42 protein-coding genes and 4 tRNA genes (2 of these 46 only partly in view) are annotated in these 57,671 nt (G+C 40.4%); 33 read left to right on the top strand and 13 right to left on the bottom strand.

Annotated elements, in window-relative coordinates:
• The 17 genes from AB1Z56_RS19140 to AB1Z56_RS19060 form a co-directional block, all read left to right on the top strand.
• Nucleotides 1-151 carry the 3' portion of an exo-beta-N-acetylmuramidase NamZ family protein gene (locus AB1Z56_RS19140; RefSeq protein WP_426789879.1) on the top strand. 1,094 nt of this gene lie to the left of the window's left edge, so 151 of the gene's 1,245 nt are visible here — the last part of the coding sequence; its start codon lies off the left edge, out of view; it ends in the stop codon at nt 149-151.
• A gap of 220 nt (nt 152-371) precedes the next feature.
• The gene (locus AB1Z56_RS19135) at nt 372-3,530 is read left to right on the top strand and encodes a SusC/RagA family TonB-linked outer membrane protein (protein ID WP_426789878.1); all 3,159 of its coding nucleotides are present in this window, start codon (nt 372-374) and stop codon (nt 3,528-3,530) included.
• A 13-nt stretch (nt 3,531-3,543) separates the two neighbouring features.
• Nucleotides 3,544-5,421 (top strand): SusD/RagB family nutrient-binding outer membrane lipoprotein, encoded by a 1,878-nt coding sequence (locus tag AB1Z56_RS19130; RefSeq protein ID WP_426789877.1) that lies wholly within the window; start codon nt 3,544-3,546, stop codon nt 5,419-5,421.
• 32 nt (nt 5,422-5,453) lie between these two features.
• Complete coding sequence (locus tag AB1Z56_RS19125; protein ID WP_426789876.1) at nt 5,454-6,320, top strand: hypothetical protein; 867 nt, start codon at nt 5,454-5,456, stop codon at nt 6,318-6,320.
• 439 nt (nt 6,321-6,759) lie between these two features.
• Nucleotides 6,760-10,215 (top strand): SusC/RagA family TonB-linked outer membrane protein, encoded by a 3,456-nt coding sequence (locus AB1Z56_RS19120; protein WP_426789875.1) that lies wholly within the window; start codon nt 6,760-6,762, stop codon nt 10,213-10,215.
• Between the two features lie 11 nt (nt 10,216-10,226).
• Nucleotides 10,227-12,071: a RagB/SusD family nutrient uptake outer membrane protein gene (locus AB1Z56_RS19115; RefSeq protein ID WP_426789874.1), complete on the top strand. Its 1,845-nt coding sequence runs from the start codon at nt 10,227-10,229 to the stop codon at nt 12,069-12,071.
• A 173-nt stretch (nt 12,072-12,244) separates the two neighbouring features.
• On the top strand, nt 12,245-14,104 hold the full coding sequence (locus tag AB1Z56_RS19110; protein ID WP_426789873.1) for a PQQ-binding-like beta-propeller repeat protein: 1,860 nt from the start codon (nt 12,245-12,247) through the stop codon (nt 14,102-14,104).
• Nucleotides 14,105-14,146: 42 nt separating this feature from the next.
• The gene (locus AB1Z56_RS19105) at nt 14,147-15,973 is read left to right on the top strand and encodes a glycoside hydrolase family 9 protein (RefSeq protein WP_426789872.1); all 1,827 of its coding nucleotides are present in this window, start codon (nt 14,147-14,149) and stop codon (nt 15,971-15,973) included.
• A gap of 50 nt (nt 15,974-16,023) precedes the next feature.
• Nucleotides 16,024-16,668 carry a polysaccharide deacetylase family protein gene (locus AB1Z56_RS19100; protein WP_313267668.1) on the top strand — a complete coding sequence of 215 codons (645 nt, stop codon included), beginning with the start codon at nt 16,024-16,026 and terminating at the stop codon, nt 16,666-16,668.
• 22 nt (nt 16,669-16,690) lie between these two features.
• Nucleotides 16,691-17,503, top strand: coding sequence for an N-acetylmuramic acid 6-phosphate etherase (murQ, locus tag AB1Z56_RS19095; RefSeq protein ID WP_309365535.1), 813 nt, complete (start codon nt 16,691-16,693; stop codon nt 17,501-17,503).
• 40 nt (nt 17,504-17,543) lie between these two features.
• Nucleotides 17,544-19,034 (top strand): sodium:solute symporter, encoded by a 1,491-nt coding sequence (locus tag AB1Z56_RS19090; protein WP_313267666.1) that lies wholly within the window; start codon nt 17,544-17,546, stop codon nt 19,032-19,034.
• A gap of 118 nt (nt 19,035-19,152) precedes the next feature.
• Nucleotides 19,153-19,968: a purine-nucleoside phosphorylase gene (locus tag AB1Z56_RS19085; protein WP_309365539.1), complete on the top strand. Its 816-nt coding sequence runs from the start codon at nt 19,153-19,155 to the stop codon at nt 19,966-19,968.
• A 113-nt stretch (nt 19,969-20,081) separates the two neighbouring features.
• Complete coding sequence (locus tag AB1Z56_RS19080; RefSeq protein WP_426789871.1) at nt 20,082-22,151, top strand: putative porin; 2,070 nt, start codon at nt 20,082-20,084, stop codon at nt 22,149-22,151.
• Nucleotides 22,152-22,281: 130 nt separating this feature from the next.
• A tRNA-Val gene (locus AB1Z56_RS19075) sits at nt 22,282-22,359 on the top strand.
• Between the two features lie 9 nt (nt 22,360-22,368).
• Nucleotides 22,369-22,446 (top strand) — tRNA-Val (locus tag AB1Z56_RS19070).
• A gap of 9 nt (nt 22,447-22,455) precedes the next feature.
• Nucleotides 22,456-22,530 (top strand) — tRNA-Val (locus tag AB1Z56_RS19065).
• Between the two features lie 35 nt (nt 22,531-22,565).
• A tRNA-Val gene (locus AB1Z56_RS19060) sits at nt 22,566-22,640 on the top strand.
• A gap of 120 nt (nt 22,641-22,760) precedes the next feature.
• Here the strand turns inward: AB1Z56_RS19060 and AB1Z56_RS19055 are convergent.
• The gene (locus AB1Z56_RS19055; protein WP_426789870.1) at nt 22,761-23,942 is read right to left on the bottom strand and encodes an acyloxyacyl hydrolase; all 1,182 of its coding nucleotides are present in this window, start codon (nt 23,940-23,942) and stop codon (nt 22,761-22,763) included.
• Between the two features lie 259 nt (nt 23,943-24,201).
• On the opposite strand from AB1Z56_RS19055, the gene AB1Z56_RS19050 reads away from it, so the two are divergent.
• Nucleotides 24,202-27,147 carry an insulinase family protein gene (locus AB1Z56_RS19050; protein ID WP_426789869.1) on the top strand — a complete coding sequence of 982 codons (2,946 nt, stop codon included), beginning with the start codon at nt 24,202-24,204 and terminating at the stop codon, nt 27,145-27,147.
• 92 nt (nt 27,148-27,239) lie between these two features.
• On the opposite strand, the gene AB1Z56_RS19045 is transcribed toward AB1Z56_RS19050, so the two are convergent.
• Nucleotides 27,240-27,761: an NADPH-dependent FMN reductase gene (locus AB1Z56_RS19045; protein WP_309365547.1), complete on the bottom strand. Its 522-nt coding sequence runs from the start codon at nt 27,759-27,761 to the stop codon at nt 27,240-27,242.
• 227 nt (nt 27,762-27,988) lie between these two features.
• Here AB1Z56_RS19045 and AB1Z56_RS19040 point away from each other — a divergent pair, with 227 nt between their 5' ends.
• The 5 genes from AB1Z56_RS19040 to lepB all read left to right on the top strand — a co-directional run bounded on the left by AB1Z56_RS19040 (nt 27,989) and on the right by lepB (nt 32,961).
• Nucleotides 27,989-28,786, top strand: a complete 798-nt coding sequence (locus tag AB1Z56_RS19040; protein WP_070561294.1) for a ParA family protein — start codon at nt 27,989-27,991, stop codon at nt 28,784-28,786.
• 1 nt (nt 28,787) lies between these two features.
• On the top strand, nt 28,788-29,723 hold the full coding sequence (locus tag AB1Z56_RS19035) for a ParB/RepB/Spo0J family partition protein (RefSeq protein ID WP_309365552.1): 936 nt from the start codon (nt 28,788-28,790) through the stop codon (nt 29,721-29,723).
• A gap of 1 nt (nt 29,724) precedes the next feature.
• Nucleotides 29,725-30,447 (top strand): DUF5683 domain-containing protein, encoded by a 723-nt coding sequence (locus tag AB1Z56_RS19030; RefSeq protein WP_309365554.1) that lies wholly within the window; start codon nt 29,725-29,727, stop codon nt 30,445-30,447.
• A 185-nt stretch (nt 30,448-30,632) separates the two neighbouring features.
• Nucleotides 30,633-31,376 carry a 4-hydroxy-tetrahydrodipicolinate reductase gene (gene dapB / locus AB1Z56_RS19025; RefSeq protein WP_313267652.1) on the top strand — a complete coding sequence of 248 codons (744 nt, stop codon included), beginning with the start codon at nt 30,633-30,635 and terminating at the stop codon, nt 31,374-31,376.
• A gap of 16 nt (nt 31,377-31,392) precedes the next feature.
• The gene (gene lepB / locus AB1Z56_RS19020) at nt 31,393-32,961 is read left to right on the top strand and encodes a signal peptidase I (RefSeq protein WP_426789868.1); all 1,569 of its coding nucleotides are present in this window, start codon (nt 31,393-31,395) and stop codon (nt 32,959-32,961) included.
• 222 nt (nt 32,962-33,183) lie between these two features.
• Here the strand turns inward: lepB and AB1Z56_RS19015 are convergent, their stop codons facing one another.
• Nucleotides 33,184-33,900, bottom strand: coding sequence for a pyridoxine 5'-phosphate synthase (locus AB1Z56_RS19015; RefSeq protein WP_309365560.1), 717 nt, complete (start codon nt 33,898-33,900; stop codon nt 33,184-33,186).
• 60 nt (nt 33,901-33,960) lie between these two features.
• On the opposite strand from AB1Z56_RS19015, the gene cdaA reads away from it, so the two are divergent.
• Nucleotides 33,961-34,755 (top strand): diadenylate cyclase CdaA, encoded by a 795-nt coding sequence (gene cdaA / locus AB1Z56_RS19010; protein WP_046672648.1) that lies wholly within the window; start codon nt 33,961-33,963, stop codon nt 34,753-34,755.
• A gap of 88 nt (nt 34,756-34,843) precedes the next feature.
• Here the strand turns inward: cdaA and AB1Z56_RS19005 are convergent, their stop codons facing one another.
• From AB1Z56_RS19005 to AB1Z56_RS18985, 5 genes are all read right to left on the bottom strand, one after another.
• Nucleotides 34,844-35,689: a DUF2911 domain-containing protein gene (locus AB1Z56_RS19005; RefSeq protein WP_426789867.1), complete on the bottom strand. Its 846-nt coding sequence runs from the start codon at nt 35,687-35,689 to the stop codon at nt 34,844-34,846.
• Nucleotides 35,690-35,934: 245 nt separating this feature from the next.
• Nucleotides 35,935-37,227 (bottom strand): sugar MFS transporter, encoded by a 1,293-nt coding sequence (locus AB1Z56_RS19000; RefSeq protein ID WP_309365564.1) that lies wholly within the window; start codon nt 37,225-37,227, stop codon nt 35,935-35,937.
• A 302-nt stretch (nt 37,228-37,529) separates the two neighbouring features.
• Nucleotides 37,530-37,955 carry a hotdog fold thioesterase gene (locus AB1Z56_RS18995; protein ID WP_309365566.1) on the bottom strand — a complete coding sequence of 142 codons (426 nt, stop codon included), beginning with the start codon at nt 37,953-37,955 and terminating at the stop codon, nt 37,530-37,532.
• On the bottom strand, nt 37,921-38,469 hold the full coding sequence (locus AB1Z56_RS18990) for a DinB family protein (RefSeq protein WP_209578525.1): 549 nt from the start codon (nt 38,467-38,469) through the stop codon (nt 37,921-37,923). The genes AB1Z56_RS18995 and AB1Z56_RS18990 overlap by 35 nt, the downstream gene beginning before the upstream one ends.
• Nucleotides 38,450-39,679: a sensor histidine kinase gene (locus tag AB1Z56_RS18985; RefSeq protein ID WP_309365569.1), complete on the bottom strand. Its 1,230-nt coding sequence runs from the start codon at nt 39,677-39,679 to the stop codon at nt 38,450-38,452. The genes AB1Z56_RS18990 and AB1Z56_RS18985 overlap by 20 nt, the downstream gene beginning before the upstream one ends.
• Nucleotides 39,680-39,800: 121 nt before the next feature.
• Between AB1Z56_RS18985 and gltX the strand changes: the two genes are divergently transcribed.
• Nucleotides 39,801-41,321: a glutamate--tRNA ligase gene (gene gltX / locus AB1Z56_RS18980; protein ID WP_309365571.1), complete on the top strand. Its 1,521-nt coding sequence runs from the start codon at nt 39,801-39,803 to the stop codon at nt 41,319-41,321.
• A 247-nt stretch (nt 41,322-41,568) separates the two neighbouring features.
• Here gltX and AB1Z56_RS18975 read toward each other — a convergent pair whose 3' ends face one another.
• Nucleotides 41,569-43,146: a hypothetical protein gene (locus AB1Z56_RS18975; RefSeq protein ID WP_426789866.1), complete on the bottom strand. Its 1,578-nt coding sequence runs from the start codon at nt 43,144-43,146 to the stop codon at nt 41,569-41,571.
• Between the two features lie 5 nt (nt 43,147-43,151).
• Nucleotides 43,152-44,201: an HlyD family secretion protein gene (locus tag AB1Z56_RS18970; RefSeq protein WP_309365575.1), complete on the bottom strand. Its 1,050-nt coding sequence runs from the start codon at nt 44,199-44,201 to the stop codon at nt 43,152-43,154.
• 324 nt (nt 44,202-44,525) lie between these two features.
• Between AB1Z56_RS18970 and AB1Z56_RS18965 the strand changes: the two genes are divergently transcribed.
• Nucleotides 44,526-45,335, top strand: coding sequence for an AraC family transcriptional regulator (locus tag AB1Z56_RS18965; protein ID WP_309365577.1), 810 nt, complete (start codon nt 44,526-44,528; stop codon nt 45,333-45,335).
• A 9-nt stretch (nt 45,336-45,344) separates the two neighbouring features.
• On the opposite strand, the gene AB1Z56_RS18960 is transcribed toward AB1Z56_RS18965, so the two are convergent.
• Both AB1Z56_RS18960 and dapF read right to left on the bottom strand, forming a co-directional pair.
• Nucleotides 45,345-48,230, bottom strand: a complete 2,886-nt coding sequence (locus AB1Z56_RS18960; protein WP_426789865.1) for a DEAD/DEAH box helicase — start codon at nt 48,228-48,230, stop codon at nt 45,345-45,347.
• A gap of 253 nt (nt 48,231-48,483) precedes the next feature.
• Complete coding sequence (gene dapF, locus AB1Z56_RS18955; RefSeq protein WP_426789864.1) at nt 48,484-49,263, bottom strand: diaminopimelate epimerase; 780 nt, start codon at nt 49,261-49,263, stop codon at nt 48,484-48,486.
• 230 nt (nt 49,264-49,493) lie between these two features.
• Between dapF and AB1Z56_RS18950 the strand changes: the two genes are divergently transcribed.
• From AB1Z56_RS18950 to AB1Z56_RS18930, 5 genes are all read left to right on the top strand, one after another.
• Complete coding sequence (locus AB1Z56_RS18950; protein WP_309365583.1) at nt 49,494-51,047, top strand: Do family serine endopeptidase; 1,554 nt, start codon at nt 49,494-49,496, stop codon at nt 51,045-51,047.
• 423 nt (nt 51,048-51,470) lie between these two features.
• Nucleotides 51,471-51,917 (top strand): low molecular weight protein-tyrosine-phosphatase, encoded by a 447-nt coding sequence (locus tag AB1Z56_RS18945; protein WP_309365585.1) that lies wholly within the window; start codon nt 51,471-51,473, stop codon nt 51,915-51,917.
• Nucleotides 51,918-51,954: 37 nt separating this feature from the next.
• Nucleotides 51,955-52,302: a hypothetical protein gene (locus tag AB1Z56_RS18940; protein WP_293900934.1), complete on the top strand. Its 348-nt coding sequence runs from the start codon at nt 51,955-51,957 to the stop codon at nt 52,300-52,302.
• 56 nt (nt 52,303-52,358) lie between these two features.
• Nucleotides 52,359-53,117 carry a peptidylprolyl isomerase gene (locus tag AB1Z56_RS18935; RefSeq protein ID WP_309365588.1) on the top strand — a complete coding sequence of 253 codons (759 nt, stop codon included), beginning with the start codon at nt 52,359-52,361 and terminating at the stop codon, nt 53,115-53,117.
• 74 nt (nt 53,118-53,191) lie between these two features.
• Nucleotides 53,192-53,959: an exodeoxyribonuclease III gene (locus AB1Z56_RS18930; protein WP_309365590.1), complete on the top strand. Its 768-nt coding sequence runs from the start codon at nt 53,192-53,194 to the stop codon at nt 53,957-53,959.
• Nucleotides 53,960-54,042: 83 nt separating this feature from the next.
• Here the strand turns inward: AB1Z56_RS18930 and AB1Z56_RS18925 are convergent, their stop codons facing one another.
• Nucleotides 54,043-55,107 carry an Mrp/NBP35 family ATP-binding protein gene (locus tag AB1Z56_RS18925; protein WP_309365592.1) on the bottom strand — a complete coding sequence of 355 codons (1,065 nt, stop codon included), beginning with the start codon at nt 55,105-55,107 and terminating at the stop codon, nt 54,043-54,045.
• Between the two features lie 305 nt (nt 55,108-55,412).
• Between AB1Z56_RS18925 and AB1Z56_RS18920 the strand changes: the two genes are divergently transcribed.
• Nucleotides 55,413-57,587, top strand: a complete 2,175-nt coding sequence (locus AB1Z56_RS18920; protein WP_426789863.1) for a transglycosylase domain-containing protein — start codon at nt 55,413-55,415, stop codon at nt 57,585-57,587.
• Nucleotides 57,588-57,614: 27 nt separating this feature from the next.
• Nucleotides 57,615-57,671 carry the start of a hypoxanthine phosphoribosyltransferase gene (gene hpt, locus AB1Z56_RS18915; RefSeq protein WP_309365596.1) on the top strand. Its footprint extends 483 nt past the window's final position, so 57 of the gene's 540 nt are visible here — the first part of the coding sequence; the start codon lies at nt 57,615-57,617; its stop codon lies beyond the right edge, outside the window.

The raw sequence follows: 57,671 nt of genomic DNA, 5'->3' as shown, positions 1-57,671 counted from the left end.
ATTTTTTGATAAGCTGGCTGGAACAGATCAATTACGTAAGCAAATTCTTGCAGGAGAATCTGAAGCTCAGATCCGTACTTCCTGGGAAGCTGATTTAAAAGTATATAAGCAAATGCGTAAGAAATATCTGTTGTATACAGATTTTGAATAAATAGCAAACCAACAATATTAACATAATCATTTATTTTAAAACTTACAGTGACGCGTTAAGTTTTAATTATAAACTCTATTCCTGGATATTTTATACTGATGAAGTGGGAAATTCTCATTGAGGGATCCTATTACATGTGTTTTAATATCATTAAAAGCCGTTTTTGTTTCATTATGTTGAAACTAACGCGTCAATAGTAACCAACTAAATTAACCAAATAATGAGAAAATCATTGCTATTTTATGCAGTAGTGCTCTTCTCTTCTTCGCCTGGATTTTCCTATGGGAATTCTTTGGCGCGAAAGATAGAGGGCTCTTTGTCGGATGATAGGACGTCATCTGCTACAAAAGACATTCAACAATTAACGGTAAAAGGCTATGTGTCTGGGGTGTCGGGTGTGCTCAAGGGGGTGACGGTTACAGTAATTGGAAGTTCTGTAGCGACACAAACCGGTTCCGACGGCAGTTATTCGATTCGTGCTACGATGGGGGCTAAGTTGAGGTTTTCATCGATAGGGTATCAAAGTAAAGAAGTGATTGTTTCTTCCGGTTCTTTATCGGTCACCTTGGAGGAAGCGAGTCGTAGTATAGATGAGGTCATGGTGACGGCCGAGTTTGGTATGAAGCGTGTTGGCCGGGCTATTGGATCTTCTGTTCAGCAAATTGATGGGGCTACGATTAGTGAGTCCGGGCGTGAGAACTTTATCTCTGCGCTTGCGGGGCGTGTTCCTGGATTGAATATCACGTCAACCAGTGGAACACCCGGTGCGTCAAATACAGTTGTACTAAGGAATATCACCTCAATATCGGGCAATAACCAACCTTTGTATGTTGTGGACGGTGTTCCTATGAACAATTCAACCTATGACCCGTTGAAAATGGCCGGTGGCGGTGGGGATACCTATTCCGTGCGTAACTTGGACTTTTCTTCGAGAGGGGCAGATTTTAATCCGGAAGATGTAGAATCAATTACAGTACTAAAAGGTGCAGCAGCAGCGGCACTTTATGGGTCCGATGCGTCAAATGGGGCGATTATAATTACTACGAAAAAGGGTAAATCCGGTAGCGGAACAATAACTTATAGCAATTATTTTAAATGGGATAAAGCCTATGGGTATCCGAAAATGCAGACTAAATATGCCAACGGCAATTTCGGTACGACGAATTATTATAACACGGCACGCTGGGGCGGTCTTTATCCAGAAGGTATGACGCTTTATGATAATTTTGGGGCTGTATTGCAAACTGGCTATCAATCCAGGCATAATATTTCATTAGAGGCTGGTACGGATAAAGCAAGTATTCGTGGGGCTTTTTCGCAATTGGATCAGAAAGGTGTGATCAAGAATACCGATTATGACCGGACAAATTTGAGTATAGGCGGACGTGCAAAGGTTACGGATTATCTTAATTTTGAGGGTAATATACAATATACAAAAACGGGAAATAATAAAGCGCTACGGGGTACAGATGGTCCCCTGTATCGGGCGATGCGCTGGCCGATAGTTGATGATATGAGCGTGTATCTGGCCCCGGACGGAAGTCATATGAAGGTGCCAAGTTATTATGTGGATGAAGATCTTTTAAATCCACTCTTTGCGATCAATAAAAATAAATTTTATGATGCTTCGGATCGTTTTTTTAGCACCGTAGCATTAAACTTTACACCTATTGAGCATACTTTTTTGAGAGCGCAGCTAGGATGGGATGTAGGTATGCAAACTTTTACAACCTCGGCACATCCTTATTACGCCAATAAAAATGCTGGGGTGGGGCAATTTAATCGTGTTCAGGCTAATTTCTCAGATCCTACCGTCAATATTCTTGCTGGTTATAATAATAAATTTTTTAAAGACAAGTTTTCGTTCTCTGGACAGGTAGGGTATCATCAGCTGGAAAATGGAGTTGTGAGTACAGCTTCCAATGGGACCAAGTTTATTATACCCGACTTTCAGTCCATTAATAATACAGACCCTTTAACACAGGTGACTACACAACAAAATACCAAACGAAGAATTCAGGCAATATCTGCTCAATTTGAGTTTGGTTACAAAAATTTAGCCTTTATCACGCTTCGTGGGCGTAACGATTGGTCTTCCACATTGCCCGTAAAGAATAATAGTTATTTCTATCCCGCCATCGAGGGGTCATTTATTCTCTCTGACTTACCTTTTATGAAAGCGGTTCCGGCTATTAGTTATCTGAAATTGCGAGGTTCAATAGCGCGTGTGGGTAAAGATGCCGGACCTCTCGAGATCGATCCGCAACTCATGGCGACCGGTCTTACAGGTGGCGGATTTAAATATAATTTTACAGGGCCAAACCCTAATCTTCGTCCTGAAATGACGACTGCGCGTGAGATTGGTATGGATCTGCGCATGTTGCATGATCGGTTGAATGCAAGCTTTACCTATTTTGGGACTAAAAATGAGGATCAAATTGTCAAAGGGTTCCGTTTGAGTTATGCTACGGGCTTCGTGCTCAATACAATGAACGTCGGTTCATTTAAAACTTGGGGCTGGGAAGGATCTCTCGATGGCGATATTATCAAAAAAGCTAATGGGCTAACCTGGAATTTAGGTGTCAATGCTTCTCATGGCGGGTCTGAGGTTCTGTATTTACCTAAAAATGTGACAGAGTATTATAATGCTTATACCTGGAACTCTGGGAATATTCGTAATGGGATTATGGTTGGACAGCCCATTACGACATTGACGGGAAGGGCATATTTACGCAATGATAGGGGGGAGGTGCTGATTGACCCATCGACAGGAGCTCCATTGGTGGATGCGAATTGGTCGGTCATTGGAAATCGTGAGCCAAAAATACGTTTTGGTGTTACAACGGCGCTCTCTTATAAAAATTTCAGATTGTCAGGTCTGTTTGCGGGGCGTATAGGAGCAACTGTAGTGAATGGTACCAAGCGTGCTATGATGACAGATGGAACAAGTTGGGAATCTGTGGATCTGCGCGAAAGAGGTCCTTATATTTTCAAAGGCGTGTTGCGTGATGGAAATGAAAATACCGATAATCCGACATACAATAATATCGCATACGATTATCGGATATATGGCGCTACTACTTATGCCGGTGGTGATGAAGATTGGTTGGAGAAAAAAGTTAACTATTTGCGTCTTCAGGAGGCGCGCTTGTCGTATCGAGTGCCTAAAACGTTGTTGAGCCGGGCAAAACGGATTTCTGCTATGGATATCTATGTTGTGGGTAATGATCTGTTGACCTGGACGAATTATTCGGGTATTGATGCGGTAGGTAATACGGTATCAGCTGCAGCGGGCGGAACTGGTGGTGAGGGGTATGACATGTGGTCTATACCCAATCCGCGCGGATTTTCTGTTGGATTAAGTATCACATTCAATTAAAAAACTGAAAGAAATGACTAGAAGATTAATATTATTTGCCATGTTGCCGCTTTTATCTGTCATCAGCGGCTGCAAAAAATACCTAGATGTAAATCATAATGTTGATGCTCCCGCATATGTAGAGGGCTATTTATATCTTGCTGGTATAACACAGCAATATCAAGGGATCTATTGGGATGCTAGGGCTATCGGTCCATTGAGTCAGATGATGGGAACTACCAATGCGACCTTTACTCCGTTTGCCTCTCATTATTACCCTTCGGGAAATGATGCAGGCGGCGAGGTGTGGCGCATGACTTATTGGAACCAGGGGATGAATCTGGAGAATATGATTAATCAATCCATTGCGGCCGAGGATTGGAGTCTTGCTGGGATCGGATATGCTATTAAGGCATTTAGCTGGGATGCGATGACTAAAATACATGGTGAACTTCCGATGAAACAGGCTTTTCTACCAGGAGTGCTCACGCATGATTATGATTATCAAAAAGAAATCTATGCACAAGTGAGAGCTTGGGCTTATAAAGCGATCGAATTGCTGGAAAAAGAGGATAATCACAATTATGGAACAAAGATCAGTGGTAACGACTATATCTATAGTGGGGATAAAAGCAAATGGATTAAGTTTGCTTATGCCGTCATCGTAAGGAACCTTGCCTCCTTAACGAATAAAACTAATTTTAAGGATGAATATGCGCAAGAACTCCTGAAGGCTGCTGCAAAATCTTTTCAGGGTCCAGAGGACGATGCGACACTAAAAATTGCTGGCGGATCGCAGTCCGCTCCTTTCTCGGAGTATAATAATTTTTGGGGTACAGCTCGGAATGTCCTGTCCTATGATTATTTTCAGCACGAGTATGCTGTGCAGGTATTTACAGGTACTGTACCGGAATATAATGAATCTACAGGAGAGAAAGTTCGGGTGCCAAACAATGTCTATCGCCCGTTTAAACTTGCTTCTGAGCAGATTGTAACGGATACTATGGTGAATCTGCCCGGACATTTTGACCCTAGGGTTGCTGTCAAGCTGGGGACAACAAGTAATCCGAAATATCTGGATCTTGGAAAAGCGGATAATGTCAAGGCTTACAAATATTATGGTGGTGCATTTACTTCGAAAATTGGACCAATCGGGACAGCCCCTTCATTTTATGGGCGAAATATTGCTTCTACCTGGAGTGGGACGGAGCATGATGGTATGGGGCATTGGTTGTACCGCGATGATGCGCCTTATATTTTAACTACTTATGCCGAAATACAGTTCTGTTTAGCTGAAACATACTGGAAACTGGGCAACCGAAATGAAGCATTCAATGCATTTAAAAAGGCGGTAGCGGCTGATATTCAGACGACGGCGCGTTATGTTTATCCGGGTAAAGAAGGTGCCGCTACAGGTGGAGATAAAATTACGAAAGATCTGTTCAATACACTTGCTGCAGAGTATGTCAATGGGCCATTTGTTAATAACTTATCGACATTTACATTGTCACATATTATGATGCAAAAATGGGTTGCCCTTTATCCTTGGGGGGCCACGGAGGCCTGGGTAGATATGCGTAAATACCAGTATGATATTGCTTATACGGGAGAATATCCAAGTAAAGGTAATGGATGGACCCAAGCTTTGCTGGAGCAGAAATGGGACACAAATCCAACTAAAGTATACAAAGGTTTTTATCTTGCCCCGGCGCAGGTTGATAGTAGGAAAGGTTCATATGATGTGCGGAATGAAGGGGCACCTTGTTACCGCTTACGTCCGCGTTATAATTCGGAGTATATGTGGAACCTCCAATCTTTAGAAGCCTTGCAGCCAATTGCTGGAACTGCAGACAATTACCATACTTCTATCCCTTGGTTTGCATATCCGGGGGAAATGCCAGCGGCAAAGTAACGGCGGTTACTATAACTTTAAAATAACATAACATGAAAAATCTACATAAATTTTTGATAACGCTACTCAGTTTGCTGCTTTTTTCAGCCTGTAAGAAGAATGTGGTAGAGTATCAGGCAACGCCGATCGACGATGGGGCTACAGCGCAGTTTCAGCTGCACTATATGGTTCCTGTAGCAACAGGTGCTGCAAACAATATTAACAAGGTTGAGCTGAATGGAAAACTTCTGGTAAACCAGACAACGCCACTGGTGGTGTATAATTTTCTTCCAAGTGGTTCTGTAGGACGTTTCTTTGCTGCGGAGCCGGGGAAGGTAAATTTGAAGCTGTATAAAGGGGCTACAGATAACCTGGTATTGGTTTATGATCAAACATTTGATCTGCCAGCTGGAAAATCCAATGTTGTTGTGCATGATTTTAATAAACCTCCGGTTGTTATCGTAAACGAAGTGCCTTACCCTAAGACAACCACTGAAAATACAGGTACAACTGCTTGGGTTAAGTTTTATAATTTTCTTTACGAGAGTGCAAATACACCCACAAGTCTAAAATTACAGTATCAATATCAATATACTGTTAATAATGAAACGGGGCAAAAGAGTGAATGGGCGAATGTTGGGAAACCAGTTTCATTTGGTGAGGCAACGGGCTGGGAGCCAGTGACTGTTAATAAAACGGTGATTATATCGGCAGGAACTGCGCGTATTGATTACCGTGCCCGTTTGATCGGTGCGGATGGATCTGATCAGGGCAGTCTGGTTGTTCGAAATAGTACTGGAAGTATGGTGGATTACACAGATTGGTGGACGGCTCAGATTGGACGTGTTTATCACCATATGTTAGCCGGTTTCCGAACAGCGACACCGATTGCCGGTGTTAAGCAAGCTACAGCGTTGTAGTTGATGATATAGTATGCTTAATTTTTAATGGACCCCTGTTTACCCCCATCGTAAACAGGGGATTTTTTTGTTGTAATTTCTTTAAGCTCTGAAAGTACACTGACTAAAAGATAGGATTCGGGCGTATTGGAGTTGTTGGTGGATTTAATTGTATCTATATTGTTACTTTAATGTGTATTTAGTACACTTTGTTTTTTGTGTAAACAAGGCACATGCTCCATTTAACATTATTTAACGCCAATTTTTATTTTTTATTTAATTGCACGTATATTCTTTTTTATACTGATTTATGCGTTTTTTATATTCAATTTGATATGAATTCACTTATATTTTAGCTGTTTATGCTGTATTGTGCGGTATTTGTGCTAATTTTAGCCTGTTAAGCTAAAAATTACTGATAAACTAGCAAAAAATCATTTATTTTAAAACTCTATAATCAATGAGAAAATTTGTACTATTTTCTGTTGCTCTTGGATTGAGTTTTCCTTCTGAATCCTATTCTTTTACAAAAAAAGAAGGTTCTTTGAGGAGCGCTAATTCAACAAGCGTTCTTTCCAGTTCTTCTGCAAAAAGTGCGGTTCAAAATACGGTGCAAGGTACTGTAACGGATGGAAAAGGTCCAGTCTCTGAAGTGAGCGTGTCTGTAATTGGCGGTAATGCGTCAACTAAGACCGATGCACAGGGGCATTTTAAAATTACAGCTGCCGTGGGGAGCAAGTTGCGTTTTTCATCTGTAGGTTATATTACACGAGAGGTTCCTGTGACTTCGAATTCGCTAAATGTAACTTTGGTCGATGATAATCAAACATTGAATGAAGTCGTTGTTGTTGGATACGGTACACAGAAAAAAAGCAACTTAACAGGTGCTGTTGCGTCAGTTAACATCAAAGAGACAATGCAAGGACGTCCTATTGCTGATGCAGGACGTGCAATGCAAGGTACGACTCCGGGACTGAGTATCGTTATCCCGAGTGGAGAGGTAGGATCTGATCCAACGATCAAAATCCGTGGCCAGATTGGTTCAATAACTGGATCCAATAATCCATTGATATTACTGGATAATGTGGAGATTCCGAGTATCAATATTGTGAATCCCGATGATATTGAATCTATTTCAGTTTTAAAGGATGCGGCAGCATCATCTATTTACGGAGCTAAAGCAGCTTATGGCGTAATTTTGATTACAACAAAACAAGGAGCCAAAACTGATCAGGTTTCAGTAAATTATTCTAATAATTTCTCTTTTCAAAACCCGTTCAAGAAATATGAGATGGGCACGGTTGATGCGCTTCGGTACTCGTTGGATGCAGCTTTGCGTGTCGGGACCAACTTTACTGGGGCCTTTTACAAAGTAAACGAAGAGAGCTACCAAAAAGCTGTCGACTGGCAGAATAACTATGGTAGTTCTGTGGGTAAGAATGATCCGACATTATATGGACGTGACTGGTATTATGATCCTGCAACAGGGTATAAATATGGCGTACGTACGTATGATCCTTATGACTATATGGTTCGTGAATGGGCTCCTACACAGCAACATAATTTATCGCTATCGGGTAAATCGGGTAAAACTTCTTATAATGTGGGATTGGGGTTGCTTGATCAGTCGGGTATGTTGAAGACTAATACAGATAAGTTCGCGAGATATAATGCTTCAGTACGGGTTTCTCATGAGATTAACAAGTATATTACAGCAAGGGCGGGAGCTATTTATTCCCGTACGAATAAACAATATCCATATGCAACGAATTCAACTACAGCAGATCCATGGTTATATATGTACCGTTGGAGTTCGCTGTATCCGTTTGGAAATGATGGTGACGGGGATCCAATTCGTAGCCCAGCTTATGAGACTGGCGCAGCAAATGTGGCGAGCCAGCTAAAAAACTATATGAATTTCAATGGTGGTGCTACTGTAAATTTTACAAAGAACTGGAAATTGGATTTTGATTACACATTGACCAATCAGGAGATGATCTGGAATAAGCCGGGCACACGTTTTACAGCAGGCAATTCCTGGGGAAATCCTGTAGCGAAAAAGGATGCAAATGGAAACCAGATGTATGTCGATGCAAATGGAAACTATGTGGATGCATCTGCTGCGGGAGCGATGGCTGCATATGATCTGGATTATTTCCAATATACAGCTGCAGGCTCCAATCCTGACCATTACCGTAAGGAAGATGAGAATTTCTTGCGTCATACGATCAATGCCTTCTCTACTTATAATTTGAGTTTGGATGGTGGGCATGAGTTTAAATTTATGGCAGGTTTAAACCGTGTTGCGGAGCAAACTGAAAATTCTTGGACACAAATTACAAACCTGCTGGATATTAAGAATCCGCAATTAACGTTTGGATCGGGAACAGTTACTGGTTCTGGTTATAAAAAATGGGAGTCTCAGATTGGTTTTTTTGGCCGGGTGAACTATGCTTATAAGGATAAATATTTGTTTGAAGCAAATTTACGTCGTGATGGATCGTCTAAATTCCCGACAAGTTTGCGCTGGAAATGGTATCCGTCGTTCTCCGCAGGTTGGGTCGTATCGCAAGAATCTTTTATGGACTGGTCACGTGAGGTCGTAAATCAATTTAAAATCCGCGGTTCATGGGGGTCAATTGGTGATCAGGCTGTTCCGAACAATTTGTATACAAGTTATATGACTAATTCCCAGTCTAACTGGATTAACAGCTCAGGAAATAAGGATTGGTATGTAGGGTCTCCTGCTGCTGTTTTATCTCAAGTAGGCTGGCAAGATATCCAGACCTTGGATTTTGGACTTGACGCAAGATTCCTTAAGAATAAACTGGGGCTTGTGTTTGATTGGTATCAACGCGATACCAAAAATATGCTCGTGCCGATGGAAGGTGTTGCTGCGACTTTTGGTGCTGAGGCTCCTAAAGGTAATTTTGGTGCTTTACGTACGAGAGGTTGGGAGCTTGCTGTTGATTTTAACCACCGTTTCGAAAATGGTTTGGGAATTAATCTGCGTGCAAACGTATCGGATGCAAAATCTGTCATCACAGAATATGGTACAACAACTTTGGTGGATGGATACTATAACGGTAAGACATTCGGTGAAATTTGGGGTTATGAAACGGATCGTCTATATCAAAAAAGTGATTTCGTTTATGAAAACGGGAAACTAGTTACGACAACCGTCAATGGTAAGACAATGAACAAGTTGTCTGATCCAAATGGAGCTTACCAATCTTGGGTTCAAAATTCATCTACCTTCCTTTATGGTCCCGGTGATGTTAAGTTTAAGGATTTAAACGGAGATGGTGCAATAGATAATGGTAAGGGGACAATTTCAGATCATGGTGATTTGTCAGTGATCGGTAATTCGACGCCGAGATATGAATATGGGTTCCGCCTAGGAGCTGATTTCAAAGGTTTTGATCTTTCAGCATTCTTCCAAGGAGTGGGTAGTCGCCAGGTCTGGGGAAAAGGCTTTTTGGCACAAGCAGGCTTTAATGCGTCAGATGGTGCAATGCCTGCGGTCATGGCGTCAGATTATTGGACAGAAAACAATACAGGGGCATTCTATCCGGCGGCGTATAGTAATGCAGGAACAGACAATATCAATAATATGCAGGTTCAAAGTCGTTATTTATTGGATATGTCCTATTTACGGGTTAAAAACCTGACCTTGGGTTATACCATTCCTAAAGGGACGCTGAATCGTATTGGTGTAAGCAATTTACGTGTGTATGCAGCATTGGAAAATTTCTTTACATGGGATAAACTCAAAGGTTTGCCTATTGATCCTGAGGCTGTTGTTGGTGTAAATATGTTTGTTGATCAAAGCTTGAATAATTACAATAGTGGCCGTATTGGTGTTGGGACACCAACGTTCAAATCTGCTTCTTTTGGCGTTCAATTGACATTTTAATTGAAATTATCATGAAAATTAAAACAAAATTCTTATATATATTATTAGGTTCTTCAATGGTGTTATCAAGCTGTAACAGCTTGTTGGATCGCCCTTCTTTGGATCAGATTACAGATGGTTCGGGACTTTATTGGAGGGATGAAAATGACCTGAGGTTATTTGCGAATGGCTTTTACACGCAATATTTCAACGGCTATAATAGTTCCTTTACGACGGATTATACGCCAGTAAGGGGGTATACTTTTTCAGACGATTTGACTTTTAGTGGTCAGCAGGCTAACTTTGAAAATGCAGTGCCTGATACGCGGTCGTCAACTTCGGAGGTTGCGGCTTGGCTTGATACATATGCCGGTCCTACATGGAACTATTCTTGGGTGCGTAAGTCCAATATTTTCTTGAATAGAATAGAGACTATTGCTAAGCCGAACTTAACTACAGTTCAGTATAATCACTGGACTGCCGTTGCGAAATTCTTTAAAGCTTTTGAGTACTCTCGGTTGGTCTCTGTTTTTGGGGATGTACCATATTTTGAATCTGAAGTATCTGCTTCTGATTTTGATACACAGTATAAAGATCGGGATAATCGTGGTGTGGTGATGGATCATGTATACGATGACTTTGTATATGTATTGCAAAACATGAAAGCCGACGATGGTGCAAATGTGTTGAATAAATATATTGCAGCGTCGTTTATATCACGTTTGATGTTATTTGAAGGTTCATGGCAGAAATATCACGGCCTTGATCAGGCAAGAGCAAAGAAATATTTGGAGCTTGCGCAAAGTGCTGCGGAAGTTGTTATGAGCTCAGGGAAATATTCTTTTACTTCTGATTTCAAAAGTTTGTTTTCTTCTCAGGATTTAGCGGCAAACAAAGAAGTGATTATGTATCGCAAATATGATGCATCTGTCAGTGTGTTACATGCAATTGGATCGTATCAAAACGGTGTTGAGGCACAGGCTACAGCTCCAAATTTAAAATTGATCAAGGAGTTCATCTGTGTTGACGGTAAGCCTTATTCTTCGTCCTCACTTGCTAGTGCTGCTGATTTTTCATTAGCTAAGTTGGCGACATCACGTGACCCGCGTTTTGAGGCTTCCTTTGATACGGATTTGAATTCTAAGGCTTCAACATTTGTCTATGGTACAAAGTATGTTGCACGCAATGGCTATAAGATAACAAGTGCAAATCCAGATTATTCTAAATGGAATTCAAATACGAATACTTCCGATGCTCCCGTTATTCGTTATGCGGAGGTTGTATTAAACTGGATTGAAGCAAAGCAGATTTTAGCCGAGAACTTTGGTGGTGCAGCTGTTACACAAACAGATCTCGATAAGTCAATCAATGCAGTAAGAAATAGGCCGCTTGATGAGGCTGCTATAGCTAAAGGAGTGACAAAGACTGCGCCGTTACAGATTGGTTCAATTGCTAATGATCCCGCTAGAGATGCAGATGTAACGTCACTAATGTGGGAAATACGTCGTGAACGCCGGATGGAATTCGTGTTTGAATACTCGCGATTGCTGGATTTAAAGCGTTGGAAAAAGCTGGGTTATATGGACTTTTCAAAAAGTACGGATTATTTTACAGGAATTTGGGTTGATGTAGCAAAACAAGCTCCGGATTTCTTGAAATCTAACTATGTTGGTGTTACCAAAGTTAGGAAAACTGATGGAACTGTGGTGACTTATAACGGTTCTAATGCTGCCGATATGGTTGGTTTTATAGTGGTTCAAAATGCAGCAAATAGAAATGCCGTGGAGGATAAATTTTATTTAGCTCCAGTGGGTAAAGCGCAAATTGTTGACTATGAGCAAAGAGGCTATAAATTAACACAAACAAAAGGGTGGTAATTTAATCACATATTATGAGGCCTTGTCTAAGTTTTTAGACAAGGCTTTTTTATGTCTATAATGGCCAAAATCGTCAAAATACACCTAAATCGGTATCTAAAATACTTTGCATAAAAACGCATTTTTATTTTATTATTGCGCATAAAAACGCTATTTTTAAGAAAACATTACGCATGAGGTTTCCAATTATCACCTTTTTTATTGCATTATCCTGCGTTTTTAACGTTGCGATAGCACAGCAGTCCTTTAAATTTGCTCACGTAACAGACACACATGTTGGCGGTGCAACAGGAGAGGAAGATCTGCGACGTACTGTAAAGGATCTGAATACATTGAAAGATATTGATTTTGTTATCCTATCAGGTGATATCACCGAGTTTGGCGCGGATCATGAATTAAAGCTGGCGAAGCGGATCTTAGATAGCCTGCAGCTGCCCTGGTATGTTATCCCGGGAAATCACGATGGAAATTGGTCTGAAAATGGAGCCAATACTTTTCGCACGGTGTTTGGTGGCGAAACCTTTTTCTTTAAGCATAAAGGTTATGCATTTATTGGGACTAATTCAGGCCCGAATATGCGTATGAGCCCAGGTCAGATCCCACGTGAAAACTTGGTCTGGATGGATTCAATTTTTGCAGCGAATCCTGATAAGCAGCAGCCATTGATCTATATTAATCATTATCCGCAGGATTCATCTTTAAACAACTGGTTTGACGCCTTGAAAAGAGTCAAAACGCGGAATGTTCAGTTGGCACTTTGCGGACATGGCCATATCAATAAATTATACGATTGGGAAGGGATTCCGGGTGTTATGGGAAGGTCAAACTTGCGTGCGAATAAAGACGTCGGTGGTTATAATATCGTGACCATCGCCGATGGTAAAGCAACTTATCAAGAGCGTAATCCCGGAATGGGGACGCAAGAGAAATCTTGGGTCGTCGTCCCTTTATTTAATCATCATTATGAAAATGAAACGGCAAGCTACCCAAGGCCCAGTTATGCTGTGAATAAAAAATATGCAGATCAGGTTAAAGTTAATTGGACTTTTGAAGATGCTAGTGATATCGGGGCGGGGTTAGCTGTTTACAAAAATAGTGTCATTACATCAAACACAGCGGGGGAGATCTTTGCACTTGACCTGAAAACTGGCAAGAAGTTATGGGCATTCCGTACCGGTGGTAAGGTTTATTCTACTCCGGCTGTGTGGAAAGGGATTGTTGTGGTAGGTTCATCAGATCATGCAATCTATGCGGTAGACGCCCAGCATGGTAAGTTACTGTGGAAGGTGCAGACGGAGAAAGCGGTCTTAGGTTCACCGCTGCTGCATGAAGGTGTGGCTTTTATCGGTGGTTCGGATGGTAAGTTTAGGGCGCTGGATATCAAGACGGGAGCTGTAAAATGGAGTTTTGATCAGGTCAAAGGATTTGTGTCTACGCTGCCAACGTATTATTTAGGGAATGTAATTTTTGGTTCCTGGAGTAATGGATTCTATGCGTTAGATGTCAATACAGGTAAGCTTTCGTGGGAATGGAATAATGGACAGGCCAATCGGATGTTTTCTGCAGCAGCTTGCAATCCAGTGGGAGCAAATAATCGTGTCTTTGTGGTTGCGCCAGATCGTTTTATGACAGCGCTGGACGCGAAAACTGGAGCGGTCATCTGGCGGGAAAAGAAAGACACCATTCGGGTGCGTGAGTCTATGGGGTTGGCAGCAGATCATAAATTGGTCTATGTGAAGACGATGGATGGCGACCTCTTGGGTATTTCGGTTGCTGGTAACAATATGGATGTTGCCTGGAAGTCCAAGCTTAAATTGCCCTACGAATTGACACCTTCTGCTATTGTAGCCAATGGCAAATTGGTGTTTGTGCCGAGTCATTCGGGTTTGCTGTCCGGAGTTGACGCAAAAACAGGCGCGGTAGTATGGCAATATAAAATATCCAATGGAATGGTTAATCCGGTTGTGCTAAATGGTAGAAATACGGTGATAGCGAGTACGATGGATGGCAAAATAGTTTCATTACAGTTTTAAGCAATCGATTGAAATGATCTTTTTGAAAATAAATGCCTTGATATGATAAAAAAATGTCTAAACTTCTTAAATTTACGTCAAGCTTTTTTGCTTGTTTTTGCATGTTTTGTTTGTAACTTTGCGAAAGCACAGCAAAATGCTTGGATTAGAATAAACCAATTGGGCTATACTCCGGCGGGCAAGAAGGTCGCGGTATGGGGCGGGAAATCAATCAGGCAGCTTCGTTCTTTTGAAATTAAAAATGCACAAACGGGTAAAACAGTCTATGTGCATCCTGTAGGAAAAGATTATGGGGCGTATGGTCCTTTTGTTCAGAGCTTTCGTTTTGATTTCTCTTCAGTGCAGGATACAGGACGCTTTTTTGTTCAAGCTGGAGATGTAAAGTCTCCAACATTCCGCATTGCGCGGGACGTTTACAAAGGGGCGGCAGACTTTGTATTGCGTTATATGCGGCAACAACGGACATTGTTTAACCCTTTTCTGAAAGATAGTTGTCATACACATGATGGGTTTGCGCTTTATGCGGGAAAAGCCGGTATTCCGGATAGTTCGCATATCGATGCAGGCGGTGGCTGGCATGATGCTTCTGATTATTTGCAATATGCGACAACGTCGGCAAATGCCACATTTCATTTGTTAGCGGCTTATCGCGATTTTCCAAAGGTCTTCGGTGATCTAAAGCAAGCAAATGGTCTTGACGGAAAAAATGGTCGCGCCGATGTGTTAGATGAAGCAAAATGGGGATTGGACTGGCTGTTGAAGATGCATCCCAAAGCCAATCAAATGTACAATCAGATTGGTGATGACCGGGATCATGCAAGCATGCGGATGCCAAAGGAAGATCCCTATTATGGACGTGGATTTGAAAGACCGGTGTATTTTATTGATGGCGAGCCACAACAGCGTGGCAAGTTTATGAATAATACAACGGGTACAAGCTCTACTGCTGGTAAATTTAGTAGTGCTTTTCGCCTGGGCGCAGTGTTGTTTAACAAAGAAGATCGGAAGTATGCAAAGTTGCTGTCGAAGAAATCGGAAACGGCTTATGCCTATGCAATGATAAAACCTGGCGTGACACAGACGGTTTCTGTGAAATCACCCTATATTTATGCAGAGGATAATTGGGTCGATGATATGCAGTTAGCTGCAGCAATTGGTTTTTCGACGACAAAAAAGGAAAAATTTGCGCAAGAAGCCTTGCGATATGCCCGACAAGAAAAGATTACACCTTGGATGGTAACCGATACTGCTGCACATTATCAGTGGTACCCTTTTATCAATCTTGGACATTATGAGTTGGCAAAAGGATTAAAAGGACAAGATCGCGAGGAGATTGTTTCCTATTATAAGCAGGGGATCGAAGAGGTCAATCGGAGAGCCGAAAAAAATGCGTTTTTTCGGGGAGTTCCCTTTATCTGGTGCAGCAATAACTTAACTGTATCTTTTGCGATCCAATGCCTTTGGTATAAGGAACTGACAGGAGATACATATTTTGACGAGCTTGCTCAGGCTAATTTTGACTGGTTATTTGGGACGAACCCTTGGGGTACGAGTATGGTATATGGCCTTCCATCATGGGGCGATACACCTGTTGATCCGCATTCGGCGTTTACCTTTCTGGGGAAACATCCGATCGATGGTGGTTTGGTTGATGGGCCTATTATGGCATCCACGTATCGTAATCTGATCGGTATTAAGTTGAATAATCCGGATAGCTATGCAGCGTTTCAAAGTGATTTAGCGGTCTATCACGACGACTATGGGGACTATAGTACCAATGAGCCCACAATGGATGGAACCGCTTCTTTGATTTATTTGCTTGCGTCAAAAGAGGGTAAGGCCATGGAGGAGCCCGCTGAAAAAAAGTAACAAGGGATATTTTTGGGGCTATTGTCCGGGGCGACTCGACAAAGCGGAAGGTGGCTTTGATATTTACAGGTCATGATTTATCGGAGGGTACAGTAGAAGTATTAGCGAGTCTAAAAAATAATCGAGTTAAAGGCTCTTTTTTTCTGACAGGTGATTATCTCAGGACGCCGGGTTTTAAATCGTATGTCCGTCAGATGTTAAATGATGGTCACATGGTGTCGGGGCATTCGGATAAACATCTTCTCGTCAGTGACTGGGGGAGTAGGGACGTGCTTTTGGTCAAACGTGACTCTTTTGTCGCTGATCTAAAGGCAAATCTGGCGGCATTGGAAAGCGTGGGGGTTGATAGCGGAAATTTGTCCTATTATATTCCTTCGTATGAGTGGTATAATAGTGAAACAGTCGATTGGGCAAAAGCGGTTGGTCTAAATTCGGTTAATTATACACCAGGAATACGGACTGCGGCTGATTATACCTATCCTGAAATGGGGAGGCGATATTTATCGTCGACAGAGATTATTGATAATCTCTGGTCCTACGAAGCTCGATTTGGGCTTAATGGGTTTCTGATATTGATTCATATGGGGACCGATGATCGGCGGAAAGATAAATTGTATCATCATTTGGATGATATCATTAATATATTAAAGGGAAAAGGGTATCAACTTGTGGATGTACCCGATTTATTGAAATAAAGAAATACAATATATACTAATAATGGTAAATACAACGGAGAAAGATTCGAATTATCAGGATTTGGACAAGATGTCTGTGCATGAGTTATTGACGAATATCAATAATGAGGATAAATCTGTGCCACTTGCTGTAGAGCAGGCTATCCCTCAGGTTGAAGCATTGGTCAAAGTCACTGTGGAGAAAATGAAGGCTGGTGGTCGAACTTTTTATATCGGCGCTGGTACAAGTGGTCGTTTGGGGGTGTTAGATGCGTCTGAATTGCCTCCTACTTACGGTGTGCCATTTGAGTGGATCATCGGGCTGATTGCTGGTGGGGATACCGCCATTCGAAAAGCGGTTGAATTTGCAGAGGATGATCTGGAGCAAGCCTGGAAAGATATGGAAGCATATGATATTGATGAGAACGATGTTGTGATCGGTATTGCGGCTTCGGGGACGACTCCTTATGTTATTGGCGGATTGAAGACGGCAAATGAGAAGGGGCTTGTGACGGGATGTATCGTCTGTAATGGAGGTTCTCCGATTGCGGAAGTTGCTCAATATCCTGTTGAAGTGATTGTTGGGCCAGAGTTTGTTACCGGGTCTACACGCATGAAATCAGGAACGGCACAGAAGCTTGTATTAAATATGTTCAGTACTGCAGTGATGATCCAACTGGGCAGGGTCAAAGGGAATAAGATGGTCGATATGCAATTGTCAAACCATAAGCTGGTTGGCCGTGGTGTACGTATCATTATGGATCAAACCGGGGCACCAGAAGAAGAGGCAGCAGCTTTACTCGAACAATTTGGGAATGTGAGGCAGGCGATAGAAGCCTATCAGGCTACCCATTGAGCATAACCTATTAAAAAATCACCTATTTTAAAAACAAACTATGTCACCAGTAATATTATTATCTTTTATAATAATCTATTTTGCGGTTTTGCTTGCTGTAGCTCACTTCACCTCGAAGGGAGCTTCTGATAACTCTACTTTTTTTGTTGCAAACCGGAACTCTAAATGGTATATGGTTGCCTTTGGGATGATCGGCACTGCGCTTTCTGGGGTAACCTTTATTTCGGTACCAGGTGCCGTCGGTGCTTCCGAATTTAGCTATTTTCAATTTGTCCTTGGTAATGCAGTTGGCTTTGTCATTATTGCTTATGTATTGCTTCCGCTTTATTATAGAATGAACCTGACTTCCATCTATACTTATTTGGAGGAGCGTTTTGGGCACACAACCTACAAGACAGGTGCTGCTATTTTTTTGGTTTCACGTACGATCGGTTCGGCATTTCGTCTTTATTTGGTCGCAATCGTATTACAGCATTTTATTTTTGATGCTTGGAATGTGCCTTTTGCGATTACAGTCGTTATATGTTTGTTGTTGATCTGGATGTATACCAATAAAGGCGGTTTAAAGACAATCATTGTAACAGATACCCTACAGACTACCTTTTTAGTAACAGCAGTGATCCTTTCCATCTATTTTATGGCAAAGGGATTGGATTTTGGCATTGTGGATACTTTCGAAGCTGTGAAAGAAAGTAGTTACTCCAAGATCTTTTTCTGGGATGATTTCGTTGGCAGTAAAGCAAATTTTTGGAAACAATTCTTGGGAGGAATTTTTGTGACCATTGCCATGACAGGGCTTGACCAGGATCTGATGCAGAAGAACTTATCGATGGGTACCATTAAAGAAGCGCAAAAGAATATGATCACTTTTACAAGCGTATTTGTGGTCATTAATATTTTCTTTTTAGCTGTCGGTGCTTTGCTGTATATCTATGCGGCTAAAAACGGAATTGATGTCACTCAACTGGCAACACGTGATTATCTATATCCGGAAATCGCATTAAACCACTTGGCTATTGTTCCAGCAATCATCTTTATGATGGGGCTTACGGCGGCTACTTTTGCAACGACGGATAGCGCGCTAACGGCATTAACCACCTCCTTCTGTGTGGACTTTTTGAATTTCAATAAAAAGGAAAACCCTAATGATCCGGCTTTGGTAAAACAGCGTAACTATGTGCATTTCGGTTTTTCCATTATCATGCTGCTGGTTATTCTGATCTTCAAACTGATCAATAATGATTCGGTCGTAAATGCCATCTTTACTGCGGCGAGCTATACTTATGGGCCTTTATTGGGCTTATTCGTTTTTGGAATCTTTACAAAATATGCGGTACGTGATCGCGCTGTACCTTATATCTGCGTACTTTCGCCTACCGTATTGTTTTTACTTAAAACCTATGTTATTGAAGTGTACACGCCATATGTTATTGGATTGGATCTGATTATCATTAATGGCTTTATTACTTTTGTGATGCTTTTGATCAGCTCTCCGGGTAAAGCCAGTGAAAAAGCATTGTCGCACAATTAGTGCTTTTTAACTATAAAAATTTTCTTCATTGCTGAGCAATGTAAACACAAGTATTGATTTTGATTTGTACGTACAGAAAAATTAAGTTAAGTTTGATATACTTAGTTTTTCTGTACGTATGTATCATAGCATAAATGAGACTACGGAATTTATCCGTAGAAAAATTGGAGATTTTACTCCAGAATTCGGTATCATCCTGGGTACTGGTTTAGGTAAGTTGGTTGATGAAATTGAAGTCGAGTATCAGCTGATGTATTCCAATATACCTAATTTCCCTATTTCAACTGTTGAATTTCATTCTGGCAAGCTCATTTTTGGAAAACTGAGTGGGCGCAATGTGGTCGCTATGCAAGGAAGGCTGCATTACTATGAAGGTTACGATATGCAACAGATTACATTTCCGATCCGTATCATGAAGGTTCTGGGTGTGCAGAAATTGTTTGTTTCCAATGCAGCGGGCTCGCTAAATCCCGATGTGAGAAAAGGGGATCTCGGTATTATTGAAGATCACATCAATTTATTGCCAGACAATCCACTTCGCGGACAAAATCTGGCTGAGTTTGGTCCACGGTTTCCGGATATGAGTGAACCTTATAACCGAAAGATGATCGATCAGGCTCTTGAAATTGCCGCCAAGCATGCTATTGTTGCACGAAAAGTTGTTTATGTTTCTTCTGCTGGCCCGAACTTGGAGACAAAAGCGGAATATCGTTATATGCGGCTTATCGGTGGCGATGTGGTCGGTATGAGTACCGTTCCTGAAGTTATTGTCGCTAATCATATGGCTCTTCCAGTATTTGCCATTTCGGTTGTTACGGATGAAGGCTTTCATGAACAGCTTAAACCCGTATCACTACAGGAAATTGTCAGTGTTGCCGAGAAAGCGGAACCTAAAATGACATTAATTTTGAAAGAATTAATAGCTTTGCAATAAATTGCATCTTCATGTAACACTGTTGAGGGAGAAGGTTGTTGGATTTGTGTGGGGTGAAGGGTAATTGGTTCATTCAGGTGAATTTAGCTTTTTTGGTTTTTATATAATTTTAGATGAAGTTGATCGTACGCATACTTGCCGCATGGTGTGTTTTATTTATTTATTCCGTGGATGTCATTGCACAGAGCAAAGAAGATTGGAGCAGTGCATTGGATTCGGCGCGAGCTAAGGAAGATGGGAAGAAGGATTCCGTTATCCTGTCTGCGAAATATATCCGATATGCAACATTGGATATGTTAAAAAAAGCTACTTATACACGTCAGATTGATACATCACATCATAATTATCAATATTATAATCCACAGAACTTACCCTGGAACCCTAGTGTGAATCTTGGCTCCTATGGCTTGGCTACGCGTGACCTATTGTTCCAGCCTAAAAAGACCATTGGTTTCCAGTCTGGTTTTACAGCATTGGAACGTTATTTGTTGAATCCTGATTCCATTCAGTATTTTAGAGCTAGAGCTAGGTACTCCGAATTGTCGGCAGTGGGTTTCTTTTTTAATGACCAGGTTTTTAGGGCGCGGGTAGCCCAGAATATCAATTCCCAATGGAATATGAATGTCGATTTCCATTCGACTAAAACGGATGGCTATTACCTCAATCAGAATTATTCAGACTTAAAGGCTTCGGTAGCCTCCTGGTATGAATCCAAAAATAATCGGTACAATCTTTTGATCAATGCGGTATTTAACCGTTTAGATGCCATGGAGAATGGATCCATCACAGAAGATCTTCCATTTGCGCCAGGAAACAGGCAGGCACCAGATCGGTTCATGCCTAAATTCAATAGTTCTGATAAGAATACCATTCCACGATCTAAATGGTGGGATAATTCTTTCTTCCTAAGGCAGTCGCTCTATCTGGGGCGATTGGATACAATCGATAAAGGTAAGCCTACCATGGAGATCCGTCCAACGAATAGTATGGCACATAATACACGTATTCGAAGACAGACCTATAATTTCTTCAAGAACATGGATGATCTGAATGCAGTATTGCCTTACAACAATAAAGCCTTGGCCTTGAATAATGATAAGACACTGATCACGAATGTTTCCAATGAATTTGAGTACAACTTTTTCCTCAGGGGGAAGTCGGTGTTTAAGAACGAAGCAAAGTTGAATGTAGCCTTCCAGCACGATATGAACTGGGTAGAGCAAAATCAACTGGATTCAAATCGATATTATAATAATCGCGCGGCCTATCCACAGCCGCTGAAGAAATTGCCAGATAGCACCACCTTTAATCGTTTTTATCAAAATGGTATCTTGAAAGGTGAATTGGGCTATAAGTTTTCAGATCGTCTTGATTTTAGTTTAAGAGCCAATCAAATTGTATTTGGCCACAACTTTGGTGATTTCCTGTATGATGCTAAAGTGGATATCGCTATGGGTGATAAAATCGGAAAGGTAACTTTATCAGCTTATTCACAGAATAAGTCCCCTGAAATGGTTTTCGAGAACTTAAATTATACCTATGGAAAATGGAATGATCTGGATCTTAAAAAAACGAAAATTCAGAATCTGGGTTTCCAATATGCCAATCCGATGCTTGGTTTCCATGGCAAGGTTGAGTATTTTTTGATGAATAATTATACCTATTTCGAAGAGCGGCCCAATCCACAGGATGATCCTAAAAATGACAAATGGATTGTTCCGACGCAATTGGGTAAGGCCAATTTGTTGAAAGTTACTGTCGGACAGAAGTTTAAATTAAACCGTTTTACCTTAGATAATCTTGTCGTTTATCAAAAGACAGATCAACAGGATGTGTTGGCGGTTCCCGAGCTGTATACCTGGCATAGTTTGTATTACAGTAATCTTTTCTATAACGTTATCGACTATAGTATAGGTCTGGATGCCAAATTTAATACACCCTATGCAAATCCGAATTATTCGGTCGGGACGGGACAATTTTATAACGCCATCAAACAGATTGAGTTTTCGACTTATCCGGTTATGGATTTGTGGATTACTGCAAACATACAACGGGTAAATATGTTTTTGAGTTATAATTTCTTAAACCAGAACTTTTATCCGCATGGCTACTACACCGTAAGACGTTATCCGATGAATACCGCGAATTTTAGATTTGGCATTTCCTGGAAGTTCTATGATTAAAAATTATTTCCGTGTTTCTTAGCTTGTTGTGATGGTTAAGGCATAAATTCTTCTAAAATAATTTTGAGAATAGAATTTTTAAGCTATATTTGCACACGCAATTAGGGAACGGCGTTCTTTAAAAAAGTATGGAGGCTTAGCTCAGCTGGTTCAGAGCATCTGCCTTACAAGCAGAGGGTCACAGGTTCGAATCCTGTAGCCTCCACCATACAAAGTCGGAGAATTAGCTCAGCTGGTTCAGAGCATCTGCCTTACAAGCAGAGGGTCACTGGTTCGAATCCAGTATTCTCCACCAATCCAAAACGGAGGCTTAGCTCAGCTGGTTCAGAGCATCTGCCTTACAAGCAGAGGGTCACAGGTTCGAATCCTGTAGCCTCCACAAAAGCATCATCCAATGGTGCTTTTTTTTCGTTAGGGGGTTTAGCTCAGCTGGTTTAGAGCACTACCTCGACAAGGTAGGGGTCACTGGTTCGAACCCAGTAATCCCCACAATAAAAAAAGCGTTCATCACGAACGCTTTTTTTATTGTATTGAACCTGCCGGAAAAATAGAACTCCCCGATCAGCTGTTCAATCTTGCTAGGGAAGCTCTAGTGTTTATTTTTTTTTCTTATTTCCGTTTCTTGCCTAATTTAATACCATAGCCTGTTGTCCACTCGATAAAGTCGGCTTTACCACCGTGGGCTTTAATAGAGACGCCGGCAAAGAAGTCTTTGTAAACTTTATAACGTACGCCTGCTCTTAAGTACACGGGCATGCTCTCGCCATTAAATTCGTTGCGATGAAGATAGACCCCAACATTTCCGTTGAGGTAAAGACGTGAATTCAACACGTGATCAATGTAAAATGCCGGGCCGTAGGAAAATAAGGCGGAAAATTTGCCTGCTTTATCACCTGCAACCTTCTCATCATTTCCGCTGGCAGAATAAAATGCATCAAACCCAGCGCCAAGGCGCCATTTGTAGCCGAAATGTCTGCTATAGTATGCGCCCAAAGTCGATTTGAAATATTGGCTGTCATGCTCCCGATCGATCTGTTTGAAACCAAAGGCATAATTGAAATGAAGCTCCTCTGTTTTCTCCATTTTAGGGATACTATTTTTTCTGTAATCAAAGGGTCTATTTGTTGGTGTATAAGAAACGGATAAGCTCAAAGGAACAAGGTTTATCCCTGTGTTGGGTAACGCTAGGGCACCATTGCTGAAATGGTGAAAAGCTGCTCCGGCACCAACCTGAAAATGTTGATTTAACCGGTAGTTGACCTGAAGGCCAAAATCGATAAAAACATTGTTTTTGCTCCCTATAAGTAGGTTGAAAGGATTGTCTTCCTCATTATATGGATTAAACCTGCCGGAAAGACCAAGTGCAATCCGGTAGTTGAAATTCCATCTCGAGTTTACTTTTGGTCTAATGGGAATGGCGACAAAGCCGTAGGCTGCGAACGGTCGGCCTAGGTGTTCCTGACCAAAGGTGCTGCTATAGATTCCAATGCCATATATAGGGTAATTATATATTTCGTTGTAAATGCTTTTGATTGAGTCCTGGAACTGCGTTTGGAAACCAACACGAAAATTAAGCCCACTATAGTATGAATCTGCGAGGGTCTCTTTGGAGCGTTCATTGAATTTAAGTTCGCCTCCGCTTTCATGCTCAAGTTGAAATACAAGTCTCGTCTTGGCAGGGGTACGGCTTTGTAAAGTGTCTTTCGGATTTTCTATTCGGGGTGTGACCTGTGCAGTGGTACGAAAGGAGAGTAGTGCCAGGGTCACAAAAGCAAGTATTCTTGATCTCATGAAATAAAACGTTAGCGTTTTTTAAATTTTTTGCAAAAATAAGAATGATAAATCATTGTAACAATAGTATTTAAACAGTAGAGAAATCTAGTTGAAAAAAATGCCGGTTTTCAGCTACATCCTGTCAATCGGTAGGAAGAGCGTCGGCAGCACTTAAACATCACGATGTCAAATGGGTAAATAATTGTTGTTTATGTGTTTATTGTATTGCATATAAAAAGCAATTTATCTAAGTTTGAGGTGAAAAGAAAAAGGAAATATGATTAAAAACCTATTTAAAATTACTGCTGTTACGTTTGCACTAACAACAGCAGGGGGTGCTTTGTTTGCCCAGAACGCCAAATTTGATTGGAAAGAAGCATCTGAAGGCGGATACACCTACAAGTACGTAACCAATGACCCTACTCATTCACGGTTTTACAAGCTAAAAAATGGCTTAACTGTGATTTTGAGCCCTACCAAAAAAGAACCACGTATCCAAACGTACATCGCTACTAAAGCGGGGAGTAAGACAGATCCGAAAGATCATACCGGTTTGGCCCATTATCTGGAGCATATGCTTTTCAAAGGAACCGATAAATTTGGATCTAAAGACTGGGCAAAGGAAAAGCCTTTGTTGGACCAGATTGATGCGCTTTATGAAAAATACAATGGTACAACAGATGAAACAGAACGGAAAGCAATCTATAAGGAGATTGACAGGGTGTCTGGGGAAGCTGCCAAATATGCAATTGCCAATGAGTACGATAAATTGATGGCATCAATGGGAGCTGAGGGTACAAATGCTTTTACTTCATTTGAACAGACTGTTTATCAGGAACAAATTCCGAGCAATGTCATGGATAAGTATCTGGCGGTACAAGCTGAACGGTTTAGATACCCGGTATTGCGTCTGTTCCATACCGAGCTTGAAGCTGTTTATGAGGAGAAAAATATCAGCTTAGATAAGGATAATCGTAAGGCTGTAGAATCGATGTTTTCAGCGGCTTTTCCTAATAATAATTATGGAAAGCAGACAACAATTGGTACTGTAGAGCATCTCAAAAACCCATCTTTGAAAGCGATTCGTGAATATTTTCATACCTATTATGTCCCTAACAATATGGGGGTTATTATGTCGGGTGATTTTGATCCTACCGAGGTGGTGAAAAAGGTGGATAAGAGCTTTGCCTTTATGCAGGCGAAAGACGTTCCGGCTTATACTTTTGATGCGGAGAAACCGATTTTAACTCCTGTTGTCCGCGAGGTTAAAGGTCCGGATGCTGAATTTATGCTGATGGGATTCCGTTTTCCTGGAGCTGCAACGAAAGATGCCCGTATGCTCAATTTGATGAGTCAGATTTTGACCAATGGATCAGCGGGTTTGATTGATCTGGATTTGGTGAAAAACCAAAAATTGCTAGGAGCAGGTGCTTTCCCATATGTACTTAAAGATTATTCTTTGCTCTTATTGCAAGGTAATCCTGGTCAGGGACAGAGCCTGGAAGAAGTGCAGCAGCTGTTGCTGCAGGAGCTGGCAAAATTGAGAAAGGGAGAGTTTTCGGATGATTTGATCACGGCAATTGTTAATAATGCCAAGAAAGATGAAATCAAGCAAAATGAAAGTTATGGTGACCGTGCTGAATCATTAATGGATGCCTTTACTTCCGGCCAGGATTGGGCATCTGTGGTGGGGTATTCGGATGAGTTGAACAAGATTACCAAGCAAGATGTGGTAGATTTTGCTAACAAATATCTGAATGACAATAACTATGTTGTGGTGTATAAACGTAAGGGGGTTGACAATAATGTTGTTAAAGTTGTTAAACCTGAGATTACGCCTGTTACGGTCAATCGTGATGATCAATCTGATTTCTTGAAGAGGGTGGAAGCGATGCCAGAAGATAAAATTCAACCGGTATGGGTAGATTACAATAAAGATATTCAGAAGGCTACTGCGAATGGTCTGCCTGTGCTTGCTGTAAAGAATTCAGATAATGAGCTGTTCTCGCTGTCGTATCGTTTTGATGGTGGAAAATGGAGCAATAAATTACTTTCTTTAGCTGCTGGTTATCTCGAATTTTTGGGAACAAAAGATAAGTCCAGTGAGCAATTTAGCAAGGATTTTTATCAATTGGCTTCTGATTTTTCGGTTTCTGCAGGAAATGAAGAAACCATGGTGTCGATTTCAGGTTTGAATTCAAACTTTACGGCTACACAGAACTTGATACAAGACTTGTTGCGTAATTGTGTTGTGGATGAGGAGGCTTTCAAAATGTATATTGCCCGTCTTAAAAAAGCAAGAGCAAATGCGAAGGAAAACAAAGGGGCTATCATGGAGGGGTTAAAATCTTATGCGAAATATGGTGCTAAAAATCCGTTTAACAATGTATTTACAGATGCGGAGCTCGATGCTTTAAAGGCGGAGGATTTGGTGAAGGCATTGCACGATTTGGCTAATATGAAACATGCGATGCTTTATTTTGGACCATTAACTGCGACAGAATTTGTTGCGAAAGCGAAGCCTTTGAAACTTGGTGCCGGAGAGTACGTCCAAGCGAAAAAGGCAGTCGTGTTTGCAGAATTGCCAACAAGCAAGAATCAGGTCCTTTTTGCTAATTTCGATATGAAGCAGGCTGAAGTGTTTTGGTATAGAAGTTCAGGTGTATACAACAGTGCCTTGACACCGACTGTTTCATTGTTTAATAATTACTTTGGTGGCGGCATGGGAAGTATTGTCTTTCAAACTATCCGTGAATCGAAAGCATTAGCTTATTCAACTTATGCATATTACGGACAGCCCTACAAAAAAGAAAATCATTATACAGTAGGAGCTTATGTTGGAACGCAGGCTGATAAGTTTAACGATGCGATTAAGGGGATGAATGAGCTGTTGGATGTTTTGCCTGAAAGTGCTAAGGGTCTGGATATTGCGAAAGTAAGTTTGGAAAAATCAATTGCCAGTGAACGTGTGTTGAATGCTTCTATTTTAGGTAGTTATATGGCAGCACAACGTTTGGGAAATGCAACTGATATTCGTAAAGTTGTCTACGAGCAGGCGCCAAAATTAACGTATGGTGACCTAAATACTTTCCACAAGAAAGAGATGAGTCAAAAGCCATATGTTTACTGTATTGTAGCAAAAGAAGAAAGTCTTAAGCCAGAAGATTTGGCGAAACTAGGTGAGGTGAAAAAACTGGACCTAAAGGAGATCTTTGGGTATTAGTCTCGAGGTATTAGTTTTACGTTTAGCAATTTTAGAGAAGCCTTCAGTGTTTACTGGAGGCTTCTTTTCGTATGGAGATATTCGAGTAGCTCTTAAAATCGAAGAATCTCTTCAATCTGTTCGTTGACAAATTGCAGGGTATCTTCTTTGAATAATTGGTCCTCGGCATTTAATTCGTTCTGAACGTTAGGCAGAAAGATTTTGAGTGGAAGAACGTGCATTCTTAAGTAGTGGCATATGCCAGTCAGGTGATCGATGCCGCGGAGGTTGCCATAGCGGCCTGAAGATAGTCCAACCAATGCAACTTTCTTGTGGTAAAAACTAACCGGGAATGTGCAGCAATCGATAAAAAGTTTAAGTGCTCCAGGTATACTTCCATTGTATTCAGGTGCGATGAAAATAAATAGTTTAGCTTTACTGATCTTCTCTTGGATAGGCTCAAATGCAGGGCTTCTTTTTCCGTAAAGATCTGTTTCTAAAATGTTTGCTGGTAGATCTTCCAAAGAAAAGATGTCGCTTTCAATTGACTTACGGTCAAGTAATTGCTGGTAGCATTTTGCTATTTTTAACGTCTTACTATGGGGACGGTTTGTTCCGGATATTATTAAAATCATTGTGTTGTTGATACTTATAAAAAGCACAGTTTCAAAGTGGATACATATCTTGATTTTTTGTATCTTAGCATCCTGAGGATATGTGCTTTCGATCAATCAAAAGTACGAAATATGCTGAACTTGTTCTGTTAATTTGAATTGCGGATAAAGATTTTGGCAAATTGATCTTCAAAAAAGTGAAATGTAGGATTAAATGACATTTTAATTAAGAAAGGTTTTCATTCAAGATGGGAAAAGTAATCGCAATCGCAAATCAAAAGGGTGGGGTCGGAAAAACCACAACGTCAATTAATTTGGCGGCTAGTTTGGCGGTTTTAGAATATAAAACATTGTTGGTCGATGCAGATCCTCAAGCAAACTCTACTTCTGGGATTGGCTTTGACCCTCGTACAATCAGCGCAAGTGTATATGAGTGTTTGGTGAATGACCTGGATCCCCGTGAGGCTATCCAGTCAACTGAAACACCAAATTTAGATCTGTTACCTGCCCATATCGATTTGGTTGGGGCAGAAATTGAGATGATCAATATGCATGAAAGGGAGTACAAGATGAAAAAAATCTTGGATCAGGTGAAACAGGATTATGATTTTATTATCATTGATTGTTCTCCTTCCTTAGGCTTAATTACAATCAATGCATTGTCTGCTTCAGACTCTGTCATTATTCCAGTACAATGTGAATACTTTGCTCTTGAAGGACTTGGTAAGTTGTTGAACACAATTAAAATAGTTCAGAACCGTTTAAATACTAGTTTGGAGATCGAAGGGATTTTGTTGACTATGTATGATGTTCGTTTGAGACTATCAAATCAGGTGGTTGAAGAGGTGAAGACGCATTTCACGGATTTAGTTTTTGACACGATTATTCAGCGAAATACCCGTTTGAGTGAAGCCCCAAGCTTTGGGATTTCTGTTATCATGCATGATGCTTCCTGTAAAGGAGCAATCAATTATTTGAATTTGGCGCGTGAGATCCTACAGAAAAACGGGCATCTTAATGAAATGAATAAAACAGTAACCGCATAATATGGCAGCACATCAGCGTAAAACAGGACTGGGAAGAGGCTTAGGTGCGCTATTAAACGATAGTGTAGAAGTTCCTGCTAAGAGTAATCAGCAAGTGGAGGAGGCTCCTTTGGTGAATCCAACTGCTGTAAAAACAACAAAAGAGAATGGCAGTATTAGCCATGTTCGTGTAGAAGAAATATCTGTCAACCCTTTTCAGCCGCGTACAGAATTTGACCCGGTTGCCTTACAGGAGCTGTCGGAATCCATTATTTTACAAGGTTTAATTCAGCCGATTACCGTACGTAAAATTTCAGACGGTAATTATCAGCTGATCTCCGGGGAGCGACGTCTCCGCGCTTCACGTCTGGCTGGAATCAACGAAATTCCAGCTTATATACGTACCGCCAATGATCAGCAGATGCTGGAAATGGCCTTGATTGAGAATATTCAGCGGGAGAACTTAAATGCGATTGAAGTCGCTTTGAGTTTTCAGCGCATGATTGAGGAATGTAATTTAAAACAGGAAGAATTGGGAGAACGTGTCAGCAAAAACCGGTCTACTGTTACAAATTATCTTCGTTTGTTAAAACTTCCACCGGTCATTCAGGCTGCAATACGTGATGGAGCATTAACGATGGGGCATGCCCGCGCATTGATTAACATTCCAGAAGTAGACAAGCAACTTTATATTTTTAAGTTGATTATTGATCAAGGACTATCGGTACGTAAGGCCGAGGAATTGGTTCGAGAGTTACAAAAAGGTGGTAAGAAAAAAGCTGGAAAGGATAAGGCTCCGATGTCTTTTCAACTACAGAAAATTGAAGATGATCTGGCTTCAAAATTTTCTTCTCGTGTCAAATTGAATCTGAAGAGCACAAAAGGAAAAGGTGCTATTGAGATCCCTTTCGAATCGGAGGATGATTTAAGTCGCATTCTTGAATTGTTAGATTGGTAATATGGCCAAGTTAATAAGCCTGATATTTGCGGTGTTTATGTTGTCGATGGTGCATGGGCAGGCTGTGGATACAATTGCTAAGAAGCAGGTAGCACCAGTCAAAATAGACAGCATAAAGCAAAAAGCGGTACAGGATACCGTAAAGAAAGAATCTCGGAAGGAACGTAAGAAGCGGGAGAAGGAGGAGGCTAAAGCGAAAGAGAAGGTTGTGTTTAAGGATTCGACCCGCTTGGCTATTGAAGCTAAAAATAAACAAGCTTGGAAACGTTCCTTGGTCCTTCCTGGCTGGGGACAATATACCAATGGTGGCGTCTGGTGGATAAAAGTGCCTGCTATTTATGGTGGGTTGATAACAACCGTTCTGGTTTTTGATTTTAATAACCGTTATTATAAGGAGTTGTTGGGGGTATTGCAAGATAAGGCTTTAGGAAGACCGATCGATCCTTATTATATTAATATTTCGGAACAATCTATTATACGTGCGAAGGATAATGCGCGGCGAAATCGAGATCTCATGGTACTACTCACGCTTGGGGTCTATGGTCTGAATGTTGCAGAAGCTTATATTGACTCCATGCTTAAATATCGTTGGAGTATTGGTGACGACAAACCCAAGAAGACCGCTTTCTTAATTGGACCTACTTTAATGGACGCCAGTCTCGCGTCGGGCACTTATTCGTTTAAACCTACGGTAGGACTTAAATTGACAATGAAATTCAATTAAAATTTCGTGTTCCTAAGCATACATTTCGATTGGAAATGACTGTTGATCAGGGTTTGTATAATTTGTCTTCCAGTGGTTATTGTGCATATCTTCGCTTGTTAAGATCGATGTTTGTGGTTTTTAAACATGGGTATTTCATTGAAATTTTTTAATTTTAAAAATAAACTATACTTTTTTCTAAATATATGAACATCATTCTCTTGGGATATGGCAAAATGGGGCAGATTATCGAACGATATGCACTGAAAAGAGGCCATCAAATTTTTTTAGTTGTCGATGAACATAATCGTCCTAACCTGACCGCTGATGATATGAAAGGAGCTGATGTCGCAATAGACTTTAGCGTACCTTCTGCAGCACTGGATAATATGAATCTTTGCCTTGAGGCTGGGGTGCCTATTGTAGTCGGAACAACGGGTTGGTATGACCAACTAGAGGTTGTTAAGGCTAAGTGCTTAGAGGCTGATGGTTCCATTTTGTATGGATCTAACTTTTCCATCGGCGTGAATGTGTTTTTCCATATCAATAGAATGTTAGCGAAGGCATTACAACCGTATAAACAATATGATGTTCAGGTAGAGGAAATTCACCATATCCACAAATTGGATGCACCAAGCGGTACAGCAATTACCATTGCTGAAGGAATATTGGACAATAGCGATGTAAAAACCAACTGGGTGAATACGGTTGTCGGTGAGCAAGATGAAATTATTCCAAAACCGCAGGAACTTTTAATAGAAAGTCATCGTATCGAAGAGGTTCCGGGAACACATACGGTGCTTTATAGTTCTGAGGTTGACCAAATAGAATTTAAACATACTGCACATAGCCGTGATGGGTTTGCCTTAGGTGCTGTTGTTGCTGCTGAGTGGTTGAATGGCAGAAAAGGTTTCTATCAGGTTACTGAAATTTTTGATTTTAATAAATAGTACTAATAAGTAGATTATGGGCTTAATTATATTTGCGGTTTTAACAGCAATATCTGGATATGGATTGTGGCAATTGTTTGTTAAAGCTGGCAGAAATGGCTGGGAAGCGATCGTACCTTTTTATAGCCAGTATATTCAGGCGAAATTGACAGGAAGACCTACATGGTGGGTAATTTTATTGCTCGTGCCAATTGTCAATATCTTTGTTTTCTATAATCTTTACCTTGATTTTATCCATTGTTTTGGAAAGCGCCGTTTTTGGGAAAATGCTGCTGCAGTTTTAGTCCCTTTTATTGTTCTGCCCATGTGGGCAAAGGACAATAATGTGCGTTTTTTGAATGGTTTATATGCAAAAAATTTAAAGGCCGCTAGCCAAGAAGGTGTTGAACTGACAGAGGAAAAACGTGCAGAAATTGCACTTGAATCTTATAAAGATTATAAAATTAAATATCCGTACAAGAAATCCATGGTACGCGAATGGGCAGATGCCATTGTATTTGCAACTGTGGCAGCGTCGCTTATTCGTGGCTTTCTGATCGAAGCTTATATGATTCCGACAGGATCGATGGAACGCACATTGTTGATTGGGGATTTCTTATTTGTCAGCAAGTTGAATTATGGACCACGTGTTCCTAATACGCCGATAGCATTTCCTTTTGCACATCATACGATGCCCATTACTGGAGGGAAAGCATATTCTGAATTGATAGAACTACCTTATAAACGTCTACCTGGATTTCAAAAGATTGAACGCAATGATGTTGTTGTTTTCAATTTTCCTGCTGGTGACACTGTTGCGCTAGAGAATCAAAATGCAAGTTATTATGATCTTGTTCGGGCTTATGGTTGGCAGACTGTCAATTCGCAGTTTACGATTCAGGCAAGACCGATTGATAAACGGGAGAACTATATTAAACGTTGTGTCGGATTACCGGGTGATAAGATTTTCATGAAGGATGCCAAACTCTTTGTGAACGATCAACCAGGATTTGATCCTCCTGAAAGCCAGTTGGACTATCTCGTATTAACCGATGGTACACCATTAAATATGGATAGGTTAAGAGAGTTGAGAATTGAAGCAGTAGGTGGTGATCAGCAACCTGGTGTTTATCAGTTGTTCATGACAAAAGATGAATTGGCTATTGTAAAATCTTGGTCGAATGTCAAAGAAATCAGAAGAAGTCCTGTTGGCGAAGGATGTTATCCATACGATCCGCAATACAAATGGGATTTTGATAATTTTGGGCCGATTTTAATCCCGAAGAAAGGGTGGACAGTAGCATTAAATACACAGACTCTACCGATTTATGAGAGAGCTATCCGTGTTTACGAGAATAACAAGCTCGAAAAACGATCGGATGGGATCTATATCAATGATGTTAAGGCAGACCATTATACATTTAAAATGGATTATTTTTGGATGATGGGTGATAATCGCCATAATTCGCTCGATTCAAGAGGCTGGGGATTTGTCCCCGAAGACCATGTGGTTGGAAAGGCTTTATTTACTTGGATGAGCTGGGATGAGATTGGTACAGGACTTTCGAAAATCCGCTGGAACCGTATCTTTAAAGGAATTCATTAGTCATTGCAAATCTGCAATGGAGCCTTCCTATGTGGAGGGAATAAAAAGGGCTTTCGTGAGAAGGCCCTTTTTTCTGAAAGTATTTTTTCTATTTGCTGGAGAAAACCTTTAATTCGCTTTTACAGCTGATCGTGCCAACGAAATTATAAAGGTTGATGTTTTTGTAGTTCTCTAAATCAAAAGAGGCTGACTGATTAGATTCGGTCTTCCCCAAACGTTGTACTACTTCAAACAAGCTAGGTAACGTTTGACCGTCTCCTCCAATCCTAGGTATAGTGCATCTGAGATGAGGGCATGACCTATGCTTACTTCGAGGAGCTCAGGAATATGCTGGTTGAAATATTGTAAGTTATTGAGGTCAAGGTCATGGCCTGCATTTAGACCTAATCCGACTTCGCGTGCTTTTACTGCAGCTTTGAAATAGGGTTTTATCGCAAGTTCCTTATCGAAGCCATATTCCGAAGCAAATCCTTCTGTATAGAGCTCAATGCGATCTGTTCCTGTTTCCGCAGCGGCCTCTACCATTTCTTCAACCGGATCAACAAAAATAGAGACGCGTATACCTGCATCCTTGAATAATTTGCACATATCCTGTAGATAGGTTTTATTTTTTATGGTATCCCAGCCATGGTTGGAGGTTAGCTGTCCTTCGACGTCGGGTACCAATGTTACCTGTGCAGGTTTATTGGCCAATACAAGATCAATAAATTTCTGTTCTTGGCAATTTCCCTCGATATTGAGTTCGGTCTGGATTTCTGCTTTTAAGTCAAAGACATCCTGATAGCGGATATGTCTTTCATCAGGTCTCGGGTGGACAGTGATACCCTGTGCTCCAAAACGTTCACAGGCTAATGCCGCAGATACTAGATTGGGGTTATTGCCACCTCTAGAATTTCTGAGCGTTGCGATTTTATTGATATTTACTGAAAGTCTAGTCATTTTCCTGTATGTTATGATGTAAAAATACAAATAATATCTATTTTTTTTTAACTTGCATATATGGATGGAATCGACTATAGCCTCTTTAGCGGCTTTCGCTTATTGGACGTTATTGATATCATATTGGTGGCGATCATTATCTACTATATCTATAGTTTGATCAGAGGGACTATTGCCGTAAATATCCTGATTGGTGTTGCCCTGTTTTATGGCGTATATATTGTTGTCAAGCAGATGCACATGCGTTTGCTGACCGAGATATTTGGTGGTTTTATATCCGTGGGGTCTATTGCATTGATTGTCGTATTTCAACAGGAAATCAGGCGGTTTTTGCTGCATGTTGGAAAGAATATATCCATGAAACGGAAGAAAGTTTTTTGGTCGTTCATCGGGAATAAGAAAGCTATACAAAAGGATTTGACGGAGGATCTAAAACCGGTTATTGAAGCCTGTCGAAGTATGTCGCGTACACGTACGGGGGCTTTATTGGTTTTCTCAAAATATTTTGATGAGGAATATTATCAGAGCAGTGGCGAGTATATCGATGCACATATCTCCAAGCGTTTGATTGAAAGTATCTTTCATAAAAATAGTCCTTTACATGATGGTGCAGTCGTTATTGTTGATTTTAAGATTATGACGGCATCTTGTGTATTACCATTGTCCGATAGTGAGGATTTACCGCTACAGTTCGGTTTGCGGCATCGTGCCGCAATTGGGGTGACGGAAATATCAGATGCGATTGCTGTTATTGTTTCTGAAGAGACTGGCGAAATATCTTTTGCGAAAGATGGAAACGTCAATATGAACGTTTCACCAGAAGAACTTGAGCAATTGCTAAAAGACGAGCTATAGAACTAAAAGCCGAGTTATAAAAAATGCCTTAAATTCAATGCCCCCAAAAGTGAGATACTTTCTGGGGGCATTTTTTAGATATAAATACCTATTTCTTTGCAGCGTTGATCACTTGCGTATTTAATTTGATGTATTCACCATTTTTATCTGCAGTGGCAACATCAAGACCTTTCGTTGCTGTTTCTATTGCACCTTTTTTATCTCCAGCTTTTAATTGAGCTTTTGCTTTCCAATAAAGGACGTGAGCTGCTTTGGGTTGTGCTTTGGCAGCTTCGTCAAACCAGTTTAGGGCTTTATTCAGATCTAAATTATTGGTAAAATAATATTGGGCTGCAGCAAAATAAGGTTTTTTCTCGCCTTTCATCGCTTCATCAATGGAAGCTAATATTTTAGCCTGTTGATTGACTTTGAGGTCGACTTTTACTAACGTTTTTTCCCAAGCCAGACTCAATACGGCATCTGTAGGGCTAACGTTGTCAAAAGAGATGGTAAAAGTCTCTACCGGATTTGCAAGGTTTTGAGGTTTAACATTGAAGCGTAAGGCGTCTTCTGTTTGTTGATAGGTATATGCGCCCCATTGTTTCGTATTTTTACTGATGATGATGGTCCATTCCGATTTGTTTGGGATCGTGAAAAGAGCATAGGTTCCAGCGGAAAGCTTGTGTCCATTCAACGTAACATCACCTTCAAAGGTTAATGTAGTATTTGTATTTGCGCCTGTGCGCCATACTTCGTTATAAGGAACAAGATCACCAAAAATCCTACGACCGTTCATGCTAGGTCTACTGTAATTAAGGGTTACGTTTTCAATACCTAACCCTTGTGTAACTGTCTGTGAGCTACTTGCTGCAGGTAGTTTTAGCTGCGCAAAGGATTCGTTGGTCGTAAACATCATTGTTGCGGCAATGGCAATTGCAAAAAGATTCTTTTTCATCTGTATCATTGTTTGTTTTACTATTCAGTTTGACCAGCTTAATATGCCAGTGATAGGCCTCTGGGTCTGTGCTATGTTGTGCAAGAAAAATATAAAGCCTGATTAAAATAGTGCTGTATCTACTAGCTGATGCATAATATGTTTGTGTTTACAGCATCCATCTCCTAAAAATAGGAAGAATTTAAGAAAAAAGGGCATCTATTTTTTAGATGCCCTTTTTTCTTAAACTGTAAAAGTTATTTCCATTAGTTTGTTTTACCAACTTTATGTCCTGCTATAGAGAAATACATAATGTATAGATAGCCCGGAACCATCGCATAAAGAAATGCATGTTGAAAATCAATATGTAAATGATCTTTTAATAATCCATAGATTAAAGGCCAAATAGCTCCACCGGCAATACCCATAATCATGATTGCTGATCCTGTTTTTGTGAATTTTCCGAGACCTTTAATTCCTAGCGGGAAGATCGCTGGCCACATGAGGGAATTGGCAATCCCTAGTAGGGCAACGAATATAAAAGATGTTGTACCGGTCGTGAAAACAGAAATAACGGTGAATGTGATACCAATAATTGTGCAAATGCGTAGGGCCATTTGTTGTGATACAAATCTTGGAATAGAGATGATACCGATAATATAACCGATCAACATACAAGATAGTGTAAATGCTGTTGCATAGGTTGTGAAAAATGGATCAACTTTCAGTTCGCGCGCATAAACACCAATGATATCTCCTGCCATAACTTCAACGGCTACGCAGAAGAAAATTGCTAAGGCACCTAAGAATAAATGTGGATATTGGAAGATCGATGTTTTCTTTGCAGCAACAGTTCCGCTTTCTGCGCTAGTTTCTTCTTCTGCATCCATATCAACTTCAGGCAAGTGCGTGAACTTCAAGAAAATTGCGAAGGCAACGAAAATAATTGCAAGAGATATATACGGAGTGTGTACGCGTTGAAGAAGATCGTCCAAGATTGCATTCTTTTGTACAAGATCAGTCGTTGCTTCTAATTTTGCAGTTACTTTTTGGGCGTCTTTTAAAAAGAGCGTTCCGAATAGGATAGGTACAATAATACCAGCAGATTTATTGAAAAAGCCAGCGATTGAAATACGTTGTGCAGCGCTATCAATAGGACCAATAATACTTAAATAGGGGTTAACGGCTGTTTGTAATAATGCCATCCCCGACCCTTGGATAAATATCCCTGTTAAAAATAGACCATAACTTCTATTATCTGCTGCAGGAATAAAGATCAAAGATCCTAAACCTAATATAATAAGACTGACAACCAAACCATTTTGGAAGCCTATTTTTTTAATGATGACTGAGCTTGGAAGTGCCAAGAAGAAGTAGGCAATATAAGAAGCAAAGGTTACGAAAAAAGCCTGTAGATCAGTTTCGAGGTTACAAGCAATTTTTAAGAATGGAATTAAGGTTCCATTTGCCCAGGTAATAAAACCGAGGATAAAAAATAAACCACAGCAAATGGCCATAGGGCGAAAGGCTGTTTTACCAACGTTAGGATTAGTGGTCATGTTTTGTTTTATTATATTTAGTTAAGTTATCGTTCGAGGATTGATAAATCAGTAGGTATAAGGGATGAACAAACGATTGCGTTTCATATTTACTGATTTTTAGCGTATCCATCCTACAAGACTACTTAAATTTCTTGAATATTGGAAATAAATAAAGGCATATTTTTGGACGATTTCGATAATTAATTGGCAAAAAAAAGAAGGATAAATTGTGAAATTTATCCTTCTTTGCTTATAAACTTTGCTGAATCTTAATTCGATTGAGTTAGTAAATCGAGTTAGCAAGAATCATATAGGTCGCATTATTTAGGAACGATAGCTACTGTAAGTCTTGAGATACAATTTAACTTGTTGAAACGATCGTACATTTTTATTTCCCAAATATGTGTGGATCGACCAATGTGTATTGGACTACATTTTGCGGTAATGACTCCGCTACTTACCGGGCGGATATGATTGGCATTCACTTCAAGGCCAACACCCCGATATTTGTCTGGATCAACGACGAGGTTGGATGCGATACTTCCCAATGACTCTGCCAGAACTACAGAAGCTCCACCGTGTAAAATGCCATGCGGCTGTTTAACTTTATCTGTTACAGGCATAGTCGCTGTAATGGAGTTGTTATCTATTTCTGTCGCTTGAATCTCCAGGAGCCCTGATAGGTATTTATTGAAAAATACGTTTATTTCCTCAATGTTGTAATGCTGAAACCAAATTTTTGACATCGTCTGAGTTTAAATAACGTTCCTGGATAATAATGCGGTGATGATTAAGATGTCCTGCAATGACATACAATAATGCTTTTACACTCGTCAAGCGTTCAGATGCCATACCTTTACGTTCCAATTCGGCGTCATTAAAACTATTGAAAAGCATCATATTGGCTTTCCGAAGAAAGGTAAATTCTTTGCTTAAACTTTCCAAGGTACGGTCGTTGTAACGGGAATACTGAATGAGGTAGTCTTGGTCATATCCAGCGAGTTCTTTAAGGTCGTTACGTGAAAAACGCAATGCACGGTAAGCCATGATACGTTCATTATCGATGACGTGACCAACGACTTCTTTGATGGTCCACTTATCCTCGGCGTATTTAAAATTACCTCTTTCCTCAGGAATCGTGTCCAGAAATGCTGGAAAGGAGAGCGTCTGTTCTTCTAGTGCATCAAACACGTTATCGACGACAGTCTCAATATAAGGCGCGTAGACTGCTGGATATTCGTCAGATTTGAGTGGCTTCATATTTTAAATTGCTTTTTAAGATTATTCGAAATGTTGTTCCTTTACCTACTTCAGATTCTTTTACAAAAATTTGTCCTTGGTGGTACCGTACCATTCTTTTTGTCAGACTAAGGCCAAGCCCCCAGCCTCTTTTTCTCGTTGTGAAACCCGGCTGGAAAACAGATTCAAAATTAGATCTTGGAATTCCTTTGCCCGTATCACTAATGTCTATAAAAATTTCTTCTTTCGCAATATTTTCTGAAATATTAACAGTTATCTTTCCTTCTGTGCCAATGGCATTTACTCCGTTTTTCAATAAATTTTCGATGATCCAATCGAATAATGGGATATTGAGCTGTGCCTCAAGATGTGTGTCGCCCTTTAATTCGAAGGTAATTTTATTACTGGTTCGTATGCGAAAATAATCCACGTAATTTTTGATGACATCGTAGAGGTTGTGATTGGTTAATACGGGGGTAGATCCAATTTTTGAAAAACGGTCAGCGACGATTTCAAGCCGCTTAATGTCGTTTTCCATCTCATTTAGCGTATCATCTTCTTCGGCATCAAATTTTATACGAATCAATTCTAACCAGCCCATCAAGGACGAGATAGGGGTGCCTAATTGATGTGCGGCTTCTTTGGTGAGCCCTACCCAAACGAGATTTTGTTCAGATTTCCGGATAGAATTGAAAACCGTGTAAGCAATAATGAGAAAGAGTGCAATCAGCGATAGTTGTACATAAGGAAACACCCTTAACTGTTGTAAAAACCAGGAATCTTTATAGTAAACATGCCATTTCTGCCCATTTTCCAATTCCAATGTAATGGGCGGATGACTTTTCTTCATAAACGCAAGTTGTTTTTGAAAATAAGCCGGGTCATAATCCAGGTGTTTTGTAACACTGTCATTGTGTCCGGGCTTAATATTTGTCTTCGTGGAATCGAGGTTACGCCAGAAAATGATGTCTTCCTTGTCGTCTGTAATAATGGCTGGTAAATTGAGACTGTCTCTTATGGCGTAAATAAATGTAATGAACTCATCATCAACGTCGGGCATGGTCATAATATTTTTTGTACTCATGGCCCATACCTCAGCCTTGGAACGTTCGGCATGCGCAAGATTTCGAACGAGGTAATTGGTGTAAACCAAGGAGGCAACAGCAATGACTGCTGCAAAGATAAGCAAGATAAATTTCCAGCGTTGCTGGCTAATCTGATAGGGTTTCATGATTCCGTATTCGTGTCCTTCATTTGCAAATTACTGAATAAATGTCTGTTTTCTGCACTTTTATTTCATTGAAGAAGTTATGATACTGTCCAAATCAAAAATTTTGTGGTAATTTTGCGGCATGAGTTCAGAAAGAAAAGTAAGAGTGCGTTTTGCACCGAGCCCGACAGGTGGTCTTCACCTTGGTGGGGTACGTACAGCTTTGTTTAATTTTCTCTATGCGCGTCAGCATCAGGGGGATTTTATTTTACGTGTCGAGGATACGGATCAAACTCGTTTTGTCCCAGGTGCTGAGGAGTATATCAACGAATGTTTAGCATGGTGTGGTCTTTCCCCAGATGAAAGCCCATTAAAAGGGGGCGAGTATGGACCTTACCGTCAAAGCGAGCGAAAACCATCTTACCGGAAATATGCTGAACAGCTGATCGAGAATGGTTATGCTTACTATGCTTTTGACACTGCAGAGGAGCTGGATGAGCAGCGTAAGTTGCAGCCTAATTTTCGATATAGCCACGAGAACAGACTTCAATTACGTAATTCATTGAGTTTGTCTGAGGCTGAAACTCAACAATTATTGGATGCGGGCACTCCACATACCATTCGCATAAAAATCCCTACCGATGAAACGGTCACATTCACTGATATGATCCGTGGAAAAGTTGCATTTGATACAAATCTTGTCGATGATAAGGTGTTGCTTAAGGCGGATGGCATGCCAACTTATCACCTTGCTGTGGTTGTTGATGATAAAGCCATGGAAATATCGCATGTATTCCGTGGTGAAGAGTGGTTGCCTTCAGCGCCTATCCATATTTTATTGTGGGAATACCTAGGCTGGGGTGATAGCATGCCAGGCTGGGCGCACCTTCCACTAATCCTTAAACCAGATGGAAATGGTAAATTAAGTAAGCGCGATGGCGATCGCTTAGGCTTCCCTGTTTATGCAATGAACTGGACTGATGCGAAATCTGGTGATACAACAAAAGGGTTTCGTGAGATGGGCTTCTTGCCAGAGGCTTTTGTCAATATGCTAGGGGTATTGGGCTGGAACGATGGAACTGAACAGGAACTTTTCTCTTTAGATGAATTAATCCAAAAATTCGGTGTTGACCGTATCAGTAAAGCTGGTGCAAAATTTGATTTTGAAAAAGCAAAATGGTTCAACCATGAATGGATCAAACGATCTTCAACAGAATCATTGTTACCGCAGATCAAAACAGTTTTGGAGCATCATCAAGTAAGCGCCGAAGAGACTTATGTGAGTAGGGTATTGGATGCTGTAAAAGAGCGTTTAACCTTTGTCGAAGACTTTTGGAGCCAGGCGTCGTTCTTTTTCTTGCAGCCTGCAGAATATGATCTAAACGCAGTGAAGCCTAAATGGTCTGCTGAAAAAACTGCATTTTTTGAAGGTATAAATCAATCATTCGAAGGATTTGATACATGGAACGCTTCTGATTTGGAACCTTTCTTTAAAGATGCCATTCAGGCTTCAGGAATGAAGATGGGCGAGCTGATGATGCCTTTCCGCATCATGCTAGTCGGTGGGAAATTTGGACCAGATGTATTTCAGATTGTTGAATTACTTGGTAAAAACGAGGTAATAGTGCGTGTGAAAAAAGCACTTAAAGAATTCGATGCTTAAATAGATAAAGTACAAGATACCGAAAAGGGGTTGTCTGCATTCATTAGCAAACAGCCCCTTTTTTCTGAAAAGAGGCTGTTTTATTGATTCGTGTTGTTTTTATTATTTCATCAATGGGCACGCGATACGCGATTTATTAGCCAAAAAGATTCTTCAGTTCATTTTCATGGCTATTGCTGCTCGCGTTCATGGCTATTGCTGCTCGCGGAATTATGAAGTTTGTCTATAGGCGGTTTAGCGATCTCATTTACAAGTATGGTATCCGAAGGCGCATGAAAAGTGTTTTGGCTGGACCGAATAAAAAGATTAGTCCGGTTGCAAGCATTCCTAATATTCCCAGATAGGTAAATATTTCCATATTACTGATTAGCGACGCTTGCTGACTTAGGTTTCCGGAAAGACTTTTACCTGCAATAAGGCGTGCCAGCTGATCGCCATATAGCCCGATATATTTCTCTGTTAATGTATTCCAATAATTTATTGTCTGCGGATTGCTTGTATTAAGTGTTTGTTCGAGTTGAATATAATGCTTTTGATTGAGGGCATAACTGGCATTTTGGATAAGGGCAAATCCGATATTGGTACTCCAAAATCGAACTGTTGTACCCATAAGGCCTGCATTGCCTACATGATGGGACTCAACACCTGTTAAGATATAAATGACCAATGGTGTGAAAAGCCAGCCTTGTCCGATTCCCTGGATGAACAAAGGGAGACCGATAGTAGCGATTGTCGTATCAGGATAAAAGGTGGGTACAAATAGAAAACAGGAAGCCGCCAATATCAAAAAGCCAAAACCAAAGATATATTTAGGGGATACATCGCGTAGGAGTAAGAAACCTGAACTGCCAACACCAAGCATCGTGCCGACGACATTGATGTACTGTACATCAATAATATAATGCCATGGCCATTTCCATACGGTGGCCATCACGGTATATACATTATTTAGGCAGCTTCGAATAATGTAAAAGAGAAAGAATAGGATAACTCCGAAGATAACATTTTTGTATCTCAAGATCTCAAAATGAAAAAGGGGTCTTTTTACCATGCTTTGTTTAATCATAAAGAGTGCTCCAAAAACAAGAGCAAGGGCAAAATTGATGGTAATATTGGTGTGTTCGAACCAATAGTATTTACGACCATAAATTAAGACGTAAGCACCGCAGCTTAATGAGATTAATAGAAATAGGCAACTTGCCAGATCTAGTTGATAGAGTGGGAACTTTTTACCCAAGCGATTATTGTTAAGTAACAGCAAAGCTATTGCAATTACAATCAAGTGCCAATAGAGTACTACGTGGATCATATCTTGCCATCCATAATCCATGATACTTTCTTTGAGCAAAGAGGTCGTTAAGGTTGAACCGGTAAGCATAAAGGTATATAGAAAGAAATAGGCGATGGTCCGGCTCTTGGCATGCTTAATCTGCATCATGAGCAATGGAAGAAAGCAAGCTCCTTCCAGTACACAGAAAATGCCTTCGACCACGCGCAGAATGCCAATAAGAAATGGATCTCTTGTCAACGATATGCCTAGAAGGATCAGGATGGAAAGGCTGCAGGTCAAGAGGATATATGTCCTTACCCTGAAAAAAGAAAACAGCCGCTGAAATATAAGTAAAGCAACGACAATGGCACCGTACATCAAGGATAGAAAATACTGAATATCTTCGGCCTCGATATCCAGTGCCGAAGCGGTAAATGCTGTATTGGAATGGAAGAGCGACATTAACATGAGATGTGGGAACATTGCTAATATCATAAGGGGAAGCTTTATCCATTCGGGTATCCAGCTATAGTATAAGGATTTATTAACACTCATGATGATTAGGATTGATGGGGAGCATGGATGACGACATTCATACCAGCACGTAATTTCTTAAGATCTTGTTTTGGATCAAATACAATTTTAATCGGAATCCGTTGTTCAATCTTAACGAAATTTCCGGTTGCATTGTCTTGAGGTATCACTGCAAATTTGGAACCTGATGCTGGGGAAAAAGAATGGATCTTTCCTTTAAAACTAAGTTTGGGAAAGGCATCGACCTGTATAGTGACTATAGTGCCCTCTGCAAGATCTTCAAGCTGAGTTTCTCTAAAATTTGCGTTGATCCATTTCTCTTCGCTAATGACATTGGCTAGCGTCTGGCCTTCCTTTACAAATTGTCCTGGTTGGATAGATCGTTTGCCAACAAAGCCATCGTAGGGAGCGGTTACTACGGTATAGGAGAGAAAAAGCTGTGCATTTATTTTTGCTGCCTTTTTGATGTCGATATTAGCTCTTGCCGGTAACTCACTTGCTTTTTCTTTGCTGGTGTTCAGTTGAGCTGAATTATATTCTTCGGTTATGGTGTGCAATTGTGCCAATGCTATATCATATGCTGCTTTGGCATTATCGTACTGTTGTTTGGTCGAAGCCTCAGCTTCAAATAAATTCTTGAACCGATTGTAATCCTGTTGGGTCTGCCATACACTTACTTTTGCAGCTTCTAATCTTGCTTTTTGAACCGAAATGCTATTGGCAGTTGCATTTGCCGTTTTACTAATCACCTCGGCATTTCTCTCACTGCTTTGGAGTTCGGCATTAGCCATATCCACTTTGGTTTGATACTCGCTCGCATCGATAATAAGCAGCGTGTCGCCTCGATGAACATATTGATTTTCTTCAAATCGTACCTCTTTAATAAAACCGGAAATCCTACTGGCGACAGGAGTCACATATTGATCAATTTGCGCATCATTTGTCGTTACATATTGATTGGTAAAAATGAGGTGTCTGACTAAGACTCCGATACCGATTAATAATAGTAGGCTGGCGAATATGACGAGCACTTTGTTAAATCCTTTTGTTTTTTCTCTTTTATCTTCTTTATTCATTATTGTTTAATTGCACGTTTTTCAATTATTTACTTTGTCTGCTTACTAAATGTGCCAAGAGTGGTAGACATGCACTTTACAATTATCTAAGCTTTCAGCTCAAAAAGTGTCCGGAACCATATCCTCGTTCTGCTTATGATCTGCATGAAATAGCATCTTTCATTTTACGTAAACTGGATTGCTCGGAGTACCAACAAACTTCGTCTGGGCGCTTGGGAGTAAGGCTGCACAAAGATACTGTAGGATAGAAATGTTTTGTTTTGTATAGTCGGACGGATATTTGTTCATTTGCGCCATATTGTATAAAAAGTGTAATTTTAGATTATGGAAGAGGGTAAGCTTGCAGCCATTGATGCTGAACAATATGATTTTTACGTAGATCATATGTATGTCGATCGTATTGATTCTCGTGAGTATACACATAAAAAGGCGCGCCTGCTTTATGCTGACGGTGGTATTATTCATGTATTTACAGCAACAAAGCACTGGTATTTGCCAGCAAGATTTTTTATGTGGATTCCGGCAAATACAACTTATCATCTGGAAAGCACAAGTTCTCGTATCCCGTTGTACAGTTTTTATTTTAAGGAAAGACAGGGTATGCCGTCCGTGCTGTCAGCGCCGAATATATTTCTAAGCAATGATCTGATGCGTGAAATGTTTTTATTTGCTCAGGATTGGAACGGAGGGATCAGCAAAACGGCTGAATATTCAAAATACTGTCTCTTGCGTGCGATGATGGCTATTATTCCAGATACGAGTCCACCAATAGATGCTTTCCCTATGCAGCATCCTTATCCTAAGAGTGAAAAACTCAGAAGTGTGGCTAGATATCTAAACAGTAACATCGATCAGGCCTTTACCATTGAACAGATTGCGGCGCGCTTTGGAATGAGTAGCCGCTCGTTGTCCAGACTTTTCAAAGAAGATATGGGTATCAGTTATATTCGATTTTTAAGAGCCATACGAATTGCGAAAGCCTTGGAGCTGATGTCCGAAAATAAGTATTCCATCCTCGAAATCGCTATGCACGTAGGGTACAATGAGCTCTCTTCTTTTAGCAATATTTTTACACGCGTAACGGGTATCCGTCCATCGATATATATGGCGAAGATTAATGAATATAAACAGTAACGTTTTGATTTAGGCCAAAAGTTCCTGCAGATCTTCCTGAGATAGCGACTTGATAAAGCTTTCTTCTGTGGTAATCAGGCTTTGTGCAATTGATTTCTTTTTATTCTGTAAAGCTAATATCTTTTCTTCGACGGTATCTTTACTGATAAATTTATAGATAAACACATTGCGCGTTTGACCGATGCGATGCGAGCGGTCGACAGCCTGTTGTTCCACTGCAGGATTCCACCACGGATCCAGAATAAAGACATAGTCTGCTTCAATCAGATTGAGTCCCACACCACCTGCTTTTATTGATATGAGGAACAGCTTGGTGTCATTATTTTTACGGAATTGACTGACGGCTTCATCCCGGTTCTTTGTGCCGCCATCCAGGTAGGCATAATTAGTCCCTTTATTATCAAAATACTGACGGAAGATATTGAGCTGCTTTACGAACTGGGAGAAAATCAGTACTTTGTTGCCTCTTCGCATAACCATTTCGAGCGTTTCAATGACCGCTTCGAACTTGCCTGAATCGCCCATGAATTTCTCATCGACCATTTTAGGGTGGTTGGCTAATTGTCGGAGTTTAGTCAATCCCTGTAATAGTGCAATTTGGGTAGATTTTGGCTTGTTATCCAATTGGCCATCTAGGATTGCATTGCGATATTCAGATTTGACTTTTTCGTAAAGTTCGGATTGCTTTTCCGTCATTTCACAGTAGAGCACTTGTTCCGTCTTTGGTGGTAATTCCGTTGCCACCTGATCTTTTGTACGTCTTAATATAAATGGTTTGACAATCGCTTGAAGGCGCTGTGCTTTTTCTTCGTCTTTTTTCTTTTCTATGGGCTGCACAAACTCTTTCTGGAAATAGGTGTAGCTGCCCAGTAGGCCTGGGTTGGTGAAGTGCATCTGTGCCCAAAGGTCCGAAACGGAATTTTCAACGGGGGTTCCGCTTAAGGCTAACTTGTTTTTACTTTTTAAGCTTTTGATCGCTTTAAACGATTTGGATGTCGGATTTTTGATATTCTGGCTTTCATCCAGGATGATGTAATTAAAATAAAAACCACTTAAGGTCTCTTCGTCAATACGGGCAATCCCATAGGTGGTAATGACCAAATCATATTTAGCGAAAAGTGAAGCGTCTTTAATCCGGTTATTACCCGTATGAAGGTGAATATTGAGCTGTGGCGCAAATTGTTGTGCTTCTTTCTGCCAGTTATATACGAGAGATGTTGGCAGGACCAAAAGTGATGTGCGTATATCCTGTTCGTCTTGGAGCTGTTCTTTTTGCTGTTGTAATAGTGCTAATGTCTGTATGGTTTTACCCAATCCCATGTCATCAGCAAGACAGCCACCAAATTTATACTGCTTCAAAAAATTAAACCAATTGTATCCTGCCTTTTGGTATGGGCGAAGATTTCCCTTGAAATGTTTTGGTTCGGGAATATCAGCAATCTCTTCAAAGTTGGCCAGATTCTGTAGTTTTCGTGTAAATACCAACTGTGTATGCTCACTAATTTCAAAGAGCAGGCCGATATGTACTTTATTGAGTTTAAGCTCATGCCGATCTGTAGAAAATTGGAAGAGATGATTGTACTGTGCAAACCATTCTTCCGGAATCATGGCAATTTCGCCATTCGGCAAGGTAAATTCTTTAATGTTATTGAGAATATGGTTACGCAGCTGAATAAATGGAATCTCATAAGGGCCAAATTTTGCGATTGCACTGATATCAAACCAATCATTATCTTCATCAATGGAAATATCCAGGGAGGTGTGCCCTATGAAAAAGCGCTTTTCTTCACTGTTTTGTACAATTTGGAATCCAAGTGTATCAAGCTCTTCCTGATGGTTGTTCATCCAATCAAATACGGAAAGCCGTTTTCCAGTATAGACAGCAGGCGTTAGTAAACCTAACTGGGAGTCAACATCCTGTAATCCCAATTTTTTTAAGCTGTCATGTTGCTGTTCTTCCCATTGCAGGGATCGTTTGACGCGGTGGAAGATATAATGATCATCTTCTTTATTATATTCCATGCGTACGGTAACTTTGTTTTCAGCCCCTGCTGTAAAAGTATGTGGGCCATACTTGAATTGTAGCTGCAATTGCGAAGCTCCATCTTCCACATAGATCAGATGCAGGAGTGGAATTGCCTGATGCTGGTGAGTTTGAATCTCAAATCCCTCCGCATAGACGTGATAGCGCTCAATCAGTCCGCATACAAAGGTCTCGAAATATTTTTTTTCAGTGCTTCTGCCGACAGAAATATAGCGTTTATTTAGGAATGGGCTAAGCTTTTTCCCTTCAAGTACCTGATCGAAATAATAGAGGGTATTGTTTAAAAGTAACCATGCCTGTACATTGGTCAGGACAATCGCATTTTTGAACATAAACTCCAGACGCTGGTTTTCGTATTTGATGGTGGGGAAATAACGTGTTTCTTCTTCGTTCCGCCGGAAGTGAAATAAGATTGATGCTGCAGATGTTGCCAATTTAATTTCCTGATCTGCCGGATATCCATCTTTGCTCATCATGAAAAGCGGTTTATCACCAACAGCCTCAAAAAATTGAATCATTTTTTCATCAATCTTGGGACGAAGAAGCTCATGAAGTTTTTTATCGAAAACTTTGGAAAAGAAATCTACAGGTCTAATCGCTTTTTTATAGTATTTTTTGATGAGATGTGTTTGTTCGATTTCATCAAGCAATCGAATGAGTCTGTAATCTACTTCATCCAATTCAGCAGCGTAGGCATCCACAGTATTGCTAAATATGCGTTGATATCGTAGTGAGTAACTCCCATTGGGATTGAGTTTGACCATGTGTGGCTCAATGAGATAGCCAAGATAGGGGTGCTCACATATAGAATAAACGATTTTATAGACTGGAAATGACTTTGACTGTTGCATTAAAAATAGCGGACCTTATAAATAAAGGTATCTAATATACAATAAAATATACCATTAATCGCAATTTGTGCGTTGAAATTTAAAAAATCGATTTTAAGGGGCTAATTAGCTAAGGTCTAATACTAGTCTTCATTTTGAGGCAGTTCACAGGTATCGTTAAATACCAAAGACAGTAGTTCCCATTTGAAGGCTTGATTCGCTTGGATTGAAGATCGTGGCCGCGATTAGTTTTGTTCGCTATTGGGATGAAAACTTAATAGTTCCCTTCGAAGACAAATTGTGCCGGTCCTTCTAAGAAAACCTCTGTGAAATGATGACCTTTCTTATGGAAGGAGATATAAAGCTGTCCTCCTAATACGCGGATAGGAATATGAATATCACCTTCTAAATTTTGCTGCAAGGCAACGGCCATGGCCGCTGCAGTTGCTCCAGTGCCGCAGGCATAGGTTTCATCTTCAACACCGCGCTCAAATGTGCGGAGGAAATAACCTTCTCCTTCGGCTTCAATGAAATTCACATTGATGCCTTCTTTTCTATAAGTAGTGTTGTTGCGAATGGCGTAGCCATCTTGAAAGACATTTTTATCCACAAGATTTTTAACAAATTCAACATAATGTGGAGAACCCGTTTGTAACAGATAGGCTTCTCCATCACGGGCAAAATCTTGCACATCGATCATTTGGAGATTGACAAGATCTGCCGATAAAGACGCGTAATGTACACCGTCTACTGCCAAAAAGACAGTTTTGTCAGTAATAATACCCAAGTCGCGTGCAAAAGCGACGATGCAACGGCCCCCATTGCCACACATACTACCTTCTCTGCCGTCGGCATTATAATAAATCATCTCAAAATCGTAATTTTCTCTGGTTTGTAGAAGCATTAAACCATCGGCACCAATTCCAAACCGGCGGTCACACAGCTTTTCTACCAATGCTTCATTTGCGCGGTCAAATGAGTTGTCGCGGTTGTCTACTAAAATGAAGTCATTGCCTGCTCCCTGATATTTTGAAAATCTTACTTGTGGTGCCATTACGTTGATTTGTAGTAACAAAAATACGTTTTTTTGTTACAAAAAAACGGAGAAAAGTTAAGATTTGTTAAAATGATTGCATTTGTCTAGTAATTAACATTTTTTAACGTGTCGGATTTTCCGAAGGCCTCGAAATGGTATTACATTTGAACATATCCGAATAAAATCGGTAATTTTAAGAGCAAAAGTTATCAGCTTATATTAAGACATTTTAAAATAAAAATAAGTTTATGAATAAGGTCGGTTTAACGCTATTAACAGCTGTTTTCGGTGGAGCAGTAGCATTAGGAGGTTACAAGCTTATTGAGAATAAGAAGTTTGATGGTATGTCTTTCGAAGACAAACAAAAGGTTTATTTTGCAAACAATCCAACAGGGGTAATGTCGTCGACAGGTAACCCTGATTTTACCCAAGCTGCGGCGGCAGTATCACCGGGTGTAGTACATATTAAGACAACATATAGCCGTAAAGGGTCGCAGCAATCGCAAGGTTCTCCGTTCGATATGTTTGAAGAGTTTTTTGGCATGCCACAGGGTGGCGGACGACGTCAAATGCAGTCGCAACCCGTGCAGGCATCCGGATCAGGTGTAATTATCTCGGATGATGGTTATATTGTAACCAACAACCACGTCGTTGAAGATGCAGACAAAATTGAAGTCGTATTAACAGACAAGCGTACGTTTGAAGCCAAATTGATCGGCCGGGATCCGAATACCGATTTAGCCTTGCTGAAAGTGTCGGGTAAGGGACTTCCTGTTGTCAAATTAGGCAACTCGGATAATGTCAATGTCGGTGAATGGGTATTGGCTTTTGGATATCCGCTTGGACTTCAATCTACAGTTACCGCAGGTATCATTAGTGCTAAAGGTCGTCAGATTGGTATTCTAAGTGAAGGTCAACAACAACGTGGTAATCCATTTGGTGGTGGACAGGATCAAATCCCCGTAAGTTCAGCAATCGAATCATTTATTCAAACAGATGCGGTAATCAACAAAGGGAATAGTGGTGGAGCCTTGACTAACGCTGCAGGAGAATTGATTGGTATTAACTCTGCTATCGCTTCTCCAACAGGAACATATGCCGGTTATGGTTTTGCGATTCCAGTCAATTTGGTGAAAAAGATCGTCGATGATTTTGTTGAATACGGTAATGTAAAACGTGGTTACATAGGTGTCACTTATACTGAAATAACACCTGAACTGGCAAAAGAAAAAGGTTTTACAGATGTGGATGGCCTTTATGTTCAAGATGTTGTAGCTGGTGGTGCTGCAGAGGCTGCAGGTGTCAAAAAAGGAGATATCTTGACTAAGATCAATGGAAAAGTGATTACAGGTTCACCTGTCTTAAGTGAAACGATAGGCCGTGCGCGTCCTGGAGATAAAGTCAATGTCACTTACAAACGTGATGGTAAGGAAAAACAGGTATCCTTGACATTGAAAGGCGAAGAATCTTTGAAATCTGCAAGTACAGGTGGAAAAGCTTCTAAAAGTGCAACGGAGATTTACAATAAATTAGGGGCAAGCTTTATTCCGGCTTCTGCTCAGAAGAAAAAAGAACTGGGTGTAAACTCTGGAGTTGTTGTAACCCAAGTGAATCGTGGTGGTATCTTTGATTACTTTGGTGTAGAGCGTGGATTGGTTATAACTGAGGTTAATGGAAAAGCGGTAAATACAGTAGACGATGTTGAAACTGCGCTTGGCGCAACACAACGTAATATTGTGCGATTGAAAGGTGTATCTCCTCAAGGCGGTGCTGTTCAATTGAGCTTCCCGGTAGAATATTAAGTATTGAATTAAGACTTGGTTGATTAATATAGTTTAGGTGGTTCTAGCCGTAAGGTTAGGCCACCTTTTTTTTCTGAAAGTGTCTGATCTTATTGGCCAGAAAGAACCTTCAGTTTGCTTTCATTGCTGTTGGTGTCTGCGAAGTCATGAAGGTTTTATGGGAAAGCTAGGGTACTTGGTAAGAAGTAGGTCAATTTTAAGCCGCTTGTTTCCTTAATAATTTTAGTTTAGCTATTTTGCGGAATGAAGTGCCGAAACAGCTTCAGTACTTTTTATGCTGAGCCGGTTTGGCCTGAAGATTTATTACACATTTTGCTATTGACAAGCGTGGAAGCCTGATTATGGGAGATAATAGCGTTCTTTGTTTCGTTGGATCGCATAAGAAGTATCACTATTGTTTGATAGTTTTTTAAAATTATAGAGATGAAGATTTTAATGGTTTGTTTGGGCAATATTTGTCGTTCGCCCCTTGCACATGGTATATTGAAACAAAAAGTTGCGGATAATCAATTAAACTGGGTCGTTGAATCGGCTGGTACAGGTGACTGGCATATTGGGGAAGCACCCGACCGTAGGGCTATAGCAATTGCAAAGAAATATGGTGTCGATATTTCTGGTCAGCGCGCACGACATTTCAAGCCGCAATTTTTTGCCGAATATGATCTTATATTTGTGATGGATAGACAAAACTATGAAGATGTATGCGCCCAGGTGATTGATAAGGAAGACCTAAACAAAGTGAAATTGTTTTTAGGAGACGATGTTGTTCCTGATCCGTATTTTGACGATAATTTGTTTGATCCCGTTTTTCAGATGATTGATCAGCGTTGTACAGAGGTTATTGTCAAAGGAGGGAATCCAACGGCATAAGTGTATTTATTTATCTTAGTTTGTTTAAAACAAAAAAATGAAGGCAGCAGAAGTAAACAAGAAGTGGAGTATCTTACAGGGAGAAATTGCTTCTCTATTCGATATGGAAAAGCCTGACATCAAGGTCTGTTTATTCCTTATTGGTGTTCAGGAATTGGGCAAAGGTGCCCAAAAATTCTCAAAACGGGAAAAGGAAGAATTGATGCATATTGCGACCTGTCGTCTTTTCAGCGCGATGGGATTTTATAACCTCAAAGGACTTGATGAAGAAGGTTGGCCACATTGGGAATTGGTAAAACCTATTCCCAACTATACACTCTTAGAACAAGAATTGATCATGAAGTCTTTGATCATAGATTATTTTGAAGAATTAAACGTTATCTAGGGAATCAAACAATTCAGGAAACGTGTGCATTCAATACAACATATAATTATTAACAGATGAAATTTTTAAAGGCTAGTTTAGTAGCAGTATTTTGTTTTTTGCAGGTATTGGCATTTGCCGCCAAACCCGAGTTTAAATATGTACAGATCGTTACTGACAAGGGCACCTGTGTGCTGCGGTTGTATAATGAGACGCCAAAACATCGGGATAACTTTGTCAAATTGGCACAAAGTAAATACTACGACGGAACCTTGTTCCATCGCGTCATCCAGAATTTTATGATTCAGGGTGGTGATCCTGATTCAAGAAATGCCGTTGGCGGTGCTCAATTGGGTAATGGAGGACCAGGGTATACAATTCCTGCAGAGATTCAGGATGGTTTATACCACAAAAAAGGTACTATCGGAGCGGCCCGAGATAATAATCCGGCAAAGGCTTCTTCGGGTTCTCAGTTTTATCTTGTTCAGGGAAAAGTATTCACCCCTGAAGACCTCGATCGTTTGGAGCAAACACGAATGAATGGTAAGAAATTTTCGGAAGCACAGCGTCAGGCTTACACGACTGTTGGTGGCGCGCCTCATTTGGATTGGAATTATACCGTATTTGGCGAGTTGGTCAAAGGAGTGGATGTTATCGATCAGATTGCCGCTGTAAAAACAGATAAACATGATAGGCCGGAAGTCGATCAAAAGATGAGCATGCACGTGTTGACGAGACGAGAAGCATTAAACTTGGAACGAGAACTAAAAGGACTAAAACCTCAAACGGGTTTCTTTTCTAAAATCGGTGATCTGTTCTCTTCTAAGGATTATTAATGTTGTTATGATTCGCAAAATCAAGAATTGAAGAGTTTTCCGTTTTTATTATCTAGTATCACAATATTCAAAAAATGAAAATAGTAACCTATAATGTGAATGGTTTACGTGCAGCCTTAAAGAAGGATTGGCTGGGCTGGTTAAAAACTGTAAATGCAGATGTCATCTGTCTGCAGGAGATTAAAGCTACACCTGATCAGATTCCCGAAATAGCCTTGTTGGAGGAAATGGGTTATGAACATTACTGGTATCCGGCTCAAAAGAAGGGCTATAGCGGTGTTGCTTTGTTTACCAAGATGACGCCTAAGCATGTTGAGTATGGCTGTGGCCATGAGGATTATGATTTTGAAGGACGTATCATACGTGCTGATTTTGATCAGGTTTCGGTCATGAGTACTTATTTTCCTTCCGGCACAACCGGCGATGTGAGACAGGATTTTAAATACCGTTTTCTGGAGGATTTCCAGTTATATAGCGATAAACTTTTGGTCGAAAAGCCGAATTTGGTCGTTTGCGGTGACTATAATATCTGTCATCGTGCCATTGATATTCATAATCCAAAATCAAATGCAAACTCTTCGGGATTTCTTCCGGAAGAGCGCGAATGGATGGAGAATTTTATTAATTCGGGTTATATCGACTCTTTTCGTCATTTAAATCCCGATCCGCACCATTATAGCTGGTGGAGTTACCGTGCTGGAGCACGTGCGAAAAACCTGGGTTGGCGTATTGATTATAATATGGTTTCAAAACCTTTGGCAGAACAAATCAAATCTTCGAGTATAATTCCGGATGCTGTCCATTCCGATCATTGTCCTGTATTACTGGAGCTTGCTCTCTAATTAGATCGCATTCCATAAAAAAAGGCTTTCATCTGTTGAAAGCCTTTTTTTATGGTGAAGCGCAAAAGCGCATTATTAACTAACTATCTCCCCTGGCTATGGATAATGGAAAGCTGCTGGGCAACTTTCTCTGCAATCGTTAAAAATGATTTCGTTACAGGATCTTCGGTATCTATGGCAACTGGGAAACCATTATCTCCGGCATCAGAAATGCCTTTTAGCAAAGGGATTTCACCGAGGAAAGGAACTTTATATTCTTCTGCCAAACGTTTCCCCCCATCCTTGCCAAAAATATAATATTTATTCTCTGGCAATTCTGCTGGTGTAAAATAGGCCATGTTTTCCACGACGCCCAATAATGGAATATTGATGCTATCCATTAAGAACATTCCAATTCCTTTGACAGCGTCAGCCAGGGCAACGTGCTGTGGAGTTGTGACAATGACAGCTCCTGCAATAGGGAATGTTTGTGATACGGTGATATGGATGTCACCGGTGCCTGGAGGCATATCAACGACCAAATAATCCAGTTCACCCCAATGTGCATCGTTAAAAAGCTGCTTGATTGCTGATGTAGTCATTGGACCACGCCATGGAATAGGCTGGTTTGGATCGGTGAAAAATCCTATTGAAAGTAATTTCAATCCAAATTTTTCAAGTGGTTCTATTTTAACCTGGCCGTCCGGCATTTCTACTGAACCTGGTTTAGCGCCCTCCAATCCAAACATAATCGGAAGCGATGGTCCATAGATGTCTGCATCTAAAAGTCCTGTTTTAGCACCTTTAGCATGGAGAGCAAGAGCAAGATTGGCTGCAACAGTAGATTTACCAACTCCACCTTTGCCTGAAGATACCAAAATGATGTTTTTAATACCCGATACTTGTGCGCCTTGTTTTCCGATCACATTGGAAGTCATATTGATCTGGACTTCGAGATTTTTATCGATGAAATGCGCTATGGCATTTCGACAGGCATGCTCAATATGATCCTTAAGTGGACAAGCTGGAGTCGTTAAAATGACATCGAAAGAAATTTTTTGGCCTTCGATCTCGATATTTTGAATCATATTCAATGTTACAAGATCCTTTTTCAAATCAGGCTCTTCAACATAGGATAATGCATTTAATATTTGTTCTTTGGTAACCATCTATTATTCATTTGTAATCATGGATTACAAAACTACTCATTGCAGATCAATTTCATGTCATTTCTTTGTTTTTAATGGGATTAAGAATGTTGTATTACATGCCCACTCCTTAGGTAAGAGAAACGATCTGCCACATGAAGGGGTAATTGACACAGCAGTGTTTTCAGAAGATCATCTGAATAATTTTATACTCCCGTAGATAGGGATAAAGGCCATTATGGTTTCAGTTAATTATAATTGTATATGCAGTCAAATTTATCTAAGTTTGACTGTTGATATGCACGAATTTGCATTAAGTAATAATTATGTCCAATCGATTTATAACATCTTTTAAGTCCCGCAAGTGGCGATGGCTTTATATTGCTCTAGCTGCTATTCTGGTTTTGGCTATTGCAGTTGGTACCTATGCTTATCAGAAAAGAGATGCCATGCTCATGGGAGCAATCAACAAAGCGAAAGCAAAGTTGCTTGAAAAGTATGATATGGAGTTGAAGATCCAATATTATGCCTTCCAGGGAATTAATGCCGTGCAATTTAAAAATATACAATTATTACCTAAACATCGGGAACAATTGGCACAAATCAATGATTTGACAGTGTCTGTAAAATTGTGGCCTTTGTTATTTGGAGATGTGAAGTTAGGACAGGTTATTTTGGACAATGGGGCAGTTTCTCTTGTTAAAAAAGATTCGATCAGTAACTACGATTTCTTATTCAAGAAGCAGAAAAAAGATACGGTAGAAAATGATAACCCAAAACAGAATCTAGCCGCTCTGGCAGATCGACTATTGAAAAATGTATTTTTTAAGGTTCCAAATGATCTTGATCTCAAAAATCTTGAGCTTTCTTATCGCGATGACAGTACTTCACAGCGCATTGTTATTCCTTCCGCTGTGATCGACGGTGGAGATATGGAAACCAAGTTCTTGTTAAATGACCATGAGGCGGCCTGGAATCTGACTGGAACAATAGATTCGGATAATCAAGAATGTGACCTTCGCCTTTTTTCTGATAAAAAGGAGGTCAATCTTCCCTTGTTGCAACGCAAATTTGGTCTTGCAGTCAGTTTTGATGAAATATCATTCCGCTTGGACAAAGCTCACAGAAGGAATAAGGAATTACTGGAATTGCATGGGCAATGGGGCTTTAAAAATTTGAAATTAAATCACTGGCGTATTTCTAGTAAAGATGTCATCTTTCCTGAGGCCGTCATGCAAGGGGCACTGAATATTGGGGCATCATCGATTGAAGTGAGTAAAGAAAGTACCGTTCAGGTCAAAGATTTTGTGTTTTCTCCTTATCTCAAATATGTGCACAAGCCGGAAAAAGAGCTCTTCCTCGCAATTCATACAGACAAGATCGAGGCACAGCACTTTTTTGATGCCATGCCAGTTGGATTATTTCCAGGCTTAAACGGTATTCAAGTAGAGGGGCATATTCAATATGATCTAAACTTTGCTCTCGAATTAAAAAAGCCCGAAAAGCTTCTTTTCTCTTCCAAAATGGATGATAAGGATTTAAAAGTCGTTAAATGGGGCGAGGCTGATATTGCGATGCTAAATACACCTTTCACGTATACGGCTTATGAAGATGGTAAGCCGATGCGGGAAATTGTCGTTGGACCTCAAAATCCTAATTTTACATCGCTAGATCAAATATCCCGTTATATGCAGATTAGTTTGATCAATACTGAAGATCCATTTTTCTTTAAGCACAAGGGTTTTGAGGAGAAGGCTTTTAAGCTCTCCATTGCTACAAATATCAAGGAAAAAGGATTTAAGCGCGGGGCGAGTACGATATCAATGCAACTGGTAAAAAATGTGTTTCTAAATCGGAATAAGACCGTTGTGCGGAAGCTGGAAGAAATTTTGCTGGTATGGCTCATGGAACGCTCACAGCAAGTTAGCAAAAAACGCATGTATGAGGTCTATTTGAATGTCATCGAATGGGGAAATAATGTGTATGGTATTACCGAAGCAGCACGCTATTATTTTGGGAAAACACCGGCACAGCTAGGGCTTGGTGAAAGTATATTTTTGTCTAGTATTGTTCCGCGACCTAAAAAGGGTCTGAACTTTTTTGACTGGACAGGGCATCTGAAAGGGAATATGTTGCGCTATTTTAATACCTATGGTCATATTATGACCAAAACAGGGCAGATTAGCGTGGATTCAACAACTTCAAATTATGGTTTTTATGAGGTTGTTCTGCAGCCGCATCTGCGTGCAGCTAGACCGGCCGTGGTGGATTCTGTTGATGTATTTGATATGGGAGACGATCCATTGTTGTTCGATCAGCTCGATAGCAATTCTCCTACAGATAATCTCGAGAGTGTATCTGTTCCCAAGAAATTAAAAAAGATGGATCTTACGGAAAAGAAAGATGAGGAAGCTGTTGAACAGGAGAAACCAAAGCGATCGCTGTTTGACAAGATCTTGGGACGTAAAAAGGAAGAAAAAGAAAATGACGCACACAAGTAGTGTCTGTAACGAAAGAACAATATTAGGATGAAAAAGATAGAAATTGACGGATTGCTTTTCGAACCTTTATTTGAAGAGGAACAA

The organism is Sphingobacterium sp. WOUb80, from assembly GCF_050058145.1.
Lineage (GTDB): Bacteria > Bacteroidota > Bacteroidia > Sphingobacteriales > Sphingobacteriaceae > Sphingobacterium.
Note: the sequence above shows the minus strand (reverse complement) of the source record. Positions and strands in the feature narration are given on the sequence as shown.

Excerpts from the sequence above, each read along its gene's own strand:
- AB1Z56_RS19090 (WP_313267666.1), top strand. The coding sequence starts at position 17,544 with ATGTCACCAGTAATATTATTATCTTTTATAATAATCTATTTTGCGGTT.
- lepB (WP_426789868.1), top strand. The coding sequence starts at position 31,393 with ATGGGCTTAATTATATTTGCGGTTTTAACAGCAATATCTGGATATGGA.
- AB1Z56_RS19040 (WP_070561294.1), top strand. The coding sequence starts at position 27,989 with ATGGGAAAAGTAATCGCAATCGCAAATCAAAAGGGTGGGGTCGGAAAA.
- AB1Z56_RS18970 (WP_309365575.1), bottom strand. The coding sequence starts at position 44,201 with ATGAATAAAGAAGATAAAAGAGAAAAAACAAAAGGATTTAACAAAGTG.
- AB1Z56_RS18930 (WP_309365590.1), top strand. The coding sequence starts at position 53,192 with ATGAAAATAGTAACCTATAATGTGAATGGTTTACGTGCAGCCTTAAAG.
- dapF (WP_426789864.1), bottom strand. The coding sequence starts at position 49,263 with ATGGCACCACAAGTAAGATTTTCAAAATATCAGGGAGCAGGCAATGAC.
- AB1Z56_RS19105 (WP_426789872.1), top strand. The coding sequence starts at position 14,147 with ATGATAAAAAAATGTCTAAACTTCTTAAATTTACGTCAAGCTTTTTTG.
- AB1Z56_RS19005 (WP_426789867.1), bottom strand. The coding sequence starts at position 35,689 with ATGAAAAAGAATCTTTTTGCAATTGCCATTGCCGCAACAATGATGTTT.
- AB1Z56_RS19030 (WP_309365554.1), top strand. The coding sequence starts at position 29,725 with ATGGCCAAGTTAATAAGCCTGATATTTGCGGTGTTTATGTTGTCGATG.
- AB1Z56_RS19015 (WP_309365560.1), bottom strand. The coding sequence starts at position 33,900 with ATGACTAGACTTTCAGTAAATATCAATAAAATCGCAACGCTCAGAAAT.
- AB1Z56_RS18920 (WP_426789863.1), top strand. The coding sequence starts at position 55,413 with ATGTCCAATCGATTTATAACATCTTTTAAGTCCCGCAAGTGGCGATGG.
- AB1Z56_RS19035 (WP_309365552.1), top strand. The coding sequence starts at position 28,788 with ATGGCAGCACATCAGCGTAAAACAGGACTGGGAAGAGGCTTAGGTGCG.
- gltX (WP_309365571.1), top strand. The coding sequence starts at position 39,801 with ATGAGTTCAGAAAGAAAAGTAAGAGTGCGTTTTGCACCGAGCCCGACA.
- AB1Z56_RS18990 (WP_209578525.1), bottom strand. The coding sequence starts at position 38,469 with ATGAAGCCACTCAAATCTGACGAATATCCAGCAGTCTACGCGCCTTAT.
- AB1Z56_RS19130 (WP_426789877.1), top strand. The coding sequence starts at position 3,544 with ATGACTAGAAGATTAATATTATTTGCCATGTTGCCGCTTTTATCTGTC.
- AB1Z56_RS18995 (WP_309365566.1), bottom strand. The coding sequence starts at position 37,955 with ATGTCAAAAATTTGGTTTCAGCATTACAACATTGAGGAAATAAACGTA.
- AB1Z56_RS18935 (WP_309365588.1), top strand. The coding sequence starts at position 52,359 with ATGAAATTTTTAAAGGCTAGTTTAGTAGCAGTATTTTGTTTTTTGCAG.
- AB1Z56_RS18985 (WP_309365569.1), bottom strand. The coding sequence starts at position 39,679 with ATGAAACCCTATCAGATTAGCCAGCAACGCTGGAAATTTATCTTGCTT.
- AB1Z56_RS18965 (WP_309365577.1), top strand. The coding sequence starts at position 44,526 with ATGGAAGAGGGTAAGCTTGCAGCCATTGATGCTGAACAATATGATTTT.
- AB1Z56_RS19050 (WP_426789869.1), top strand. The coding sequence starts at position 24,202 with ATGATTAAAAACCTATTTAAAATTACTGCTGTTACGTTTGCACTAACA.
- AB1Z56_RS18975 (WP_426789866.1), bottom strand. The coding sequence starts at position 43,146 with ATGAGTGTTAATAAATCCTTATACTATAGCTGGATACCCGAATGGATA.
- cdaA (WP_046672648.1), top strand. The coding sequence starts at position 33,961 with ATGGATGGAATCGACTATAGCCTCTTTAGCGGCTTTCGCTTATTGGAC.
- AB1Z56_RS18950 (WP_309365583.1), top strand. The coding sequence starts at position 49,494 with ATGAATAAGGTCGGTTTAACGCTATTAACAGCTGTTTTCGGTGGAGCA.
- AB1Z56_RS19110 (WP_426789873.1), top strand. The coding sequence starts at position 12,245 with ATGAGGTTTCCAATTATCACCTTTTTTATTGCATTATCCTGCGTTTTT.
- AB1Z56_RS19085 (WP_309365539.1), top strand. The coding sequence starts at position 19,153 with ATGTATCATAGCATAAATGAGACTACGGAATTTATCCGTAGAAAAATT.
- AB1Z56_RS19125 (WP_426789876.1), top strand. The coding sequence starts at position 5,454 with ATGAAAAATCTACATAAATTTTTGATAACGCTACTCAGTTTGCTGCTT.
- dapB (WP_313267652.1), top strand. The coding sequence starts at position 30,633 with ATGAACATCATTCTCTTGGGATATGGCAAAATGGGGCAGATTATCGAA.
- AB1Z56_RS19120 (WP_426789875.1), top strand. The coding sequence starts at position 6,760 with ATGAGAAAATTTGTACTATTTTCTGTTGCTCTTGGATTGAGTTTTCCT.
- AB1Z56_RS19080 (WP_426789871.1), top strand. The coding sequence starts at position 20,082 with ATGAAGTTGATCGTACGCATACTTGCCGCATGGTGTGTTTTATTTATT.
- AB1Z56_RS18960 (WP_426789865.1), bottom strand. The coding sequence starts at position 48,230 with ATGCAACAGTCAAAGTCATTTCCAGTCTATAAAATCGTTTATTCTATA.
- AB1Z56_RS19135 (WP_426789878.1), top strand. The coding sequence starts at position 372 with ATGAGAAAATCATTGCTATTTTATGCAGTAGTGCTCTTCTCTTCTTCG.
- AB1Z56_RS18940 (WP_293900934.1), top strand. The coding sequence starts at position 51,955 with ATGAAGGCAGCAGAAGTAAACAAGAAGTGGAGTATCTTACAGGGAGAA.
- AB1Z56_RS18925 (WP_309365592.1), bottom strand. The coding sequence starts at position 55,107 with ATGGTTACCAAAGAACAAATATTAAATGCATTATCCTATGTTGAAGAG.
- murQ (WP_309365535.1), top strand. The coding sequence starts at position 16,691 with ATGGTAAATACAACGGAGAAAGATTCGAATTATCAGGATTTGGACAAG.
- AB1Z56_RS18945 (WP_309365585.1), top strand. The coding sequence starts at position 51,471 with ATGAAGATTTTAATGGTTTGTTTGGGCAATATTTGTCGTTCGCCCCTT.
- AB1Z56_RS19055 (WP_426789870.1), bottom strand. The coding sequence starts at position 23,942 with ATGAGATCAAGAATACTTGCTTTTGTGACCCTGGCACTACTCTCCTTT.
- AB1Z56_RS19000 (WP_309365564.1), bottom strand. The coding sequence starts at position 37,227 with ATGACCACTAATCCTAACGTTGGTAAAACAGCCTTTCGCCCTATGGCC.
- AB1Z56_RS19045 (WP_309365547.1), bottom strand. The coding sequence starts at position 27,761 with ATGATTTTAATAATATCCGGAACAAACCGTCCCCATAGTAAGACGTTA.
- AB1Z56_RS19115 (WP_426789874.1), top strand. The coding sequence starts at position 10,227 with ATGAAAATTAAAACAAAATTCTTATATATATTATTAGGTTCTTCAATG.